Below are 56,882 nucleotides of genomic sequence, written 5' to 3' on the forward strand. Positions count from 1 at the left end.
ACTTCTGGCACGCCCCGTCCGATAAGCACGGTGGCGACATGGTCTTCGTGCAGGGCCACTCGGCACCGGGCGTGTACTCGCGCGCCTTCCTGCTGGGCCGCTTGACCGAAAACCAACTCGACAGCTTCCGCCAGGAAGTGGACGGCCAGGGCATCTCGTCGTATCCGCACCCGTGGCTGATGCCGGATTTCTGGCAGTTCCCGACCGTGTCGATGGGCCTGGGCCCGATCATGGCGATTTACCAGGCGCGCTTCACCAAGTACTTGGCCAGCCGCGGCCTGATCCAGAACTGGGAAAACCGCAAGGTCTGGGCCTTCCTGGGCGACGGCGAAACCGACGAGCCGGAATCGCTGGGTGCGATCGGCATGGCCGGCCGTGAAAAGCTGGACAACCTCGTCTTCGTGATCAACTGCAACCTGCAGCGCCTGGACGGTCCGGTGCGCGGCAACGGCAAGATCATTCAAGAGCTGGAAAGCGAATTCCGCGGCGCCGGCTGGAATGTCATCAAGGTCATCTGGGGCAGCCGCTGGGATCAACTGCTGGCGCGCGACACCAAGGGCCTGCTGATGAGCCGCATGATGGAATGCGTCGACGGCGAGTACCAGACCTTCAAGTCGAAGAGCGGCGCGTACGTGCGCGAGCACTTCTTCAACACGCCAGAACTCAAGGCCATGGTGGCCGACTGGTCCGACGACGACATCTGGGCACTGAACCGTGGCGGCCACGATCCGCACAAGATCTACGCGGCGTTCCAATCGGCAACCAACCACAAGGGCCAGCCGACCGTCATTCTCGCCAAGACCATCAAGGGCTATGGCATGGGCGAAGCCGGCGAAGCGATGAATATCGCCCACCAGCAGAAGAAGATGCCGGTGGATGCCATCCGCAAGCTGCGCGATCGCTTCAACATCCCCGTGGCTGACGACCAGCTCGAGCACGTTCCGTACGTCAAGTTCGAAGAAGGCTCGAAGGAACTCGAATACATGCGCAAGGCCCGCATGGACCTGGGCGGTTACCTGCCGGCCCGTCGCCAGAAGGCCGACGCGCTGCAGATTCCGGCGCTGGCTGCCTTCGACGCGTTGCTCAAGGCCACCGGTGAAGGCCGTGAAGTGTCCACGACGATGGCCTTCGTGCGCATTCTGAACATCCTGCTGAAGGACAAGAACATCGGTAAGCACGTGGTGCCCATCGTGCCGGATGAGTCGCGTACGTTCGGCATGGAAGGTCTGTTCCGCCAAGTCGGTATCTGGAACCAGGAAGGCCAGAAGTACGTGCCGCAGGATCACGACCAACTGATGTTCTACAAGGAATCGCAGACGGGTCAGGTGCTGCAGGAAGGCATCAACGAAGCCGGCGCCATGTGCGACTGGATCGCAGCCGCCACGTCGTATTCGACGCATGGCGTGGCGATGATCCCGTTCTACATCTACTACTCGATGTTCGGCATCCAGCGTATCGGCGACCTCTGCTGGGCCGCCGGCGACATGCGCTCGCGCGGCTTCCTGCTGGGCGGCACCGCTGGCCGTACGACGCTGAACGGTGAAGGCCTGCAGCACGAAGACGGCCACTCGCACGTGTACCACGCTGCCATCCCGAACTGCATCTCGTATGACCCGACGTTCCAGTACGAACTGGCCGTGGTGATGCAAGACGGCCTGCGCCGCATGTATGTCGAGCAGGAAGACGTCTACTACTACCTGACGGTGATGAACGAGAACTACGAACACCCGGAAATGCCGGCGGGTGTCGAAGCCGACATCATCAAGGGCATGTACCAGTTCAAGAAGGGCGTCGAGAACAGCAACGCACCGCGCGTGCAACTGCTGGGTTCGGGCACCATCTTCCGCGAAGTGATTGCCGCTGCTGAGCTGCTCAAGAAGGACTGGGGCGTCGAGTCCGACCTGTGGGGCTGCCCGAGCTTTACCGAGCTGGCCCGTGAAGGCAACGCTGTCACCCGCTGGAACCTGCTCAACCCGACCGAACCGCAACGCGAGTCGCACGTCGAGAAGCTGCTCAAGAACGCACGCGGCCCGGTTATCGCATCGACAGACTACGTTCGTACCTTCGCTGAGCAGATCCGCGCCTTCGTGCCGCGTCGCTACGTGGTGCTGGGCACCGACGGCTTTGGCCGCTCGGATACCCGCGAGAAGCTGCGCCACTTCTTCGAAGTGGATCGCTACTGGGTGACTGTTGCATCGCTCAAGGCGCTCGCCGACGAAGGCGTGCTGCCGCGCGAAAAGGTGGCCGAGGCACTGAAGAAGTACAACCTCGATCCGAACAAGCCCAACCCGATGACCGTATAACGGAGCCGCCGGGCGCGCGGGTTGCGTCCCGGCCGGACACCGCTCCGGCAGACTTTCCGCGACGTGCATTTGCCTGCACGATGCGGTAGCCTGCGGGGCACTGTGTGTCCGCCGCCGGATGCTCTCGCCGCCAGACCCTCTGGAGACAGAAGAATGAGTCAAGTCGTAGAAATCAAGGTGCCGGACATCGGCGACTACAAAGACGTCCCGGTGATCGAAGTGCTGGTCAAGGCGGGCGATACCGTCAACGCCGAGGATTCGCTGGTCACGCTGGAATCGGACAAGGCGACCATGGATGTGCCGTCGCCCAAGAGCGGCGTCGTCAAGGAAGTGAAGATCAAGGTGGGCGACACCGTGTCAGAAGGCGCGCTGGTGCTGCTGCTCGAAGAGCAGGGCGCTGCCGCTGCTCCGGCGCCTGCCGCACAAGCTCCGGCACCGGCTCCGGCCGCCGCTGCGCCGGCACCCGCGCCTGCTGCGCAAGCCCCGGCACCCGCGCCGGTGGCTGCAGGTGGCGGCACGGTTGAAGTGAAGGTCCCGGACATCGGCGACTACACCGACGTGCCGGTCATCGAGATCAGCGTGAAGGTGGGCGACAAGGTGGAAGCCGAGCAGTCGCTGATCACGCTCGAATCGGACAAGGCCACGATGGATGTACCGTCGCCGGCTGCCGGTGTCGTCAAGGAAATTCGTGTGAAGGTGGGCGATGCCGTGTCGCAAGGCACGCTGATCGTTGTGCTGGAAGGCGCTGGCGGCACGGTTGCTGCACCGACCCCTGCGCAAGCTCCGGCCTCTGCGCCGGCTGCCGCTGCACCGAGCCCGGCCCCCGCAGCTGCACCCGCCACGTACACCGCTGATACGGTCGGTACGGTGGGCAAGGCCGCCCACGCCAGCCCTTCGGTGCGCAAGTACGCACGCGAACTGGGCGTCAACGTGAACCTCGTTGGCGGCACGGGCCCGAAGAACCGTATCACGCAAGAAGACGTGCAGCGCTACGTCAAGGGCGTGATGAGCGGCCAGGCTGCAGCGCCGGGCAAGGCTGCTGCTGGCGCACCGGCTGGTGGTGGCGAGCTGAACCTGCTGCCGTGGCCGAAGGTGGATTTCACCAAGTTCGGCCCGGTCGATCCGAAGCCGCTGTCGCGCATCAAGAAGATCTCGGGCGCGAACCTGCACCGCAACTGGGTCATGATCCCGCACGTCACCAACAACGACGAAGCGGACATCACCGACCTCGAAGCCCTGCGCGTGACGCTGAACAAGGAAAACGAAAAGGCCGGCGTGAAGTTCACGATGCTGGCATTCGTGATCAAGGCCGTGGTCGGCGCACTGAAGAAGTTCCCGACCTTCAACGCGAGCCTGGACGGCGACAACCTGGTGTTCAAGCAGTACTTCCACATCGGCTTCGCGGCGGATACGCCCAACGGGCTGGTGGTGCCGGTGATCCGCGATGCGGACAAGAAGGGCCTGGTCGATATCGCCCGCGAAATGGCGGAATTGTCGAAAGCTGCGCGTGACGGCAAGCTCAAGCCAGACCAGATGCAGGGCGGCTGCTTCTCGATTTCGTCGCTGGGCGGCATCGGTGGTACGAACTTCACGCCGATCATCAACGCGCCGGAAGTGGCCATCCTGGGCCTGTCGCGTGGCTATCAGAAGCCGGTGTGGGACGGCAAGCAGTTCGTGCCGCGCCTGACGCTGCCGCTGTCGCTGTCGTACGATCACCGCGTGATCGACGGCGCGGAAGCAGCGCGCTTCAACGCGTATCTGGCCAGCGTGCTGGCGGATTTCCGCCGCGTCAGCCTGTAAGCCTGCACGGGCACGGCACGCGTCTGGCTTCGAGCCCGAGCGTGCCGGCCCAGTCGGCTGACTTTTGGCGAGGACGACATGACAACGTGCGTGGTGGTCAAGAAAGATGGCGAAGTGGCAATCGCAGCCGATTCGCTGGTGACGTTCGGTGATACGCGCCTGGCGCGCGGCTACGAGCAGAACCAGAAGATCTTCCAGGTGGGCGAGTCGCTGATCGCGCTGGCGGGTACGACGGCTCACTTTCCGGTCATGCGCAGCCTGCTGACCGGACTGGCGGATGAGTGCCGGCTCGGCACGCGCGACGACGTTTTCCGGACCTTCCTCAAGGTGCACGAAAAGCTCAAAGACGAGTATTTCGTCAACACCAAGGAAGACGACGATGATCCGTACGAGTCGTCGCAGATCACCTGCCTGATCGCCAATGCAACGGGCATCTACGGCGTCTATTCATACCGCGAAGTGTTTTCGTTCGACCGCTTCTGGGGTATTGGCTCCGGGCGCAATTTCGCGTTGGGCGCCATGTCGGCGGTGTTCGACATGCCGGGCAAGACGGCGGCGGATGTCGCACAGGTTGGCGTGGCAGCCGGTGTTGAGTTCGACAAAAGTTCTGGCGGCCCGATCGAAGTGCACACAGTACGTCTGCAGGATTGAAAGCGTCGGCGGCCAAGGCAGTGCCTGCAGCCGACGACAAGAACAAGGAGTCAGGAATGAGCTTGGTGGAAATCAAGGTGCCGGATATCGGCGATTTCGATGCGGTAGAAGTCATCGAAGTGCTGATCAAGGCGGGCGACGCCGTTGAGAAAGAGCAGTCGCTGATCGTGCTGGAGTCCGACAAGGCCAGCATGGAAGTGCCGTCGGACGTGGCTGGCAAGATCGTCGACGTGAAGGTCAAAGTCGGTGACAAGGTCGCCAAGGGCGCCGTGATTGCCACGGCGGAAGCGGGCGCAACCGCTGCTCCCGCGCCTGCGCAAGCACCGGCTCCGGCCGCAGCACCTGCTGCTGCACCGGCAGCCTCCGCACCTGTACCGCAAGCGGCCAAACACGCCGGTGGTGCTGACATCGAATGCGACATGCTCGTCCTCGGCTCCGGCCCGGGCGGTTACTCGGCCGCTTTCCGCAGTGCCGATCTCGGCATGAACACTGTGCTGGTCGAGCGTTTCTCCACGCTGGGCGGTGTCTGCCTGAACGTGGGCTGCATCCCGTCGAAGGCGCTGTTGCACACCGCTGCCGTGATGGAAGAAGTGAAGGCGATGGCCGCACACGGCATCGTCTATAGCGAGCCGAAGGTGGATATCGACCAGCTGCGCAAGCATAAGGAATCCGTGATCGGCAAGCTGACTGGCGGCCTGGCCGGCATGGCCAAGTCGCGCAAGGTGCAGGTCGTGCGCGGTGTCGGCACGTTCCTCGATCCGAACCACCTCGAAGTGCAACTGACGGGCGGTGACGGCAAGGCCGCGACCGGCGAGAAGAAGGTCATCCGCTTTGCCAAGGCGATCATCGCGGCGGGCAGCGAGGCCGTGAAGCTGCCGTTCATTCCGGAAGATCCGCGCATTGTCGATTCGACCGGCGCGCTGGAACTGCGTGAAGTGCCGGCCAAGATGCTGGTCATCGGCGGTGGCATCATCGGCCTGGAAATGGCCACGGTGTACAGCACGCTCGGCGCACGCATCGACGTGGTGGAAATGCTCGACGGCCTGATGCAGGGCGCCGACCGCGACCTCGTCAAGGTGTGGGACAAGATGAATAAGGGCCGCTTCGACAAGGTCATGCTCAAGACCAAGACGGTCGGGGTCGAAGCCAAGCCGGACGGCATCTACGTCAAGTTCGAAGGCGAGGCTGCACCGGCTGAGCCGCAACGCTACGACATGGTGTTGGTGGCTGTCGGCCGCAGCCCGAACGGCAAGCGCATCGGCGCCGAGAGGGCCGGCGTGGCCGTGACCGACCGCGGCTTTATCGAGGTCGATAAGCAGCAGCGCACCAACGTACCGCATATCTACGCGATCGGCGACATCGTCGGTCAACCGATGCTGGCGCACAAGGCCGTGCACGAGGGCCACGTGGCAGCCGAAGCCGCGCACGGCGAGAAGGCGTACTTCGATGCCAAGCAGATTCCGTCGGTGGCCTATACCGATCCGGAAGTGGCGTGGGCTGGCCTGACCGAAGACCAGTGCAAGGCACAGGGCATCAAGTACGGCAAGGGCGTGTTCCCATGGGCCGCCTCGGGTCGCGCCATCGCCAACGGTCGCGACGAGGGCTTCACCAAGCTCATCTTCGATGAGGAAACGCATCGCATCATCGGTGGCGGTATTGTCGGCACGCATGCGGGCGACCTGATCGGCGAGGTCTGCCTGGCCATCGAGATGGGTGCAGACGCTGTGGATATCGGTAAGACCATCCACCCGCATCCGACGCTGGGTGAGTCGGTGGGTATGGCTGCGGAAATCTACGAAGGCGTTTGCACGGATGTGCCGCCCGCTCGCAAGCGTTGATGTGCAATTAACCGCCAGATTTCAGGCAGACTCTGAAAACTGACTGGCAAAGGAAAGGGCCGCTCGATTGGGCGGCCCTTTTTCATTGGAGTGGCGATTTACTGGCGGGGTTGGGCTGGGCGGCGGTGCCGCCGTAGCAATCGCAATGCGGCGGTTAGCCGGCGCCAAGCCAGCCGTGCCAGCCCACGACGGTGCGCACGCCAGACGGCGATGCGAGCCTGCAGTGCTTGCCAGGTCGGCGTGGCTCGCAAGGCGGCAACCATACGCTGCTTCCAGGCCAGGAAAGCGGCTTCCCAGCGTGCGTACCAAGCGATCGCCTGCAACTGCGGCCGTACCGCAATGTAGATGCGCGCACCCAATGCCGTGCTGACGACCTTTGCCAAGATCAGGACCAGCGTCCCAGCAATGAATTTACCGCGTGCCAGCACGTAGACGGCTGCCAACTTGAATGGCAGCAACGCCAGCATCGGCAGAGCGAACGCGCAAAGGGCCTCGATCGGTTCAAGCGCTGCCAGGCGTTTCTCTACTACTTGCACCCAAGGGTGCTTGGCCAGTCGGGCAGTAACCCGCAGCATGGCGTTCCAGATCCATTCTTCGAAGAGCAGGATGAGCGCGGCCAGGAAGATCAGGCCGCGTTTGGCCAGGGATTCGCGGGACATCGGTGTGGGGCTGGGGCGGTAATCCGCAATATAGGATGGAGCGCCGGGTATCCACAAAAGTTCGCAGTTTGAAGCGCTGGGGCGATTCGAGCGCACACAAAAAACCCGGCCGAAGCCGGGTCAAAGGTACCCACTGATCACCACTGAGGACAGGTTTTCTCTGGCGGTACCGAGGAGACAAACCAACGAACACAGTGGAATTGACCGCCGTGCGTGCGTTTCGGTTCCGCGCAAATGCACGCAAACGATATGTTTGGAGGATTGTTTCGAGCGCCAAAAACAAAACGGGCCTCCCGAAGGAGGCCCGCTTGAGCAGAAAGTTTCAGACCGATTAGGCAGCGGTCGTGGTCTTCTTGCTGGTGGCAGCACGCGCTTGAGCCGAAGCTTGGGCGGTTGCCTTGCTGGCAGCGTTGGCAGCAGCGTGGAAGTTGCTTTCAGCCAGTTCCACAGCTTGCTTGGTGGCCTTTTGGACCGAGTCGTACGCGTTGTTGGCGGCCGACAGAGCCGACTTCACCAGAGCAACAGCCGATTCCGAACCAGCCGGGGCGTTCTTCGACACGTTGTCGACCAGCGCTTGCAGCTTGCGGCTGTTTTCGGCGATTTGCGATTCTGCAGCCTTGCTGAATTCGGTTTGCGTGTCCGAAGCGATTTCGTACAGGTGGCGGCTGTAAGCCAGAACCTTTTCTGCCAGCGGCTGAACAGCAGCAGTTTGCACCGACAGCAGTTCTTGTGCGTCTTTGGCAGTCAGGGCCTTCTTGGCGTGCTCGACGTTTTCGGCCAGGGTAGCCTTGACGACTTGCAGGTTCAGTTCGACCAGTTTCTCGACGCCTTCAAAAGCCTTGTTGGTCAGGCCAAAGAAGGTTTCCAGGTTGGCCTTGTGCGCCGCAGCGATCTGTTCCTGAGTCAGCATGTTGTCTCTCCAATGCAAGGTGGACGGGGGGAATCAAAATCAAAAATTTAGATCGCCCAGATGTACAAAGCATGACGGTCTGCGTCGGGCCTTCCAGGCGACATCACGATGGCTTAAAGATGGTGCATCGCAACAATTCCATTGTTGTTGAACGCCAAACCAGTGTCAAGCGGCTTTTGTGCATCGCACAAAAATCAGAATTGGCTGATTTTTCGTGCACAGGAATTGCGCAGCAAACCGTTTGCCGTAACTTTTTGTGGCAAAAGAATGCGCATTTGTGGTGCGTGACGAAGTTGTTCTCACGCAATAAGCGGCAATTTCGTCTCAAAAAACATACTGACGCAGCCTAGGTTAGGATGCGTCCGTTCGCCAATTCTGTTGCGCTGCAATTATTTGCTATCTCTCATGCGGGCGTTCTATACCGATCACTTTGTGCTGCCGCTGCCCCCTGGTCACCGGTTTCCGATGCGTAAATACAGTGAGCTACGCGAGCGGGTGTTGACCGAGGTACCCGGGTTGGCGATGCATGAAGCCCCGCGCGCCGACGACCAGGCTTTGCTACTGGCGCATGGGCTTGACTATGTCCAGGCGGTGAGTGCCGGCCTGCTGGATCCGGCACGCCAGCGTGAAATCGGCTTCCCGTGGTCGCCGGAGATGGTGGAGCGTAGCCGCCGGTCCGCCGGCGCAACGATGGCCGCATGCGAAGCGGCGATGACCGATGGCATTGCCGTCAATCTGGCGGGCGGTACGCATCACGCTTATGCAGACAAGGGCGCTGGTTTTTGTGTCTTCAACGACGCAGCCATTGCTTCGCGTTGGATGCAGCGTCAGCCGGGCAGGGTGCCCGCCGAGTTTCCTGTTGCGATCATTGACCTGGATGTGCACCAGGGCAATGGCACCGCGTCGATCCTGCGTGACGATGCCTCGGTGTTCACGTTGTCGGTGCACGGTGAGAAGAACTACCCGTTCCGCAAAGAGGCATCTGACTTGGACGTGGGCCTGCACGACGGCTGCGGCGATCACGACTATCTGGAAGCACTGACCGGCGCGCTCGACATCCTGGCGGGGCGATTCAAGCCAAGCCTGATCATCTATCTGGCTGGCGCCGATCCACACGAAGGAGATCGTCTGGGCAGGCTCAAGCTGACGATGGCGGGGCTGGCCGCGCGCGACCAACAGGTGTTCGATTTTGCGTATCAACGACGGATTCCGATTGCCGTTACCATGGCGGGCGGCTACGGCAACAATATCGACGACACCGTGGCCGTCCACGCGCAGACGGTCGCGCTGGCTGCCCGGCATGCACAGCGTTGGGCGGCGCGCGACAAGGCTGCCACCGCATCGATCTCTTTTCCGCTTTCCGCATGACCCAAGCGTATTCCGCTGTGCCGGCGCCGGCTCGCGATTCCCTCTTCGTGGCTGCGATGCCGTGGCTGTTCGTGCTGATCTGGAGCACTGGCTTTATCGTGGCCAAGTACGGCATGCCGTACGCTGAGCCCATCACGTTCCTCTTCCTGCGCTTTGTTGGCGTGCTGGTGTGCCTGCTGCCGCTCGTGTGGTTGGCGCGGGTGCCGTTGCCGCGTCGCGCGGGCACGAATGAAGTCGATTGGGCAACCGTTGGCCACCTTGCCGTAGCGGGTGTGTTGATGCAGTGGGGCTATCTGGCCGGGGTGTGGGCGGCGGTCAAACTGGGTATGCCGGCAGGCATGACGGCACTGATTGTCGGCATGCAGCCGATACTCACGGCGTTGTATGTATCGATGCGTGGCGAGCGCGTGACGGGGCGCCAGTGGCTGGGCCTGCTGTGCGGTATCGCCGGGGTGGGGCTGGTTGTGGCGAATAAGTTGCACCTGGCCGGCGTGGGCGTGACGACGCTGGCGCTATGCGTGGGCGCACTGCTGTCGATCACGATTGGCACGCTGTACCAGAAGCGCCATTGCCCGGTGTTCGATCTGCGCATGGGCGCATGCATTCAATTCGGCGCGTCGGCGCTGCTGTGTCTGCCGTTCATGTTCCTGTTCGAGACGCGCGAGGTGCACTGGACTGCGCAGATGATCGGCTCGCTGGTGTGGTCGGTGCTGGCACTGTCCATCGGCGCGATCTCGCTGCTGTTTGTATTGATCCGTCAGGGCGCGGCGACCAAGGTGACGTCTCTGCTGTACCTGACGCCGCCAACGACTGCGGTCATGGCCTGGGCCCTGTTCGGTGAGCGCTTTCCGCCGCTGGCCGCACTCGGCATGGTGATCGCTGCGTGTGGTGTGGCACTGGTGATCCGCAAGTGAGCGCCGCTGACTTGAAAACGGCTGGCGTATCCTCGTAGTTTTCCAATCTCCAGAGCGCACGCCAGCATGAGCACGCCCCGACAGACGCGCGACGACTACCGCCACTTCCACACCATCACCACGCGCTGGATGGACAACGACGTCTACGGCCACGTCAACAACGTCGTCTACTACAGCTACTTTGATACCGTGGTGAACGCCTACCTGATCGAGCAGGGCGTGCTGGACCCTGAGCACAGCGACACCATCGGCCTCGTCATCGAAACGCAGTGCAACTACTTCGCGCCGCTATCGTTTCCTGATCCAGTGGTCGCGGGCTTGCGCGTTGCGCGCCTGGGCAACACCAGCGTGCGCTATGAGGTAGGGCTGTTCCGTGGCGATGCACGCGAGGCGGCAGCGCAAGGGCACTTCGTGCACGTCTACGTTGATCGAGAAACGCGCCGGCCCGTGCCGCTGCCAGAGGCGTTGCGTGCCGTGCTGGAACCATTGGTCGCCAACGTCGTTGCTTGATTGACCTGCCTTGTTTGTCATGAACGATCGATGCCCCAGCCCCGCCGAGGTCGAGCTCGTCGACCAGGCCATCACGTCGCGCCGCTCAATTCGCGCGTTCCTACCCAAGCCTGTCGCGCGGGAGGATATCGAAGCCATTCTGGATGTCGCACGCCGCGCGCCCTCAGGTAGCAATACGCAGCCGTGGAAGGTCTACGTGCTGATGGGCGAATCAAAGGCGCGTTTGTCGGAATCTGTGCTGGCTGCGTATGACCATCCGGAGGTCGATACGCTGCATCGCGAAGAGTATCCGTATTACCCTCGCACGTGGGTCGATCCGTATCAAAGCCGTCGTCGCAAGGTAGGTTGGGACTTATACAGCCTGCTCGGTATTGGGCGTGCAGAGAAGGCGCGCATGCATGCGCAGCACGCACGCAATTTCCGCTTCTTCGATGCGCCGGTCGGTCTCATCTTTAGCATCGATCGCGTGATGGAGCAGGGCAGTTGGCTCGACTACGGCATGTTCCTCGAAGCCGTGATGGTGGCGGCGCGTGCACGCGGCATCGATACGTGTCCGCAAGCGGCCTTCACGCCATTCCATCGCATCATCAAAGCGCACCTGACGTTGTCTGATGACGAAATGGTCGTGTGCGGTATGTCGATGGGGTATGTCGACCCGTCCGCCATCGAAAACACGCTGATCACCGAGCGTGCACCTGTCTCAGACTTCACTCGATTTCTCGATTGACGCGCCAACGCGCCATCGCCTGCACGCTACAGCGCACATCTTCGTGCAAAGAGCGAATAGAGGAAAAAAAATCGTCAAGCTGTGTCAACAGATTCAGTCGGTGTGTCGTTAGACTTCCATCATGCAGTCGGCGTGTAAGCGCGGGCGCATTGTGAGGAAGTGTTGGACGACGTTGTAAACCGTGATTGTCACCGCCTAGGTGGGAATTCGAGCGGGATGAGGTGCTCTGTTCCGGAGCCTTCGCAATACGTTTTGACGCGTTACTCAGAAAGTGCCCTATGCGCAACTTTCTTCGCAAATTGTGGCCTGCCGTAGCAGGGAATTGCGTCGAAATGATGTCTGAATGATAAGGCTCCACAGGTCAAACTTTAAGGCTGTGAGCTAAGTCCTTCATCTTGCTAAGAATTTTGTTTTTGCCTACACTTGCGCCATCTCACGCGCGGGTGATCGAATCATGTCACGGTCTGTATCCTCATTTTTCCGACGTCTCGGCCTAGCTTCGCTGATGACCGTCGCGCTCGCCGCTGTTTCCGTCGCCTCCGTGGCCCATGCTGCCACTGCCGACAAAAAGCCCGCCGCCAGCAAGAAAGCCAAATCCAAAGGCAAGACTGTCGCCAGCAAGAAAGCCAGCGCCAAGGTCGCGGCTGCCAGCAGCGATGAAACTGCCACCTCCAAGGTCCGCAAGGTCGTGACCGTAAAGGGCAAGCGCCGCGTGATCGTGGTTGAACGCGGTGCACGCCCGGTGCGCGCGGCCTTTGTGCCGGCCAGCCCGACGCTGGGCGAAGCGATGGGTCTGCGTTCCACGCCGGATGCGCTGGCGCTGCGTTCGTCTGTCGCACTGGTGATGGATCAGAACACTGGTGAAGTCCTGTTTCAGAAGAATTCGGCCGCTGTGTTGCCGATCGCCTCGATCACCAAGCTGATGACCGCGCTGGTCGTGACCGAAGCGCATCAGCCGATGGACGAACTGCTTGAGATCACTGAAGAAGACCGCGACTACGAGCGCAACACCGGCTCGCGTCTGCGCTTTGGCACGATGCTCACGCGTGAAGACTTGCTGCTGCTGGCGCTGATGTCGTCTGAGAACCGTGCGGCTTCGGCGCTGGGGCGCAACTATCCGGGCGGCCGTCCGGCATTCGTTGCCGCCATGAACCGCAAGGCGCATGAACTCGGCATGAACGACACGCACTACGTCGATTCGAACGGCCTGTCGAGCAGCAACGTATCGAGCGCACAGGATCTGGCCAAGATCGTCGTTGCCGCTTACAAGGTCCCCACGATCCGCCAGTTCACAACCACCACCGAGCACACTGTCAACGCCAACGGCCGCTCGCTGCACTACGTGAATACCAACCGCCTGGTGCGTGGCGGCGAATGGGACATCGGTCTGCAGAAGACCGGCTTCATCAACGAAGCGGGCCGCTGCCTGGTGATGCAGGCCAACGTGCATGGCCGCAACGTGGTGATGGTGTTCTTGGATTCCGCTGGCAACCTGACGCGCTTTGCGGATGCCACGCGCGTGCGCAACTGGCTGGAACGCAATCCGCATGTCGAGGCCGCTACGCAGGCTGCTGCGCCGCTGCGCAACGTGCCGGTGTCGACGCAACCGACGACGGTGCTGGCTTCGGAGCAGCGCGGCGCCTGAGTTGCAGTCTGATCGCCCAACAAAAAAGCGCGTCCGATGACGCGCTTTTTTGTTGGGTAAAGCCGGCGCTCATTCTGCGCGTACCGGCTCCTCGTCATAGGTGTAGCCCATGCCCTTGGAAATCTGCAGGGCGGTGTCCTTGAGATTGTCGAGCCAGCTGTCCTGCAGCCGGTCTGCCGGTGCGGACAGCGACAGGCCCGCCACCAGCCGGCGCGAATCGTCGTAGATGCCGGCAGCGATACAGCGCACGCCGAGTTCCAGCTCTTCGTTGTCACGTGCGTAGCCGTTGGTGCGCACCCAATTCAACTCACGCTCCAGCTTGGGCAGATCGGTAATCGACGTACGCGTGTGGCCCGACAGGCCGGTGCGCGTGGCATAGGCACGCACGCGGCCGATCTCGTCTGCCGCCAGGAACAGCTTACCGACCGATGTCAGATGCAGCGGCGCGCGACCACCAATGGCGCGCACGACCTGCATGCCCGAGCGCTCAGAGTAGGCGCGCTCGATGTAGACGATTTCATCGCCCTGGCGTACGGAAAGGTTGACGGTCTGGCCGGTCAGGCGATGCAGCGCGCGCATGGGCGTCAGCGCGGCTTCACGCACTGACAGGCGCGCCTTGACCAGATTGCCGAGTTCCAGCAGGCGCATGCCGAGGCGATAGCTGCCCGGGTCGGAGCGATCGACAAAGCGGCACGCCACCATGTCGTTCAGGATGCGGTGGGCGGTGGACGGGTGCAGTCCGGTGCTGGCGGACAGCGCCTTCAGGCTGACCGGATCGGCGTGCTCGGCCAGTGCGTCAAGCAGCATCATCATGCGTTCGATGACCTGGATGGACGTCTTGCCGGGGTCCTTGTCTGCTTCTGCCATGGGTGCCGGGATAGGTGCGAATGCGATGCAAAATTTTATCCCACGATGTGAAAATGCGCACCATCCTGATACGTGATTCCGGATATTTTCGAGGGCATTCTCGGTCGCGCCTGCGTTGTGCTTAAGAGGGCATCGTGAAGCGCACTCATGGGCGGCATGAAGAAGTTCTATGCCTGAAAACCCGCGCTGGCTGGGCGTCGGGCGCATAATGACGGCTTCCAAGAACACACGAGACTCCCCATGCGCGTAGGACTGTTCGTCACTTGCCTGGTTGATCTGATGCGGCCTGACATCGGTTTTTCGGTGCTCAAGCTGCTGGAAAAGGCCGGTTACGACGTGGTGGTGCCGCCGGCCCAGACGTGCTGCGGCCAGCCTGCCTACAACTCGGGTGATCGCCCGCTGGCGCGCGATCTGGCCGAGAAAACGCTCAAGGAATTCGAACAGTTTGATTACGTGGTCATCCCGTCCGGCTCGTGCGGCGGCATGATCCGCAAGGGTTACGCCGATCTCTTTCGCGATGATCCGGAGCTTGCCGGCCGCTACGAGCGCTTGGCGCCCCGCGTGCACGAGCTGACCGATTTCCTTGTCAATGTCGCGCGTATCGAGTCGCTCGATTCCGAATTCAAAGGCCACGTCACGTATCACGATTCATGCTCGGGCCTGCGCGAGCTGGGCGTAAAGACGCAGCCGCGCGAGTTGCTCGGCAAGCTGCCCGGCGTGCAACTGACCGAGATGCCGTCGTGCGAGGCGTGTTGCGGCTTCGGCGGCACGTTCTCGATTAAGTACGGCGATATTTCCACTGCCATCGCCGACGAGAAGTGCGCCAACATCAAGGCCAGTGGCGCTGATGCCGTGGTGCTTGGTGATGTGGGCTGCATGCTCAACATCGAAGGTCGGCTGCGCCGCACGGGCGATACGAGCACGCGTGTGCTGCATATCGCGCAGGTCCTTGCCGGCGACGCCTGAGCGCCAAGAACACGACGGAGACGCAATCGCATGCAAGTCCGCAGCATGGAATTCAAGGCGCGTGCCGGGCAGAAGCTTGCCGACAAGCGCCTGCAGCAGAATCTCACCAAGCTCTCGACCAAGTTCGTCACCGCACGCGCGACGGCCATTCAGGAGATTGATTTCCCGGCCACGCGCGAGGCGTTGAAAGAACGTCGCAACCGCGCGCTGGAGAACCTTGATGTATGGCTCGCCACATTCGAGGCTGAGGCCACGCGCCGCGGCGCCAAGGTGCTCTTTGCTGAAACGACGGCCGATGCCGCTCGCCTGGTGGCGGAAATCGCCCGCAAGCACGAGGTCAAGAAGGTCATCAAAAGCAAGTCGATGGTGACCGAAGAGATGCGCCTGAATCAGGTGCTCGGCGAGATGGGCGTGCAAAGCATCGAAACGGATCTGGGGGAATACATCCTCCAGATCAACGACAGCGAGCCACCGTCGCACATCATCGCGCCGGTGGTGCACAAGGATAAGGAAGAGATCGCTGACCTCTTCGCCAAGACGCACAACAAGCCGCGCCTGACCGACATCCCTGAAATGACCCGCGAGGCGCGCGAGGTGCTGCGCCCCGAGTTTCTTTCTGCCGACATGGGTGTGACGGGCGGCAACTTCATCATTGCCGAGACGGGCTCGGTCGCCGTCGTTACCAACGAAGGCAATGAAGGCATGTGCACGATCATGCCGCGCGTGCACGTCGCCGTGACGGGCATCGAAAAAGTATTGCCGACACTCGAAGATCTGGCGACCGTGATGCGCCTGTTGCCGCGCTCGGCCACAGGGCAGGCCATCTCGAATTACTTCTCGTTGTTGACCGGTCCGCGCGCGCCCGGCGAGAAAGACGGCCCTGAGCACATGTACTTCGTCATCGTCGATGGTGGCCGCAGTGGTTTGATCGGTGGCGAGTTTCAGGAGATGCTGCGTTGTATCCGCTGTGGCGCATGCATGAACCATTGCCCGGTCTATCAGAAGATCGGTGGGCATGCCTATGGTTGGGTGTATCCAGGCCCGATGGGCAGTGTGCTCACGCCGAGCTACGTCGGACTGTCGAACGCGCTGGACCTGCCGCAGGCGGCTACGCTGTGCGGCGAATGTAATCGCGTCTGCCCGGCATCGATTCCCTTATCAGACCTGCTGCGCAAGCTGCGCGAGAAGCAGATGGAGCGCGAACTGCGCCCGCAATCCGAGCGTTTCGGCTTGCGCGTATGGGGCTTCATGGCGCGGCGGCCGGCGCTGTATTCAGCGGGTACATGGGTTGCGGCGCGTGTGCTGCGCTGGATGGGCGGCGACAAGAAGCTGATCCATTCGCTGCCGGTCGGCAAGGGGTGGACCGATACACGAGACATGCCGGCCCCCGCCGGTAAAACATTCCGTGAGTTGTACCGTGAGAAGAGGGCGCGTGCATGACCGCTGCTGAATCCCTGCAAACGCTGCGTGACGCGCTGGATCGCCATGCGCAATCGCCTGACATTCCGCGCTTGCTCAAGCATTGGCGCGATGAAACCACGCTTGCGCCGCTGGCCGTGCTGCCGCCGGCATACGACCAGGTCCGCCGGTCGATGCTGCAGCGGCTGGACATGGCCGTGTCGTTCAGTGAGGAGAGTTGCTCGTTCTCGCCGGCGTCGCTGCTTGCCGAGATGCGCCTGTGGGCCGACAAGGCAGAGGCCAAGCTCGCCAGCATGTAATCGATACGCGACATGGAACGCGCGAGCCGCGCTGCTGTCTGACCGGAAACGCCCAAGCTTACCGACCCTATGAACGAAACTGCCCGCGAAATCATGCTGTATGACGCCCAAAAGAAGACCACCGGCGTCGCCTACCTCTGGTGGTTCCTGTTGGGCTTTCTCGGGGCGCATCGTTTCTACGTGAAACGGCCGGGCAGCGGCATCGCGCAGGCGGTCGCCAACATTGGCGGGACCTGGCTGGCGTTTCGCGACATGAGCAATACGGCGGGCTGGGTGCTGGCCGTCATCGGCGGGCTGTGGGTTTTGGTGGATGTATTCCTGATCCCGGGGATGGTCCGCGCATACAACACGGTGCTGGCCGAACGGCTCACAACCACGCCATGAGAGGAGTTGACCCGATGAACCGAACGACTGGATGGAAACGTGCCGTGCTGTGGGCCGCGGGGTTGGTGTGCGTGGGTGCCGCGCTGGCAGGTTGCACGACCTCGCGCGAGCAATACAGCCAGAGCTCCAATATCAGCGCATACGGCGTGATCGATGCCGGGATTGAGCGAACCTCTCGCTGAGGCTTACTCCGTGGCCGGTGCTACGTCCTCAAATCGCCGCCACTCCCCATTGACCAGCAACTCCAGCGGCTGGAACAAAGCCTTGTAGGCCATCTTGCGGCTCTGTTCGATCCAGTAGCCGAGGTAGACATAGGGCAGGTCCAACGCCTGCGCCTGGGCGATCTGCCAGAGCACATTGTATGTTCCGTAGCTCGCCTTGTGCTCCATCGGATCGTAGAACGTGTAGACGGACGACAAACCGTCCTCCAGCACGTCGATCATGCTTACCATGCGCAGCTTGCCCGCCAATGGCGATTCGGGTGGCTCGCGAAACTCGACTAGACGCGAATTCACCCGGCTTTGCAGCAGGAACTGCTCGTACTGGTCGCGGCTGTCATGATCCATGCCGCCGCCGGCGTGGCGGACGGATTGGTAAAGCAGGTAGAGCTGGTAGTGCTCTTCGACATAGGTGAGCGGAGCGACCAGCGCCTCGAGCGACTGATGCCGCTCCACAGCGCGGCGTTGCGTGCGTGAAGGCGAAAACTGATCGACCACGACGCGACAGGGCGTGCATGCGTGGCAGTCGTCACAGTGGGGGCGATACGTGAAGATGCCGCTGCGCCGGAACCCGGCGCGCACGAGCTTGGAGTAGACGTCCGCGTTGATCAGGTGCGCCGGCGTGGCGACCTGCGAGCGCGCCAAGCGGCCATCCAGGTAGCTGCACGCGTAAGGCGCGGTGGCATAGAACTGCAATGCCGAGAGAGGAAGTTCCTTAAGCTTGCTCATTGCGCACGGTCCATCGACGAAGCGCGGATTTGTCGAAGTGCCACGGCACGATGGCCGGTGCGTTGGCCGCTTCCCGCACATGCGCGAGAAACGCTGCGCGCGGCACCGGGGCTCCTCCCAGCGACGCCAGATGTTCGGTCTCCTGCTGGCAGTCTATCATCGCGACGCCCTGACTGCCGAGGAAGGCGCACAGTGCCGCCAAGGCGATTTTTGAGGCGTCGGTACGGTGGGCGAACATGGATTCACCGTAGAACATATGGCCCAAAGATACGCCGTACAGACCGCCTACGCGCTTGCCGGCATACCAGGTCTCGACGCTGTGGGCATAGCCGCGACGGTGCAGGGCGGTATACGCCTGGATCACGTCCTCGGTGATCCACGTGCCGTGCTGGCCAGGACGCGCGGTGGTGGCGCAGTCGACCATCGTTTCGCGGAATGCGTGGTCGATGCGGATTTCCCAGGCGGGGTTATCGAGCACGCGGCGCAGTGTCTTGCGGAACGTAGCTGATACGCGAAAGTCCTCCGGGCGCAGCACCATGCGCGGATCAGTGCTCCACCACAGCACCGGCTGGCCCTGCGCATACCAGGGAAAGATGCCTTGCCGATACGCAATCAGCAGCCGCTGCGGAGAGAGTTCGGCGCTTGCGGCAAGCAGGCCCGGCGCCTCGGATTCAGGCCCGAGCGCGCGATCGACCGGCGGAAAGGGATCGTGCGGATCCAGCCAGGCGATCATGATGCGGAGAAATGTTGAGGCTGGATTACGACGTCGTGGCCGGTGTGTCGACCGTGGCCGAGCGCATTGGCTTGTAGATGTCCAGCGTGTGGAGGCGGAAGCTGCCGTCGGTCAGCTTGCCTGCCGCGCGGTCGGCAAAGAAGCAGCGAAGCGTATGGATGACGGTCGGGAAGGCGAGGTCATCCCAGGGGATGTCGGCTTCATTGAAGAGCGCGACTTCCAGGCTTTCCTCGCCCGCAGCGAAATTGAGATTGCTCAACTTGGCCAGGTAGAACAGGTGCACCTGATGCACGTGCGGCACATTCAGCACCGAATACAGTTCACCGATCTCGATGCTGGCGCCAGCTTCTTCCAGCGTTTCTCGCTCGGCGGCTTGCGCGGTCGTCTCTCCAATTTCCATGAAGCCCGCGGGCAAGGTCCAGAAACCGTAGCGCGGCTCGATGGCGCGTTTGCACAGCAGGACCTGATCGTTCCACACGGGCACAGTGCCGACCACGTTGCGCGGATTCACGTAGTGAATCGTATTGCAGTGATCGCACACGTCGCGCAGTCGGTTGTCGCCGGCGGGAATGCGCGAGACGACTGGCTGGCCGCAGTTGGAACAGAATTTCATGGGAACCATGTGCACTCAGGCAAGTGGAATATCTCAGTGTATCACCGAGGTGGCGTGGCCCCGCATGGGTCGGGGTATCGACTGAGCTGCGGGCTGTGGCGGCACGCAGAAAAGCAAAAAGCCCGCTAGTGCGGGCTTTGCTGCAGTGTTTCTTATTCGGCCCAGGTCTTGGAGCGAGCCGTTCGACTTTCGTCGTTGGTTGCGGGGGCAGGATTTGAACCTGCGACCTTCGGGTTATGAGCCCGACGAGCTGCCAGACTGCTCCACCCCGCGTCCGTAAAAAACACGTTCGACTTCTGGCTGGTTGCGGGGGCAGGATTTGAACCTGCGACCTTCGGGTTATGAGCCCGACGAGCTGCCAGACTGCTCCACCCCGCGTCCGTCGAATAAAAGAGTATATCGAAACTGCTGTGGCAATGCAACATCTTTCTCGTGCAATCGTCACCGGGGTGGTGCGTGATGTTCGTGCGATGTGCCTACGATGGCAAACCGTGCCTGATTGTTAGACGCATCCAGTATCGTGATGTTCGAATGCGGCGCACACGATGCATTGCAATGCGCGCGCCATTTACAATGCGGCCTTTCGCGTTTTCTCCTGACTCTGACCGTGCTCAACGCCCTGTACCCGCTTGCCCGCCCGCTGCTGTTTTCGATGGACCCCGAAGACGCGCACCACTTCACGTTGAACCAGCTCAAGCGGGCGCATGCGATGGGGTTCTCCAGTTGCATCGGCACGCGTATTGCGCCGCAGCCGCGCACGGTGATGGGCGTGACGTTTCCGAACGCAGTGGGTCTGGCCGCAGGGCTGGACAAGGACGGTGCCTATATCGACGCGCTTGGCGCGCTTGGCTTCGGCTTCATCGAGGTGGGCACGGTCACGCCGCGCGCGCAGCCGGGCAACCCGCGCCCGCGCATGTTCCGCTTGCCGGCCGCGAACGCGTTGATCAACCGCATGGGTTTCAACAACGGCGGTGTCGACGCCTTCATCAATAACGTGAAGGCATCGAAGTGGCGTGAGGCAGGTGGTGTGCTTGGCCTGAACATCGGCAAGAACGCCGATACGCCCATCGAACGCGCCGTCGACGATTACCTGCACTGCCTGGAGCGCGTGTACCCGCATGCCAGCTACGTGACGGTGAACATCTCGTCGCCGAATACGAAGAACTTGCGTCAGCTCCAGGGTGCGAGCGAACTCGATAGCCTGCTCGGTACGCTGCGCGATGCACAGCAGCGCCTGGCCGATCAGCACAAGCGCTATGTGCCGGTGGCGTTGAAGATCGCGCCGGATCTCGACGACGACCAGATTGCCAACGTGGCCGATGCGTTGTTGCGCCACAAGATGGATGGCGTGATCGCTACCAACACGACGATCAGCCGCGAAGCTGTGACCGGCTTGGCGCATGCCGAAGAGGCGGGCGGCCTGTCGGGTCAGCCGGTGCGTGAAGGTTCGACGCGAGTGATTCGCGCGCTGCGCGGTTTACTGGGCGATGCCGTACCGATCATCGGCGTGGGCGGCATTCTGGCGGGTGAGCACGCGCGCGAGAAGATCGACGCTGGCGCACAGCTTGTGCAGCTCTATACCGGGTTGATCTATCGTGGTCCGTCGTTGGTGGCGGAGTGCGCTCGCGCGCTGGCACGTTGAACCGTGTCAACCGGCCCTAGCGCCGGGTCAGGTAGATGACGATGGCGCTGACGGCCACCACGGCCGCCGCCACGTCATACGGGCCTGTGTAGTCCGCCCACACCGCCGGATCGAGACGCTGCGCGAACGCCGACTGCGTCCAGGGCAGGATCACGCGCGGAATGGCGAACAGCACCACAGCGACGACCAGCAGCACGATCAGTGCGGCCAGTGCAGTCTGTGTGCGTCCCCAGATGCGGATGGATGAATAGGACAAGGCCCGACCTTGTTCAGGGATTGCCGCGTCGCCGTCCGGGCGATCTGGCAAAGAAGTTTGCAATTCAGCTTTGTCAGTCATTCTCCTACAAAGTTCTGTCCGCTGCTGTCCTACGTTTGGCTATGTGCAGTACAGCACGCCTGACCCGGCAACAAGGTGCATAGCGCTTGGCTTTGTACCGGTTTCCGTTGCAGATATCAAACGGCTGTTTGTCGATGCGGTTCGACGCGGTCGCCCCAAAACGCCAATGGCAAGGGGGGATTTGTCCTGATGCAGCGCGGCAACGATTGCCCGTTTGAGGGGTTGGCGTGAGAAAGGCGCGGAGTACAATCCGCCCTCATTGTGCATTGCACTATTTTTTGAGCGGCCAGTACTTCGGCCGATTTACAAGCACATGAGTCAAGCTCTTACAGCCGCGGGGTCCCCCCCCAAGACCAACGTAAACCTGCGCGCCATGGTGATCGGCGCGGTCGGTGTGGTGTTCGGCGACATCGGGACCAGCCCGCTGTACTCGCTCAAGGAAGCCTTCAATCCGGAGCACGGCATTCCCTTTTCCAATACCGCGGTGCTCGGCATCATTTCGATGCTCTTCTGGGCGATGGTGATCGTGGTGTCGCTCAAGTACGTGCTGTTCGTGATGCGCGCCGACAACAACGGCGAAGGCGGCATCCTCGCGCTGATGGCGCTGTCGCTGCGCACGGCCAATCCGAACTCAAAACGCGTGTCGCTGCTGATGATGCTCGGCGTCTTCGGGGCGTGCATGTTCTATGGCGATGCGGTGATCACGCCGGCCATCTCGGTGCTTTCAGCCATGGAGGGCCTGGAGATCGCGGCGCCTGCGCTATCGCCGTTCGTGCTGCCGATCACGCTGGTGATCCTGACGGCGCTGTTCCTGATCCAGCGCAGCGGTACATCGGTGGTCGGCAAGCTGTTTGGTCCAGTGATGTTGGTGTGGTTTGCCGCACTGGCAGCGTTGGGCTTGATGAACCTGGTGAAGGCTCCCCAGATTCTGGTGGCCATCAACCCGATGTATGCGATTTCGTTCCTGCATGACCACGCGCTGCAGGCATTCATCGTGCTGGGTTCGGTGTTTCTGGTGCTGACCGGCGCGGAAGCGCTGTACGCCGACATGGGCCACTTTGGCGCGCGCCCGATCCGCTGGGCGTGGTTCTTTATCGTGGCACCGAGCCTGTTGCTGAACTACTTCGGCCAGGGCGCCATGATGCTGACCGACCCGAGCACGATCGAGAACCCGTTCTACCGCTCCGTGCCGGAGGCGCTGCAGCTGCCGATGGTGGTGCTGGCCGCGGCCGCAACGGTCATTGCCTCGCAGGCCGTGATCTCGGGGGCGTTCTCGCTGACGAGCCAAGCGATTCAGCTGGGCTTTGTGCCGCGCATGCGCATCCGTTATACGTCGGAAGCCGAGATCGGCCAGATCTACGTGCCGATGGTCAACTGGATGCTGCTGATCCTGGTGATTGGCGTGGTGCTGGCGTTCAAGAAGTCCGACAACCTGGCCGCGGCCTACGGTATTGCCGTGACGACCACGATGGTCATTACCACGGTACTGGCAGCGGTGGTGATGCGCTCGGTGTGGCGCTGGAATACGGTGCTGGTGACGCTGGTGATCCTGGGCTTCCTGGTCGTCGACCTGGCGTTCTTCGCGGCCAACCTGCTGAAGATTCGTGACGGTGGCTGGTTCCCGCTGATGCTGGGTGCCGGCGTGTTCTTCCTGCTGATGACCTGGTACAAAGGCAAGAAGCTGCTGCGCGCACGCAGCCTGGAAGATGGCATTCCGCTGGAGCCGTTTCTGGCGGGCCTGCTGGCGCATCCGCCGCATCGCGTGGAAGGCACGGCGGTGTTCCTGACCGGCAATACCGACTTTGTGCCGGTGTCGCTGCTGCATAACCTGAAGCACAACCGCGTGCTGCACGAACGCGTGATTTTCATCAGCTTTGTCACGCGCGACATTCCGTACGTGGATGACAAGCACCGCGTGACGGTGCGCGACCTGGGCGGCGGCATCTACATCGTCAAGGCCGAATATGGCTTCAAGGAAACGCCGGACGTGTACCGTGTGCTTGAACTGGGTCAGCCGCAGATCGGCACGCGCTGTGAACTGATGGACACGTCATTCTTCATCGCGCGTGAATCGGTGGTGCCGTCCAAGTTGCCGGGAATGTCGATGTGGCGCGAGCGTCTGTTTGCCTGGATGCACCAGAACGGCGCCAAGCCTTCGGACTTCTTCCATATTCCCGCCAACCGCGTGGTGGAGCTGGGGACCAAGGTCGAGATTTAAGACCGGCGTCACTGAAAAACAAAACGGCCCGTGCGAGAGAGACGCACGGGCCGTTTTGCTTGAGGCGGCGCTTGAGTTAGATCTTCGACGCGTCGTGGTCGCGCTTGTGCACTTCGTGGTTGCGTGCGCGCACGTCGTGGTTGCGGTCTTTGACGTCGGCGTGGAGGTCTTTGCGGTCCTGGTGCAGGTCGTGGCGTTCTGCGTTGACTTGGTGTTGTTCCTGGGCGCGCTTTTGATCCCAGTACTCAGCACCTTTGACGTTGCCGTTGGCCAGGTCGCGGTTTTCGCGGCGTTGATCAGCGTTGCGTGCGGCGCGGTCGACGTTCAGTGCAGCCTTGTCGCTGCCGATGTCGGCACGATCCTGGCGGATATCACGGTTATCGTGACGGATATCACGGTTGTCCTGATGGATCTGCTGATTGTCTTGTTGCACCTGCGTGACCGGAGTGGTCTGGGCGAAGGCAGCGGTACCAGCAACAGCAAGCAGAACAGCGATCAGGGTGTGGCTCGTCTTCATGGTGTTTCTCCTCGTGGGTGCCAGGCGCGGTGTGTGCCTGTGCCTCCTTAACGGGCCGAAAAGACGCGCCGACGACGCGCGAGTGTTAGGAAAGTTCCATACAAGTAAGGACTTGTAACGCACTCCGCATAGTTCGAGATGGGCCAACAAAAAGCCCGCCGGGTCCGAAGACCGGGCGGGCTCTGGCCAGCGAAACGTGCGTTTAGCGCTTGAGCTTGGCGAAGGCGGCCGCCATGGCGCCACCTGCCGGTGCTGCGTCACGGCGTTGCTGGCCGCCTTGGCGGTTGCTGCCGCCGTTCGGGCGATCACCACCGCCGGTGCGGGCAGGCGTCTGGCCTGGCTCGTCCGACAGGCGCATCGTCAAACCGATGCGGTTGCGCTTCACGTCGACCTCCATCACCTTGACCTTGACGATCTGGCCGGGCTTGACCACCTCGTGCGGATCGCGCACGAACTTGGTCGACAGCGCCGACACGTGCACCAGCCCATCCTGATGCACGCCGATGTCGATGAACGCACCGAAGGCCGCCACGTTGGTTACCACGCCTTCGAGCACCATGCCGGGCTGCAGGTCCTTGATGTCTTCCACGCCGTCCTGAAAGGTGGCTGTCTTGAACTCGGGGCGCGGGTCGCGGCCGGGCTTTTCCAGTTCGGACAGGATGTCCACCACGGTCGGCAGGCCAAACTTCTCGTCGGTGAAGTCACGGGCGGTCAGGCCGCGCAGTGCCTCGCGGTTGCCGAGCACGTCGCCGATGCCTTTCTTGATGCTGTCCAGAATGCGCTTGACCACCGGATACGCTTCCGGGTGCACCGACGAGCGATCGAGCGGGTTGTCTCCGTCGTTGACGCGCAGGAAGCCGGCGGCTTGCTCGAACGTCTTGTCGCCCAGGCGCGGCACCTTCTTCAGTGCATCGCGGTTGGAGAACGCGCCGTTGGCATCGCGGTATTCGACGATGTTCTTGGCGAGGATCGAGTTCAGGCCCGACACGCGCGCCAGCAGCGGGGCAGAGGCGGTGTTCACATCTACGCCGACCGCGTTCACGCAATCCTCGACAATCGCATCCAACGCGCGGGCCAGCTCACGCTGGTTCACGTCGTGCTGGTATTGACCAACGCCGATCGACTTCGGATCGATCTTCACCAACTCCGCCAACGGGTCTTGCAGACGGCGCGCAATCGATACCGCGCCGCGCAGCGACACGTCCAGCTCCGGGAATTCCTTGGCGGCCAGTTCCGACGCCGAATACACCGACGCGCCAGCCTCGCTCACCACGATCTTGGTGAGCTTCAGCTCGGGCATGTTGCGCATGAGGTCTTGCACCAGCTTGTCAGTCTCGCGGCTGGCGGTGCCGTTGCCGATGGAAACCAGCGCCACGCCGTGCTGCTTGGCCAGGCGTGCCATCGTCGAAAGGGAGCCATTCCAGTCGCGGCGCGGTTCGTGCGGGTAAATCGTGGCGGTTTCCAGCAGCTTGCCGGTGTGATCCACCACCGCAATCTTGCAGCCCGTACGGATACCAGGATCGACGCCCATCACAGCCTTCGGGCCAGCGGGTGCGGCCAGCAGCAGGTCGTGCAGGTTGCGGCCGAAGATCTTGATGGCCTCAGCTTCAGCCGATTCGCGCAACTGCGTCAGCAATTCCGTCTCGATATGCGGCTGCACCTTGACGCGCCAGCACCAGCGGCAGACGTCCGACAGCCACTTGTCGGCCGCGCGGCCCTTGTTTTCGATGCCGACATGGCGCGCGATCATGGTTTCGCACGGGTGCGGGCTCATCGCATCCTGTTCTTCGCCCAGACCGAGCTTGACGAACAGTACGCCCGCATTGCGGCCGCGGAACAGCGCCAGCGCACGGTGCGACGGCACGTTGCGGATGGGCTCGCTGTAGGCGTAGTAATCGCGGAATTTCTCTTCCTCGGCGGTTTCCTTACCTTCCACCACCGTTGACGAGACCAAGCCGTGGTTCCACAGGTGCTCGCGCACCTTGCCCAGCAGCTCGGCGGTCTCGCCAAACTGTTCGGAGAGGATGTCGCGTGCGCCGTCCAGCGCAGCTTTCACGTCGGGCACGCCGCCGTCTGCGGTCGGGTTGCCGTTGACGAATTTGGCGGCTTCGGCCTGCGGGTCAAGTGTCGGATCCGCCAGCAGCGCCTGTGCCAGCGGCTCCAGGCCACATTCACGGGCGATCTGCGCGCGCGTGCGGCGCTTGGGCTTGTACGGCAGGTAGAGGTCTTCCAGCACCTGCTTGGTCTCGGCGGCTTCGATGGCCGTGCGTAGCGCGTCGGTCAGCTTGCCTTGCTCCTCAATGGAAGCCAGGATGGCCGCGCGGCGGTCTTCCAGCTCGCGCAGATACAGCAGGCGCTCTTCCAGGTTACGCAGTTGCGTGTCGTCCAGGTTGTCCGTCACTTCCTTGCGGTAGCGTGCGATAAAAGGCACGGTGGCGCCTTCGTCCAGCAGTTGCACGGCGGCGGCAACCTGATGTGGCTTGACGGCCAGTTCAACGGCAATGCGGGAGACGATCTTCTGCAACACGGAATCGGTCATTGCTTCCAGAGAGTGCGATGGGAAGCCGCGCATTTTGCCATAAGGCACAATCTGTTCCGGCGCTGACTGCGCGCCCCACGCGACGTTTGCCGCACAGGCGCGGTGATAAAATGCACGTTATGCCTACGCTCCCGTTTTCTGCCCATTGCCACACGGTTGGCCGCGCCGGTGCGCACCGTGTTTCCCGCTTGGTTCTGCTGCTTGCCGCGCTCTGTGCCGCGCCCGCATGGAGCCAATCTCAGCCGGCTGTTGCGCCGACCTCCGCATCGACTCCTGCCGTGCCTGCCACGCCACCGGATTTCGGCGCGGAACACGACCGCATCAACAGTGCCAAATCATGGGCCGAGTACCGCTATGCGCAGGCCGAGCGCGCCTGTTACGACAAATTCTTCGTTACACGCTGCATCGACAAAGCCAAGGATGTGCGCCGAACGGAACTCCACACCATCCGTGAGCGCGAGCTAGCGCTGGACGAAGCCGAGCGCGCCGACCGTGCTGCACGCCGCGATCAGGATCGCGCCATCCGCGAGGCCCAGTACAACGCCGAGCGTCCGCAACGTGAAGCTGCTGAGCAGAAAAACCGCACCGACTTCCAGAACAAGCAGGAACAGCAGCGCCTGAACGAAGCGCAACGCCAGGCCGAAGCGCCGCAGCGTGCCGCCAACGCGCAGGCGAACGCTCAGAAGCAGGCGGAGCACGATGCCAAACTCAAGGCCGCGCAAGAGCAGGGCGCCGCCAATGCCGCCAAGCGCGCAGAGAACGTCAAGCAGTTCCAGGACAAGCAGCAGGACGCCGTGCAGCGCCAGAAGGAACTGGAAGAGCGCCGCGAGCAGACCAAGCGCCGCAACGAACAAAACAACAGCAACGCGAGCCCGCTGGGGTTCTAAACTCGGAAGCGTGGACGGGTGTGTCCCGGGAGGAAGTGATGGACAGCGATCTGAACACGATCTCACGTCGCATCATCGAACTGCAGATCGAGCATCGTGATCTCGATTTCCTGATTGATAAGCTGGCGTCGGAAATTGATCACGACGAGCTGCAGCTGCGGCGGCTCAAGAAGCGCAAGCTGAAACTCAAGGACGCCATCACGCTGCTACAGTTGCAGCTTGAGCCGGACGTGCCGGCCTAAGCATCGCTCCCCCCAACTTCGAGAAGCCGCCAGCACATGCGGCTTCCTTCATTTGCCCCCAGGGACTTTTCTCCGTTGACTTCGCTTTCCCCGCTCGCCGAGCCGCCGAGTGATTCCGGTGCGGCTGGTGACACCTCTGCCGCCGCTGTCCCCGCCGATGCCCATCATGCTGAGCTGGCCACACTCTTCGCCGACGATGGCACGCTGGCCAAAGGCATCGACTCGTATCGGCCGCGCAGCTCGCAACTGACGATGGCGCAAGCGGTGGCCAATGCCATTGAGGCCACCGATTCGCTCATCGTCGAGGCCGGCACGGGCACGGGCAAGACTTACGCATACCTTGTTCCAGCGATGCTGTGGGGCGGCAAGGTGATCCTGTCCACGGGGACGAAGAACCTGCAGGATCAACTCTTCCTGCGTGACATTCCGACGGTGCGCAAGGCGCTGAATGCGCCGGTCTCGGTGGCGCTGCTCAAGGGGCGCGCGAACTACGTCTGCCATTACCACCTGGAACGCACGTCGCAGAACGGGCGCCTGTCGTCGCGTCAGGACGCGGCGTGGCTGCGCCAGATCAATCTCTTCCTGAAGACCACGAAGACGGGCGACAAGGCCGAGATGTCCACCGTGCCCGAGAACGCGCCGGTGTGGAATCTCGTGACGTCCACGCGCGACAACTGCCTCGGTTCCGACTGCGCGTACTACAAGGATTGCTTCGTCATGCGCGCCCGCAAGGAGGCGCAGCAGGCCGATGTGGTGGTGGTCAACCATCACCTGTTCTTTGCAGATGTGATGTTGAAGGACACGGGGATGGCCGAGTTGCTGCCGGCGGCCAACACGATCATCTTCGACGAAGCGCACCAGTTGCCAGAAACCGCCACGCTGTTCTTTGGCGAGACGATTTCGACCAACCAGATTCTGGAGCTGGCACGCGATGCCGTGGCTGAGGGGCTGTCGCATGCGCGTGATGCTGTGGACTGGGTTGCCATTGCTGCGCCGCTGGAGCGCGCCGCACGTGATCTGCGCCTGGTGTTCCGCCAGGACGGCGCGCGCCTGTCGATCAAGCAGATCGACAACGATCAGGCGACCGCCAAACCGTTCTACGAAGTGCTGCCGAAGCTGGAGCAAGCGCTGTCGGATTTCACAGGCGCGTTGGAGGCCCAGGCCGAACGCGCCGAGACCATCGAGCAATGCCATCGTCGTGCCGCCGCGCTGTGCGACCAGCTGGATGCGTGGGCGAACCCCAAGCCGGCGCCCGTGATGAAGAACGAAGAGGGCGAGACTGTGGAAACCGCACCGTTCGATGAACGCGTGCGCTGGGTTGAGGTATTTGCCAATTCCGTGCAGTTGCATCTGACGCCGCTGTCCATTGCGCCGATCTTTTCGCGCCAGCGTGCGGGCCAGCCGCGCGCATGGATATTCACCTCAGCCACGCTGTCGGTGCGTGGCAACTTCACACATTACGCGGCACAACTTGGGCTCAATCGGGATCAGTCGATGACGCTGGACAGCCCGTTCGACTACGCGTCGCAGGGCTTGCTGTATGTGCCGCGTGATCTGCCGCAACCGAGCGATCCGCGCTTTACGGATGCCGTGCTCGACGCTGCCTTGCCGATGATCGAGGCGGCGGGTGGCAAGACCTTCGTCTTGTGCACGACGCTGCGTGCCGTCAACCGCGCAGCCGAACGATTGGCCGATGAGTTTGCCCAGCGTGGTTGGGATTTTCCGTTGCTAGTGCAGGGGCAGGCCAGCCGCACCGAGCTGCTCGATCGTTTCCGCACGCTCGGTAATGCCGTGCTGATCGGCAGCCAGAGTTTCTGGGAGGGCGTGGACGTGCGCGGCGAGGCGTTGTCGCTGGTCGTGATCGATAAGTTGCCGTTTGCGCCGCCCGATGATCCGGTGCTGAGTGCGCGCATGGAAGCACTGGAAAAGAAGGGCTTGAGCCCATTCGCCGTACACCAGTTGCCGCACGCCGTCATCACGCTCAAGCAAGGGGCGGGGCGGTTGATTCGCTCCGAGACCGATCGCGGCGTGCTGATGATCTGCGACCCACGCCTGGTGGAGAAGAACTACGGCCGGCAAATCTGGCAAAGTCTGCCGCCCTTCAAGCGCACGCGTGAAGCTGATACCGCAGCGGGCTTTTTGCGCTCGCTGCAACCCGATACGCTGCCGGTAGACGCCGGTTCAGACTGATGTTGACGTGACGCACAAATAAAAAGCCCGGCCAAACTGGACCGGGCTTTTTATGGCTGTTCACGCCTTGCCTACCACATCTGGTACCACGGCTTGTCTTTCTTGCGTTGACCGAAGGCGAGGAAATCGCTGTTCGGGTAGTTCTGCTTGATGATGCGTTCGGTGTCGTCGCGCATGTCCTTCATGCCCAGCGCTTCGTACGACTTCATCATGATGTACAGGGCTTCTTCCACAGCCGGGGCGCGGTCGTAGTCCTTGATGGCATCCTGGGCACGGTTGACGGCAGCCAGGTAAGCGCCACGGCGATAGTAGTAGCGTGCAGCGCCCACTTCATGCTCAGCCATCGCGTTGACGATGTACTGCATGCGTGCGGTCGCATCCGGCGTGTACTTGCTGTTCGGGAAGCGCGTGATCAGCGTCTTGAACGCGTCATAGGCGGCACGCGCTGCCTTCGGGTCGCGCTCGCTCAGGTCTTGATTCGAGAAGCGGCCAAGCCAGCCCAGGTTGTCGTTGAAGTTGATCAGGCCCTTGAGGTAATAGGCGTAATCGACACTGGGGTGGTTCGGGTGCAACTGGATGAAGCGATCGACAGCAGCCAGCGCGGCGGCAGTTTCGCCATCCTTATAGTTGGCGTAAGCGGTTTCGATCTGCGCTTGCTGAGCGTACGGGCCGAACGGATAGCGGCTTTCAAGCTTTTCGTAGTACTTGACGGCCTTGGCGTAGTCGCCGCCGTCGAGCGAGTCCTTCGCTTCAGAATATAATTTGTTGGCTGACCAGCCGACCGTTTCGTCTTGCTGTTCTGGCAGGATGCCGCAGGCCGAAATGGTCAGGCATGCAAACCCTACCGCCAACACTGCTCCGATTTGTGCGCGGATTCGTACTCCAAAACGCGCCTGCTTTACGCTCGTGACCGACATGGGCACCTTTTCTCAATGAAAAATCGCATCAAGGATTATAGCCCAAGCCCTGTGTCGAACGACGCAGCGCCTGACGTTTCCATCACTTCGCAAGAAACCGAAGACGTGCTTGACGATGAGGCGCTCGACTTGCCCACCGCCGAAAGTGCAGAGGCAACAGAGCCGATCGTCGTCAAGGTGCCTGAGGTTCTGCACGGGGAGCGTCTGGATAAGGCGCTGGCCAAATTGCTGCCCGATTACTCGCGCAGCCGCCTGCAGCAATGGATCGACGCTGGTGCCGTGCGCATGGATGGCGCAGCGGTGCGCCCGCGCGCAGCGGTATCCGGCGGGGCACGCATCGAGGTTGTGCCGCAGCGAGCGGCCGACGAGAACGCCTTCGTGGCCGAGCCGATCGACCTGGACGTCGTCTACGAAGACGACACGCTGCTCGTCATCAACAAGCCTGCTGGCTTGGTTGTGCACCCGGCGGCAGGCAACTGGAGCGGTACCGTGCTCAACGGCTTGCTGCATCGCTATCCCGATGCTGCCGAGTTGCCGCGTGCGGGCATCGTCCACCGACTCGACAAGGAGACCTCCGGCTTGATGGTCGTCGCACGTACGCTGCCTGCGCAGACCGATCTCGTGCGTCAGTTGCAGGCTCGCACGGTCAAGCGGACTTATCTGGCGCTGGTCTGGGGGGAAATGCCGGAAGAGGCCACCATCGATGCGCCGATCGGACGTGACCCGCGCGACCGCACCCGCATGGCTATCATCGAAACGGCCAGCGGCAAGCAGGCACGTACGCATTTCAAGACGCTCGACGTGGTGGATCTGGGGCGCGCTCAGGTGTCGCTGGTGCGCTGCCAGCTCGAGACCGGCCGTACGCACCAGATTCGCGTGCACTTTGAGTCCGAAGGCCACCCGCTTCTGGGCGACCCGGTGTACACGCGCAACTTCCGTCGCGGCAAGCCGCAGACGATCAAGGCGCAGTTGCCGGTGCCGTTTGCGCGGCAAGCGCTGCACGCGGTGCGCCTGGGGCTTGTGCACCCTGCATCCGGTAAGTCAGTCCATTGGACGGCAGAGGTGCCTGACGATTTCGCAGAACTGTTGGAAGCCCTGGACCTGGATCCCGATGTCGATTTCACCTGATTGGATCATCCCCGACTGGCCGGCGCATCCGCGTGTCAAGGCACTGGCAACCACGCGGCTGGGGGGTGTCAGTACCGGACCTTACGGGCTGGCTGGCGGCCTGCCGGGTGGTCTGAATCTCGGTCAACACGTGGGCGATGCGCCGGATGCCGTCGAGCAGAATCGCCGCATCCTGCGCGCCGCCGTGGCTGCAGAGCCGGTGTGGATGGAGCAGGTACACGGCACCGGCGTAGCGGACCTGGATCAACTTACCGACGTGTCGGCGCCAGTGGTGGCTGATGCGGCGGTGGCGTCCTGGCGGGATCGCGTTTGTGTGGTCATGACGGCCGATTGCCTGCCTGTGCTGCTGAGCGACGCGCGTGGTGTGACGGTTGGAGCCGCGCATGCCGGCTGGCGCGGGCTGTGCAGTGGCGTGATCGAACGCACGGTCGACGCGATGATGCAACGGCTGCGTGCCTGTGGCCAGGAAGCCGATCCGACATGGCTGGCATGGCTGGGCCCAGCGATTGGCCCATCATGCTTCGAGGTTGGCGCGGAAGTGCGGCAAGCCTTCATCGACGCGGCTCAGCCGGATGAGCTGCCGGCGACCGAAGCGGCATTCGTGAGGGGCGTGCCGGAAGGAAAGTTCTTCGCCGATCTCTACGCGCTGGCCCGGCTGCGGCTAGCTCGCGTTGGCTGCACGAACGTGTACGGCGGAGGCTTGTGCACGATGACGGACGCCGATCGCTTCTACTCGTATCGCCGCGAGCGCACGACTGGCCGCATGGCCACCTTGATCTGGCGCGCGGAATAGCGCCGGTTGATGTCAGTTGGCGCCGTCGCCGGACGCGGCGGCGTCATTCTCTGCTTCCCGTGCCCGTCTGCGCCGTTTGCGTGCCGGCGAGCCGACAATCCACAAGAAGAGCGACAGCGGCGCCACGCCGTACAGGATAAATGTGCCGATACCGGCAATCCACGATTGCTCAGTCAAGGACATCATCAAAACAACGTAAAGCCAGGCAATGGCGACGATATACATGGCGGAAGAGCGCCCGGCGTTTGCGTAATGGTGCAGTCTCGCACGAAATTGCACAGGCTGGACCATAGCCCGCCATCGTGCTTAGCCATTCAAGGGCGCCACGCCTAGGTGGATTCGGCAAAACCCTTACTGGATCACGGTTTACAGGCAATCATCGGTCAACTCCGATTGACAGCCTTGAAACGGCAAGGCAACAATGGCCCGGAATACTGCGATTTGCGCCGCACAACCACCCGGAACGGCGCGTATTGCATGCATGAGGGCACTATGGCAACGCGTCAATCCGCATCTTCCAAAGCATCTAGCGCCCACACCCAAGCCCCCTGGCAGGGCTTGCCGGATCCGGCACAATGGGCTGAACAGTTCAAGCAATGGCAAGCCTACGCGGGCGCATTCGCTCAGCCTGGCGCTGCCGCTCCTGGCCTCGGCCAGTTCAATGGCGCTCAGATGATGGGCGAGGGCGCCGTGCCCTTCGCTCTGATCCCGCCTGAGCGCCTGGCTGAAATCCAGCAGAAATACCTTGAAGAGTGGCTTCAGATCTGGCGCCATATGAGCACCGGCGATAGCGCCGAGGCCGTCGCGCCGTCTGATCGCCGCTTTGCCAACGAGGTCTGGCGCAAGAGCCCGCTCTACGGTTACGCCGCTGCCTTTTACGTGCTGAACGCTCGTACGCTGATGGAAATGGCTGATGCCGTGCAGGCCGATGCCAAGACCCGCGAGCGCGTGCGTTTTGCCGTGTCGCAATGGACGGCGGCCATGTCGCCGTCCAACTTTCTGGCGACGAACCCCGAGGCGCAGAAGCAACTGCTCGAATCGCGCGGTGAATCCCTGCGCACCGGCATTCTGAACATGCTGCAGGACATGGAGCGCGGCAAGATCTCGCAGACGGACGAGGCAGCGTTCGAGATCGGCCGCAACGTAGCCAACAGCGAAGGCGCGGTCGTTTTCGAGAACGACTACTTCCAGCTGATCCAGTACAAGCCGCTGACGGCCAAGGTGTATGCCAAGCCGCTGCTGCTGGTGCCGCCGTGCATCAACAAGTACTACATCCTCGATCTGCAGCCGGCCAATTCGCTGGTGCGCTATGCGGTGGAGCAGGGCAACACGGTGTTCCTGGTGTCGTGGCGCAACCCCGATGTCAGCATGGCCTCGCGCACCTGGGAGGACTACATCGAAGGCGGCGCGATTGAAGCCATTCGCGTGGCGCGCGAGATCTCGGCGCAGGACCAGATCAACGTACTGGGCTTCTGCGTGGGTGGCACGATTCTCTCCACGGCACTGGCCGTTCTGGCTGCACGCGGGGAGCGCCCGGCCGCGAGTCTGACGCTACTGACGACGCTGCTGGACTTTACCGACACGGGCATCCTTGATGTCTTCGTCGATCAAGCCCAGGTGGAAATGCGCGAGCAGACCATCGGCACAAATGCACCCGCCGGCCCTGGCTTGTTGCGCGGCGTGGAACTGGCGAACACGTTCTCCTTCCTGCGCCCGAACGATCTGGTCTGGAACTACGTGGTCGAGAACTATCTGAAGGGTAAGACGCCTGCGCCGTTCGACCTGCTGTACTGGAACGGCGATTCGACCAACCTGCCGGGCCCGTGGTACTGCTGGTATCTGCGCCATACATACCTGCAGAACGATCTGAAGGAACCAGGCAAGCTGACCGTGGGCGGCACGCCTGTCGATCTTGGCAAGATCGATGTGCCGGTCTACATCTACGGCTCGCGCGAGGACCATATTGTCCCGTGGCAATCGGCGTATGCATCGGTGCCATTGCTCAAGGGCAAGCGGCGCTTCGTGCTGGGTGCCTCGGGTCATATTGCAGGCGTCATCAACCCGCCCGCGGCCAACAAGCGCTCCCACTGGATCAATACCAAACTGCCCGAGACTGCCGATGCGTGGTTCGAGGGCGCCAAAGAGTACCCGGGCAGTTGGTGGCCCGACTGGTCGGTTTGGCTGGCGTCACATGCTGGCGCACAAAAAGCCGCCCCCAAACGCTATGGCAATGCGGACTACCCGGAGATCGAGCCCGCTCCTGGCCGTTACGTCAAACAGAAAGCGTAAGATCGCGCGCATGATCCCCCGTTGCCGTCGCGGCTGCGGCCGCCGACGGTGTCTCTGACTCTCTTTCGACTGTGGAAGGTAAGCAAATGACCGATGTTGTGATCGTATCGGCGGTTCGTACCGCCGTAGGCAAGTTTGGTGGTTCGCTGGCGAAGATTGCAGCACCTGATCTGGGTGCAGCCGTGATTCGCGAGGCGCTCTCGCGTGCGAAGGTTTCGCCGGACCAGGTGAGCGAAGTCATCATGGGGCAGGTGCTGACCGCCGGTTCGGGCCAGAACCCAGCGCGCCAGGCCGTCATCAAGGCTGGGCTGCCCAACATGGTCCCGGGCATGACCATCAACAAGGTGTGCGGCTCGGGTCTGAAGGCCGTGATGCTGGCGGCCAACGCCATCATTGCGGGCGACGCGGATATCGTCGTGGCCGGTGGCCAGGAGAACATGTCTGCCGCGCCGCACGTACTGCCGGGTTCGCGTGACGGTTTCCGCATGGGCGACGCCAAGCTCATCGACTCGATGATTGTGGACGGGCTGTGGGATGTCTACAACCAGTACCACATGGGCATCACTGCCGAGAACGTCGCCAAGGAATACGGCATCACGCGCGAGGCACAGGACGAGTTTGCCGTGGCCTCGCAGAACAAGGCAGAAGCCGCGCAGAAGTCGGGCCGCTTCAACGACGAAATCGTTCCGATCCTGATCCCGCAGCGCAAGGGCGATCCGATTGCCTTTACGCAGGACGAGTTCGTCCGCCACGGCGCGACGCTGGATTCGATGGCTGGCCTGAAGCCTGCCTTCGACAAGGCTGGCACCGTCACAGCGGCCAATGCTTCGGGCCTGAACGATGGCGCCGCTGCTGTGGTCGTGATGTCTGCCGCCAAGGCCAAGGAACTGGGCCTGACGCCGCTGGCCACCATTCGTGCCTACGCCAGCGCTGGCCTGGACCCGAAGGTGATGGGCATGGGTCCGGTGCCGGCATCCAAGCGTTGCCTGTCGCGCGCTGGCTGGTCGGTGAACGATCTGGACCTGATGGAGATCAACGAGGCGTTTGCCGCGCAGGCACTGGCGGTGCATCAGCAGATGGGCTGGGATACGTCCAAGGTGAACGTCAATGGCGGCGCGATTGCCATTGGTCACCCGATCGGCGCATCGGGCTGCCGCATTCTGGTCACGCTGCTGCACGAAATGCAGAAGCGCGATGCGAAGAAGGGCCTGGCCTCGCTGTGTATCGGCGGCGGCATGGGCGTGGCGCTGGCTGTCGAGCGTCCGTAAATCTTTGTAGTGTTATCGGCGTGCGCTGAACGAAAGCAGGGCACGCCGATCCGAAGCATCTCCGCTTGAGAAAACTCAGGCGGCTTAATAACAAGGACTAGGAGTGGACATGACCAAACGCATCGCATACGTCACCGGTGGCATGGGCGGTATCGGAACGGCGATTTGCCAGCGCTTGGCGCGCGACGGCTTCATCGTTGTCGCAGGCTGCGGCCCGAATTCGCCGCGCAAGGCAAAGTGGCTCGAGCAGCAGAAGGCGCTGGGCTTTGATTTCGTCCCGTCCGAAGGCAACGTCGGTGATTGGGAGTCGACCAAGGCCGCGTTCGACAAGGTCAAGGCTGAAGTGGGTGAGGTGGATGTCCTCATCAACAACGCCGGCATTACGCGTGACGTGGTGTTCCGCAAGATGACCCGAGCGGATTGGGATGCTGTGATCGACACCAACCTCACGTCGCTGTTCAACGTGACTAAGCAGGTGATCGACGGCATGGTCGACCGTGGCTGGGGCCGCATCGTCAACATCTCGTCGGTGAATGGTCAGAAGGGGCAGTTTGGCCAGACCAACTACTCGACGGCCAAGGCTGGCTTGCACGGCTTCACGATGGCGCTGGCACAGGAAGTGGCGACCAAGGGCGTGACGGTGAACACCGTGTCGCCGGGCTATATCGCAACCGATATGGTGAAAGCGATTCGTCAGGATGTGCTCGACAAGATCGTCGGCACGATCCCGGTCAAGCGCCTGGGTGAGCCGACGGAAATCGCTTCGATCTGCGCATGGCTGGCGTCCGAAGAGTCGGGCTTCTCAACTGGCGCTGACTTCTCCCTCAACGGCGGCCTGCACATGGGCTGACCTTCAAGCGCCCATGCTGCGGTATTGCTGCAGCATGGGCGCAGCAATTTTCCCCCAGAAACCCGCTTTTGCCTGTTTGGTGCTGCGATGCTCAAGTGCGTTGCAGCAGTGCTCTTGCGCTTATCTTCGTCGCGCATTCGTGTGCATGAGCCGTATCAAAATGCTGCGGGTTTCTACCGGGGGAGGTCGCCTTTTCTTTGCATGGCGATCCGCATAGAATCCAATCACGGAGGCGCTCCGCAGGGAGACAAGGGGCGTCCGATCATAACCGGATGCATCTGCGTGGCTACATTCCTACGCAGATCGGAATAGCCGGGCAATCGCGTATTTTGCTGCACCGCTTGGTGTAGTCATTTCGCACTGCATCGGCTGCACCGCAGCAGCATCGCCAACACGGAAAGGCATGATGGCCACCAGCAAGAAGGGTACCGAACGGCTGATCAAGAAATATCCCAACCGCCGGCTCTACGACACCCAGACCAGCACCTACATCACGCTCGCAGACGTCAAGCAGCTCGTGATGGAGACCGAGGAGTTTCGCGTCGTCGACGCGAAGTCCGGCGAAGATCTGACCCGCAGCATCCTGCTGCAGATCATTCTGGAAGAGGAGACCGGCGGCGTGCCGATGTTCTCCGGCTCGATGCTGGCGCAGATCATCCGCTTCTACGGCAATGCCATGCAGGGGATGATGGGCACGTATCTGGAAAAGAACATCCAGGCATTCGTCGACATCCAGAGCAAGCTGGCCGAGAACTCGAAGGATCTCTACAGCGGCAACAGCTTCAACCCTGACATGTGGTCGCAGTTCATGAACATGCAGGGGCCGATGATGCAAGGCATGATGAGCAACTACATTGAGCAGAGCAAAAACCTGTTCGTGCAGATGCAGGAGCAGATGCAGAGCCAAGCCAAGAACATGTTCGGGACGTTCCCGTTCAACCAGCCGCCCGAAAAGAAGTAGGTCGGGCTGATATGGCAGGCAAGGGCGAATCGCGCGGCGGTTCGCCTTTTTTGTTTGGACGATGGGAATAAGGCGACAGGGTAAAATGCGCGGCCTCACGGGCTGATGCGTGCGCCTTACGCGTCACCTCAAGATATCGATTTCCCGCTTCGATCATTTCCATGTCCAACCTCAGCTTCCGGCATATTGACCGGCTGGCCGCTTTCGCATGAGCCGTCTTTTGCTCGCCCCGATGGAGGGCGTCGCGGATTTCGTCATGCGCGACACGCTGACCAGCGCCGGTGGCTTCGATGGGTGTGTCTCCGAGTTTGTCCGGGTGACGGGCTCCTTGCTGCCCCTGCGCACCTACGAGCGCGAGACGCCCGAAATCGCCAACGGTGGCTACACCGCCAGCGGCACACCCATGGTTGTTCAGTTTCTGGGTAGCGACCCGGAATGGCTTGCTCGGAACGCCGCGTACGCTGCGACCTTGTCACCGCACGGAATCGACCTGAACTTCGGCTGCCCGGCCAAAGTGGTGAATCGACACGGCGGCGGCGCCATGCTGCTCGATACGCCAGAAGTGCTGCACACGATCGTGGCGGCGGTGCGGGCCGCCGTTCCGCAACACATTGCGGTGACGGCCAAGATGCGCTTGGGGGTCTCCGATACGTCGCGCGCGATTGAGTGCGCGACCGCCCTGGCCGAAGGCGGTGCGGTGTCGCTGGTTGTGCATGCCCGCACACGCGATCATGGCTATCGCCCGCCAGCCCATTGGGACTGGATTGCGCGTATCGCGGATGCTGTACATGTGCCCGTCATCGCGAATGGCGAAGTCTGGACCGTGGGTGATTGGGAGCGCTGCCGCGCCGTCAGCGGTTGCGATGACGTGATGATCGGCCGCGGCGCCGTGTCCGATCCGTTCCTGGCCCAACGCATTCGCGGGCGGATGGAGCCGGAGCCCTCCGCCGCGGAATGGCCGATAGTGCTGGGTTTTCTTGCTGACTATCTGAAGAAGCTGCACGCGCGTATCTTGTCGAAGCACGAGCATGGCCGGGTCAAGTTGTGGCTCGGTTACCTGAAACGGACGTGGCCGCAGGCGGCTGCGTTGCACGATGCGATCCGGCGCCTGCAGGACCCAATGGAAATCCAGCGCGTGATTGAGCATGCGCTGCATCAGGGTGGCCGGCAGACGGCTCTGGCAGGGTAAAATGCGCATCCGCGCGGCGCGCATGGACGTACCGAAACCATGTCAAGCGCGCGGCACAAACACTCCCCACATCAGGTTGTCCCCATGTCCGACGTTAGTACCCAGAGCCCGAAAGTTGGCTTCGTTTCGCTTGGTTGTCCAAAGGCTTTGGTCGACTCCGAGCAGATCATCACCCAGCTCCGCGCGGAGGGGTATGAGATCTCCGGTACGTATGGCGGGGCGGACCTGGTGGTCGTCAACACCTGCGGCTTCATCGACGAGGCGGTGCAGGAAAGCCTGGATGCCATTGGCGAAGCGCTGGCCGAGAACGGCAAGGTGATCGTCACGGGCTGCCTGGGCGCCAAGAAAGATGCTGCCGGCCAGGACATCATCACCAGCGTGCACCCGAAGGTGCTGGCCGTGACAGGCCCCCACGCGCTGGGCGAAGTGATGGAAGCGGTGCACACGCACCTGCCCAAGCCGCATGACCCATTCATCGACCTGGTGCCGCCGCAGGGCATCAAGCTCACGCCCAAGCACTACGCGTATCTGAAGATTTCCGAGGGCTGCAACCACCGCTGCAGCTTCTGCATCATCCCGTCGATGCGTGGTGACCTCGTCTCGCGCCCGGTGGCGGAAGTGATGCTGGAGGCAGAAAACCTGCTGAAGGCCGGCGTGAAAGAGCTGCTGGTGATTTCGCAGGACACCAGCGCCTACGGTGTCGACGTCAAATTCCGCACCGGTTTCTGGAACGGCCGTCCGCTCAAGACGCGCATGACCGAGCTGGTCGCCGCGCTGGGTGAACTGGCTTCGCAATACGGTGCCTGGGTGCGCTTGCACTACGTCTACCCGTATCCGAGCGTGGACGAAGTGATGCCGCTGATGGCCGAGGGCAAGGTGCTGCCGTACCTCGACGTGCCGCTGCAGCACGCCCACCCGGATGTGCTCAAGCGCATGAAGCGTCCGGCCAATGCAGAGAAAACGCTCGACCGCATCCGCGCCTGGCGCGAGGTGTGCCCGGAGCTGACCATCCGCAGCACGTTCATCGCCGGTTTCCCGGGTGAGACGGAAGAAGAGTTCCAAACGCTGCTCGACTTCATCGCCGAGGCCGAACTGGACCGTGTGGGCTGCTTCGCCTACTCGCCGGTGGAAGGCGCGACCGCCAACGACCTGCCGGGCGCGCTGCCCGATGAGGTGCGTGAAGAGCGCCGCGCGCGATTCATGGAAGTGGCGGAGCGTGTGTCGGCTCGTCGCCTGCAGCGCAAGGTCGGCAAGTCGCTGCGCGTGCTGGTGGATGAGGTGAATCAGGACGGTGGTATCGGCCGTTCGTCGGCGGATGCGCCCGAAATTGATGGTCTGGTCTACATCGCGCCGCCGTCCAAGCCGTACAAACGCTACAAGGCGGGCGATTTCGTATCGGTCAAAATCACCGGCGCGGATGGCCACGACCTGTGGGGCGAAGTCTGAGTTTCAGGCTGCGCCCATTAGGTAATCGCACCTAAAATTTGCGAACGATCGTTCGTTTATACTGGCCGCCATCCAATTCTTAATTGCATGGAGACAGCAATGGTACGTGAAGTGGTGGTGGTCAGCGGCGTTCGTACCGCAATCGGGACGTTTGGCGGCAGCCTGAAGGACGTGGCGCCGTGTGAACTGGGTGCATTGGTCGTGCGCGAGGCACTCGCCCGTGCCGGCGTGAAGGGCGAGGAGGTCGGTCATGTGGTGTTCGGCCACGTCATCAACACCGAGCCCCGCGACATGTACCTCTCGCGCGTGGCAGCTGTGAACGGTGGCGTGTCGGCTGAAACGCCTGCGTTCAACGTCAACCGTCTGTGCGGCTCCGGCCTGCAGGCCGTGGTGAACGCTGCGCAGACCGTCCTGCTGGGTGACGCCGATATTGCCATCGCCGGTGGTGCCGAAAGCATGAGCCGCGCGCCGTACCTCGCGCCGGCTGCCCGCTGGGGCTCGCGCATGGGCGACGCCAAGATGGTCGACATGATGCTGGGCGCGCTGCACGACCCGTTCCACACCATCCACATGGGCGTGACGGCGGAGAACGTTGCCAAGGAGTTCGGCATCAGCCGTGAGCAGCAGGACCAGACCGCGCTGGAATCGCACCAGCGTGCCTCGCGCGCCATCCACGCCGGCTACTTCAAAGACCAGATCGTTCCGGTGACGATCAAGTCGCGCAAGGGCGACATCCAGTTTGATACGGATGAGCACGTCCGCCACGATGCGACCATCGACGACATGACCAAGCTCAAGCCGGTCTTCGTCAAGGAAAACGGCACAGTCACGGCTGGCAATGCTTCGGGCCTGAACGATGCTGGCGCCGCACTGGTGCTGATGGAGCGGTCGGTCGCGGAGAAGCGCGGCCTGAAGCCGCTGGCGCGCCTGGTGTCATACGGCCACGCTGGCGTGGATCCGAAGATCATGGGGATCGGTCCGGTGCCGGCTACGCGCAAGGCATTGGAGCGCGCTGGCCTGTCGGTCAAGGATCTGGACGTGATCGAAGCCAACGAAGCGTTTGCCGCGCAGGCTTGTGCCGTGACGAAGGAACTCGGCCTGGACCCGGCCAAGGTCAACCCGAACGGCTCGGGCATCTCGCTCGGCCACCCGATCGGCGCAACGGGCGCCCTGATTACGGTGAAGGCGCTGCACGAGCTGCAGCGCATTGGTGGTCGCTACGCGCTGGTGACCATGTGTATTGGTGGAGGACAAGGCATTGCGGCGGTGTTCGAACGCATCTGAACGCTTTCTTCTGATTGAGCGCCCGACTGGGCCGGCCGGCGCGTTGTTCGCGCTGGTGCTGGCCTTGGGCGCTGCGGGGGTGACAACGGCGTCTGCCCAGACGCCGGCTGCCAACAACGGCTATGACGTGTCGACCGGTGGCGCCAACGTGCAGCCGGGCGACCTTGGCCTGAATCGCGCCATTGCGGATGGCGACAAGCGGCGCGCTGCCAAGGCGGGTAATGGGTTCTCCGCCCAGACCGGCCAACCCCACGTGCTGCAGCCCCAGCCCGATTACGCAAAGTATCCCGTCTACACCGGCGTCATCGGTGATGTGCCGATCCACATGCGCCTCGGCCGCAAGCCCGGTGAGATCGACAGCGTCCACGGCGAGTACACGGCGGGCAAAGGCCCGGGCGTGCGCCTTGTCACCGGCGAATATGAAAATGGCGGCTTCCTGATGGAAGAGTCCGACGACGGCACGAACGTCACCGGCACATGGGAAGGCGCTATCGACACGCACGGCGTCGTGCACGGCACCTGGACGGATGTTGCGCACGGCGGCAATACGCTGCCATTCGTGCTGCGGCCGGTCGCTGTGGTGGTGATTCCCCCATACGATGCCGCTGCCAACAGCAATGCTGTGACGCCAGCCACGCCGCTGGTGCCCGCTGCACCTGGGCAGATCGCCCCGGCGCCGGCGCTACCGCCCGTCAATCCCGCGCGATCGGGCGCGCACTGGTAAGCTGCCGGGTCAGGTGCCCGCAGCTCCTTGCGCTGCACGTACGCTACTCGCCAGGAATCTTTCGTGACCGACGATATCAAGCTCCCGCCCAAGTTTCCCGCAACCCTGGCTGTGCATCCGGACCTGAATGTCCCGCCGGGTTTCGCCGCGTTTTCGCACGCCACGCATCGCGCCTCGACCGTGGTGTTCAAGAACCTCGCCGACATGCGCGCGTTCGGCAGCGGCAGTGTGGTGCACTGGCGTTACGGCCTGCATGCCACGCCGACCTCCGACGCACTGTGCCAAGCGCTCGCACAGATCGAGGGCGGTTCGCATGCGCTGCTGCTGCCCTCGGGTCTGGCTGCGATTTCGCTGGTGTACTTCGCGCTCATCAAGTCCGGCGACGACGTACTGATCCCAGACAACGCCTACGGCCCGAACCGTGACCATGGTGAATGGATGGCGCGCCAGTTCGGCATCACCGTGCGCTATTACGACCCCATGATCGGCGCCGGCATTACCGATCTGATCCGCCACAACACCAAGCTGGTGTGGCTGGAAGCACCGGGTTCGGTGACGATGGAGGTGCCTGATTGCACGGCCATCGCCGAGGCGGCCCGCGCAGCTGGTGCCATCACGGCCATCGATAACACCTGGAGCGGCGGTGTGTACTACCAGCCGTTCGCGCACGGCATCGACATCTCCGTGCAGGCGCTGACCAAGTACCAGTCGGGTGGCAGCGACGTGCTGATGGGTGCCACCATCACCAACGACGAGGCGTTACACCACAAGCTGCTGGCGACGCGCATGCGCATGGGCTGGGGGGTCTCGGCGGACGATTGCTATTTTGTACTGCGCGGCTTGCCGAGCCTGCCGACGCGCCTGGCGGCACACGATGCCCATGCGCGTGAAGTGGCCGAATGGCTGGCTGACCGGCCTGAAGTCGTACGCGTACTGCACCCGGCGCTACCCAGCTGCCCGGGCCATGAATTCTGGAAGCGCGACTTTACCGGCGCGAGCGGCTTGTTTTCGATCGTGCTGCACGAGCGCTATTCGCAGGCGCAGATCGACGCCTTCATCGAAAGCTTGCGCTACTTTGCGATCGGTTTTTCGTGGGGTGGGGCAAACAGCCTGGCATTGCCCTACAACATCCCGTCGATGCGTACGGCGACGGCTTGGCCGCCGGCCGATTGGGAGAACGCGGGTGGTTTCGTGCGCCTGTATATCGGCCTGGAAGACCCGCGTGATTTGATCGCCGATCTGAAGCTGGCGATGGAGACGCACCTGCGGGCTTGATCTGGTCGGTCTGCCAGGGCACTGGAGCGGGGCGCACAGGTTGCGCCCCGTTTTGATTTCTCCAACCGGTGCCGGTGGTTGGAGCTTTACTGCTGCGGGAAGAGATTCAGCAACCCGTCCAGGCCGACAACGTTGAACGCCACATCGGCCTGTGCCTGCACGATGGGCTTGGCGCGGAACGCCACCGACAAGCCCGCCACGCCCATCATCTTCAAATCGTTCGAGCCGTCGCCCATGGCGATGGCGTTATGCGGCGTTACGCCCATGTCCTTGCAGAACGCCTTGAGCGTCTGCGCCTTCACGTCGGCATTGACGATCTCGCCGAGCACGCGGCCGGTCAGCTTTCCATCCACGATCTCCAGGGTATTGGCGCGCGTACGGTCGAGCCCCAGACGCTCTTGCAGGCGCGAGGTGAAAAACTCGAAGCCACCCGACACCAGCAGCGTGCGGATGCCCATTGCCTGTACGGCCTTGAGCATCTTTTCTGCGCCCAGTGAGAGCTGCAAGCGTTCGTTGTAGACGCGCTCCAGCACGCTCGCATCCAGTCCCTTGAGCAGCTCCACACGGCGCGTCAGGCTTTCGTTGAAATCCTTGATCTCACCGCGCATCGAGGCCTCGGTGATGGCGGCCACCTGCGGCTTGAGCCCGCAGAAGTCCGCAATCTCGTCGATGCATTCGATGGTGATCAGCGTGGAATCCATATCCATCGCCAGCACGCGGAAGTCCCCAAAGGTCCATTCGTCTGGAATCCACGCGTAGTCCAGCTTCAGGTTGGCGCAGATGGCGTCGAGCTGGACGCGCAGCTCGCTGGGCAGCTCATGCACCCATTCGATGGCGGCGACGTTGGGCGCACGCATTTCAAATGCAGCGGTGCCGAACAGGCTGCGGACGGACTCGATATCGCCGGTGGACAGCGGCGACAGGCTTTGCAGGACGACAGGCATGGGAGGACGGGGAAAGGATGCGCCGGGGAAGCGCGCTATTGTAGCGAAGCCCCCGGTAGGAATGCGCCCCACAAAAAGGTGAGGCGCGCGCAGCACAAAACTCAGGCGGAGGCCGTCTCCGCCGTCAAGCTGTGGGCGACCTTGGCGAGGAAGCGGTCGCAGGCGTCGAGTTGTGCCAGCTCCACGTATTCGTTGGCCTTGTGCGCTTGCTCGATGTTGCCGGGGCCGCACAGCACGGCCGGAATGCCGGCGCGCTGGAACAAGCCGGCCTCGGTGCCGTAGGCAACCTTGCGCTTGTCGTTGTCTTCGGTCAGCACGCGCACGAGCTGCGTGATGGCGGCCTGCTCAGAGGCGTCCAACGATGGCGCAGCGGCAATCTCAGCCAGTTCGATGCGCGCGTCCGGGTGTTCCCGCTGCATGGCGGGCTCGATGGTTTCGCGAACATAGCGTTCCACGCGCGTCCGGATGGCCGGCGCATCCACACCCGGCAGATTGCGGAACTCGAACACGAATTCGCACAGCGCCGGAATCGTGTTGAGCGCGATCCCGCCGTTGATCAGTCCCGTGGACGACGTGGTGAACGGCACATCAAACGCTTCGTCAAATGGGCCCTGGGCGCGGAATTCATCGGCCAGATCGCGCACAAAGCAGATGATGCGCGCGGCGTACTCAATGGCGTTGACGCCCTGCGGCGTGAGCGACGAATGCGCGGCGCGGCCATGCACGCGGCAGCGGTAAGCATTGATGCCCTTGTGCGCGACGATGGGGCGCATGGAGGTGGGCTCGCCGACGATGCAGCCGGCAGGTTTGATTCCACGTGCGATCAGGTCTTCGATCATGCGCGGGGCGCCTACGCAGCCGACTTCTTCGTCGTACGACAGCGCAAGATGTATTGGTTCACGCAACTTGGCTTGCAGCAGCGAAGGCACCAGCGCCAGCGACGACGCGATGAAGCCCTTCATGTCACACGTACCGCGCCCGTACAGCTTGCCATCACGCACTTCCGGCGTGAACGGATCGCTGTCCCACTTCTGGCCGTCCACCGGCACCACGTCGGTGTGGCCCGACAGCACGATGCCGCCTTGCACGCTGCCGTTGGCGGCGGGAATGGTGGCGAACAGGTTGGCCTTGTTGCGCTCATCGTTGTGCGAGAGATGCGATTCAAGACCGGCGCCGCGCAGATAGTCGCGCACGGTTTCAATCAGCGCGAGGTTGGAGCCGCGGCTGGTGGTGTCGAAACTGACCAGTTTGCGGGTCCAATCGAGCGTAGAGAGAGCGGTGCTCATGGTGTGTCCTTCTATGTTTTTTCTTTGATCGGGCGATGCTAGCGCATCAGCTCAATTGCCGCATGGCGTGGCGAATCGTCTGCGCCAACGCGGCCGTCTCGGCGGGGATGTTCTCGATGCGCAGCCGGTCTTGCCCGGCCAGCTTGATCTGCCGATTCTTCTGCACGAGGTCGATGATCTTGATGGCGTCCACCGGCGGGTTGGGTACGAAATGCAGCGTGACCGCCTCCGCGCCCTTATCGATCTTGCGGATGCCCAGCGGCTGCGCGGCGATGCGCAGACGGTGCGTCTCGATGAGCGACTGCGCCTGCGGCGGCAGCTTGCCGAAGCGGTCGATCAGCTCTTCCTGGATGTTGTCGATGGTCTCGCTGCTCTCGCAGTTGGCCAGGCGCTTGTAGAGCGACAGGCGCTCCTGCACATCGCCACAGTAGTCCTGCGGCAGCAGGGCGGGCGTGCCGAGGTTGATCTCGGTGGTGGCCGCCAGCGGCGCCATCAGGTCGGGTTCCTTGCCGGCCTTGAGCGACTTCACCGCCTGGTTGAGCATGTCGGTGTAGAGCTGGAAGCCGATCTCGGAAATCTCGCCCGATTGCTTGTCGCCCAGTACCTCGCCGGCGCCGCGAATTTCCAGATCATGCATTGCCAGATAGAAACCCGAACCCAGCTCTTCCATCTGCTGAATGGCTTCCAGTCGGCGCTGCGCCTGTTTGGTCAGGCCGTCCAGATCGTGTGCCAGCAGATATGCATACGCCTGGTGGTGCGAGCGCCCGACGCGGCCACGCAACTGGTGAAGCTGCGCCAGACCGAATTTGTCGGCGCGGTGGATCAGGATCGTGTTGGCGGTCGGCACGTCGATGCCGGTTTCGATAATCGTCGTGCACAGCAGGATGTTGGCGCGCTGGGCCACGAAATCGCGCATCACGCGTTCCAGCTCGCGCTCGTGCATCTGGCCGTGGGCGACCACCACGCGGGCCTCGGGAATGAGTTCCTCCAGCTTAGCGCGCTTGTTCTCGATGGTCTCGACCTCGTTGTGCAGGAAGTAGACCTGGCCGCCACGCTTCAACTCCCGCAGGATGGCCTCGCGCAGCACGCCGTCTTCTTCGCGGCGCAGGAAGGTCTTGATGGCCAAGCGCTTTTGCGGCGCGGTGGCGATGACCGAGAAATCGCGCAGGCCTTCCAGTGCCATGCCCAGCGTACGCGGGATCGGCGTGGCGGTGAGCGTGAGCACGTCCACCTCGGCGCGCAGCGTTTTGAGCGCCTCTTTCTGGCGCACGCCAAAGCGGTGTTCCTCGTCGATGATGACGAGCCCCAGCCGGTTGAACTTCACGTCCGGCGAGAGCAGCTTGTGCGTGCCGATCACGATGTCGATGGTGCCGGCGTTGATGGCTTCGATAGCGCCGTCGATTTCCTTCTTGTTCTTGAAGCGCGAGATCTCGGCGATGCGCACCGGCCAATCGGCAAAGCGGTCGACCAGCGTCTGGTAGTGCTGCTCGGCCAGCAGCGTGGTCGGCGCGAGGATGGCGACCTGCTTGCCGCCCATCACGGCCACAAACGCGGCACGCAGGGCGACTTCCGTCTTGCCGAAGCCGACGTCGCCGCAAACGAGGCGGTCCATCGGCTTGCCGGATGTCATGTCAGCGATGACGGCGGCAATGGCGGCGGCCTGGTCCGGCGTTTCTTCAAAACCGAAGCTCTCCGCAAACTTGACGTAGTCCTCCGGCGTGAGCGGGAAGGCGAAGCCCTGGCGCAGCGCGCGGCGTGCGTACAGGTTCAGCAGTTCGGCGGCCGTGTCGCGGATCTGCTGTGCAGCCTTGCGCTTGGCCTTCTCCCACTGGCCGGAGCCCAGGGAATGCAGCGGCGCGGTTTCCGGATCAGCACCCGAGTAGCGCGAGATCACATGCAACTGGTGCACCGGCACGTAGAGCTTGTTGCCCTTGTCGTAGTCGAGGTGGAGGAACTCCTCCTCACCGTTGCCCATGTCGATGGAGATGAGCCCTTGATAGCGGCCGATGCCATGTTCGCTGTGGACTACCGGGTCGCCGATCTTCAGCTCAGCCAGGTCACGCACCATCGCATCAACGGCGGTGGCCTGTTCCTGCTTGCGGCGGCCGGCGCGGCGCACCGTTTGCGCGTACAGCTCGGTCTCGGTGATGATGGCGATGCCTGGTTTGTCCACCCCGTCGCCCAGGATGAAGCCCTGGTACAGCGGCGCCACGCCCAGCACGAACTTGGCTTCACCACGCATCAGGTCGGCAAAATCGGCCACGCCCTCGGGGTGCAGGCCGCTGGCGGCGAGCATTTGCGCGAGCGTTTCGCGGCGGCCGGCGGATTCTGCGCAGATCATCACGCGGCAGTTGCCGCGCATCAGGAAGGATTCGAGGTTGACCAGTGGGTCTTCTGCGCGGCGGTTGACCGCAACGTTTGGCAGCGGCAGCGAGAGCGGCGCATCGCCGGGTTCTGCGCGCAGCACAAGGCGCGCATGCGGCTTGGCCGCCACGAAGAACGCTTCTTCATCCAAATACAATGCGGCGGGCTCCAGCAGCGGCCGCTCGCGGTCGTGGCGCATGAAGTTGTAGCGCTGCGTGGTGTCGGCCCAGAAGCGGCGTACGGCACCCTCGATGTCGCCGACGAAGGCCAGGTGCGTGGTGCCCGGCAGGTAGTTGAACAGCGTGGCGGTTTCTTCGAAGAACAGCGGCAGGTAGTACTCGATGCCGGCCGAGGGCACGCCGTTGCCGATGTCCTTATAGATCGGCGAGCGCGTCGGGTCTCCCTCGAACACCTCACGCCAGCGGCCGCGGAAGGCGGTGCGCGAGGCTTCGTCCATCGGGAATTCGCGGCCCGGCAGCAGGCGCACTTCGTTCACGGGGTAGAGGCTGCGCTGCGTGTCGGGGTCGAACGCGCGGATGGTCTCGATCTCGTCGCCAAACAGGTCGAGCCGGTACGGCAGTGGCGAGCCCATCGGGAACAGGTCGATCAGCCCACCCCGCACGGAGTATTCGCCGGGGCGCATGACGGCGCTGACATGCTCATAGCCCGCCAGCGTGAACTGCGCCTTGAGCGCGGCCTCATCCAGCTTTTCGCCTTTCTTGAAGAAGAACGTGTAGGCGGCCAGGAATGATGGCGGCGCCACACGCTGCAAGGCCGTCGACGCTGGCACCAGCAGGATGTCGCAGGCGCCGTTCTGCAAGTCGTGCAGCGTTGCCAGCCGTTCGGAAATCAAGTCCTGGTGCGGCGAGAAATTGTCGTATGGCAGCGTTTCCCAGTCCGGCAGCAGTTTCACGCGCGCCTGCGGGGCAAACCAGCGCAGTTCTTCGGCCAGGCGCTGGGCGTCGACAGCATTGGCGCAGACCACAGCCAGCATCGGCACGGCAGCGCGATGCTGCTCCAGATAGCGCGCGAGCAGCAGGGCATCCGCCGCGCCTTGCAGGCCACTGAAGACAAAGCGCGCGCCCGGTTTGACGGCGGGCAGGGCAGAGAGCGAGAAATCAGACATGGGGTGTCAGGATCGGTAGGCAAAGCACGACACCCCACCGGCGTTTGCAGGCGGGGTGTCGTGACACTGGCCGCTATTATAAAATCCGCGCCAATCGCGTGCTGGCGACGGCTCAAAACCTGAGAAAACGTCGTATCCACGCCTCATCTTCCGCATTCCATGTCCGAACCTTCCCGCTCAGGCCAACGCCGCTTTGCGCTGATTCCCTCAGCCGGCACTGGTTCGCGCGCCGGCGGCGATTTGCCCAAGCAATATCAGGCAATCGCCGGACGGCCGATGTTGTGGCACACCGCACAAGCTTTTCTGGCCAGCCCCGAGATCGATTCCGTGTTGATCGTGACGACACCGGGTGCGCAACCGCTCGTGCAGCGTTTTCCTGATGGCCACTTCGATGCACCCAAGCTGGTCGAAGTGGATTGCGGTGGTGATTCGCGCCACGCGTCGGTCACGCATGGTTTGGCAGCGTTGCGTGGGCTTGGGGCGCACGATGACGATTGGGTGCTCGTGCACGATGCCGCGCGCCCAGGTCTGACGCCTGCGCTGATTGCGCGGTTGGTTGCGGCAGTCGAGAGCGAAGGCTCGCAGGCCGTTGGTGGCATCCTCGCGCTGCCTGTGGCCGATACGCTCAAGCGTGCAGACGCCGATCAGCACATCGGTGCCACAGTGCCGCGTGATGGCCTGTGGCAAGCGCAAACACCGCAGATGTTCCCGCTCGGCCTGCTGGAGCGCGCGTTGCACGACGCATTGGCGCAACAACGCATCGTTACCGATGAAGCCAGTGCCATTGAGGGGGCTGGCCACAAGCCGCTGCTGGTGCCGGGCGCGCTGCGCAACTTCAAGGTGACGTATCCCGACGATTTCGCGCTTGCCGAGGCCATCCTCGCACGGCACGCATAAGACAAACCTCACGAGGCATCGCAAGCATGAATTGGATGGACATCCGCATTGGCCAAGGCTACGACGTACACGCACTGGTGGAAGGCCGCAAGTTGATCCTGGGTGGCGTAGAGATTCCGCACACACGCGGGCTGCTCGGCCACTCCGATGCCGATGCGCTGCTGCATGCGATTACCGATGCGCTGTTCGGTGCCGCCAGCCTGGGTGACATCGGCCGGCATTTCCCCGACACCGATCCGGCCTTTGCTGGCGCCGACAGCCGCGTGCTGCTGCGTGAAGCCGTGCAACGCGTGCGCAAGGCCGGCTATGCCGTGGGCAATGTCGATGCCACCGTCATCGCACAGAAACCGAAGCTCGCCCCGCACGTGCCGGGCATGGTTGCCAACCTGGTGGAAGACCTTGGTATTGCGCCCGAGCGTTGTAACGTCAAGGCCAAGACCAACGAGAAGCTCGGCTTCGAGGGCAAGGAAGAGGGCATCGTCGCACAGGCCGTGGTGCTGATCTATCGCGCAGAAGCTGCCGAGATTGATGATCTGAACGGCAGCAATTACGGGCAAGCGCGCTGATGCTCCGATTGGAGTTGTGACGCATGACCGTCGTAAAGGCCGGTAGGTTGTGCCCGAGCGGCACAGATCAGTAGCGTGTGTAGCAGGCGCTGACGACCAGCCCGGTTTCTGGCGGTGTGCGGTTCTCCAGCACCAGCCGACCGCCGCTGCGCTGCAGGATGCGATTGACGATCGACATGCCGAGCCCGGCGCCCTTGGCCTCGCTGCGGGCAGATTCGAGTCGGTAGAACGGGCGCGTGAGCAGGCCAAGCTGATCGACGGGCACACCGGCGCCGCGATCGGCCACGCACAACACCACCTCGTTGTTCTGCAGCAGAGTACTGACCGTGATGTCGGCGCGACCGGTGCCGGGCGTCTTGCCGTAGCGGCGCGCGTTTTCAATCAAATTGTCGAGAATGCGCTGCGTCTCCATCCGGTTGCAGCGGGCGATGGCTTCCGGCGCGAGCTTGAGCGTGAGATCGATGTCATCGTGCGCTGAATACACCGGTGCCGTATCGCGCACGAGTTCGGTCAGATCCACCTCTTCCTGCATCTCACTGGAAGGGCGCGCGTAGTCGAGGAACTGGCCGATGATGGCGTCCATCTGCTCGATGTCGGCCACCATCAGCTCGCGCGTTTGTTCGTCGACGGGGCTCATTTCGGTTTCCAGGCGCAGGCGCGTGAGCGGTGTGCGCAAGTCGTGCGAAATGCCGGCCAGCATGACGGCGCGGTCGGCCTCGAGCTGTTTGAGGTCGCGCACCATCTGGTTGAAGCTGTGATTCGCTTGCGCCACTTCGGTGCCGCCGGCTTCGGGTAGCGCCTTCGGGTCGTCGCCCGCGCTGATGGCGCGTGCTGTGTCGGCCAGGCGCTTGAGTGGCTGGTTCACGCGCGAGGTGATGAATGCCGCGCCCAGCACCGACAGCACCAGTGCCGCCATCGACCACCACAGCCACTGCAGTCCCGGCACGTGCTCGAAACGATCAGGGCTGATGGCAACCCAGTAGTCGTCCCCTTCGATCTGGAAGCTCACCCAAACGCCAGGAATATCGTTGACCGCCGTGGCAATCACCGTTTCGGCACCCAGCCGGTTGCGGATCTCCTGCTGGACGAGTTGCGTCAGGTACGGGTTGGTGTGCGGCTCGCGGTACTCATCTTCCTTTTCACGCGGGTAGACCTTGATGCCTTCGTTCTGCACGAGGTCCAACAGCAGGAAGCGCCGGCGCGCTGGGTCGGAATAGAGCAGTGCCGCCCGCGTGAGCTTGACCACGCTGACGACCTGCATGGCGATCTGTTGCGCGCGCGGTTCACGCTCGAAAATGCGGAAGCTCTGGAACCAGACGCCCAGCGAGATCGCAATGAGCAGAGCGATCAGCATGAAGGTTCGCCAGAACAGCGAACCAAACACACTGATCAACAGATGCCGCAGCGCGGCCGGACGCGGAATGCGCAAGTCGGTTGCGGATAAGAGGGGTTACTTGGCGCCCTTACTTGGCGCCATCAGGAATGAACACATAGCCCAGGCCCCAGACCGTCTGGATGAAACGCGGGTTGCTGGCGTCAGGCTCGATCAGCTTGCGCAGGCGCGAGATCTGTACGTCCAGGCTGCGGTCGAAGACTTCATATTCACGCCCGCGCGCCATTTCCATTAGCTTCTCACGCGATAGGGGTTGGCGCGGATGGCGCGCAAACACCTTGAGCACGGAGAATTCGCCCGTCGTAAGTGTGATCTCTTCGTCGTTCTTCTTGAGTGTGCGCGTGGCCAGGTTCAACACGAAATCGCCAAAGGCGAAGGTTTCGGGCGTTTCCGACGGGGCGCCGGGAATCTCGGCCGGACCACGGCGACGCAGCACGGCGTGAATGCGTGCGATCAGCTCGCGCGGGTTGAAGGGCTTGGGCAGATAATCATCGGCGCCCATTTCGAGGCCGACGATGCGGTCCACGTCTTCGCCCTTGGCGGTGAGCATGATGATGGGCGTCTGATCGTTTGCGCCGCGCAGGCGACGGCAGATCGACAGGCCATCTTCGCCCGGCATCATGAGGTCGAGCACGAGCAGGTCGAAGCGCTCGCGCAGCCAGAGTTTGTTCATGGCCGTGGCGTTTTCCGCCACCAGCACGGTGAAGCCCTGTTCCCCGAGGTAACGGCGCAGCAGATCGCGCAGGCGGGGATCGTCATCAACGACGAGAATCTTTTGACCAGAATTTTCCATGGCGCTAATGGTAACGACAAAAACATGGCCCCGCGGGAGTTCAGGCAGCGGTGGAAGCCCAATTGAAACAGACGGTTACATTATTTACCGGGCCACACGAACAGTCTGTAGGACGCACGGCTACACTGCCTTGGCGGTTCCTCAGTTGGGATCAAATAGTGCTGACCCCCATAAAGGGGGCTGGCGTGCAATGCGGTTGCCTGATATCGATTGTCGCGCAATGATGCATGGCGCATCGGTTTCCAGCAACATGGACGTGGCTTCTCTCTCTCTTTTGACGGATCGATCAGCAAGTTTCCGGCGGCGCCTGGCGCTGACGGCGTGTGCTGCCGCCCTCTGCCTGGCGTATCTGCCGGCACAGGCGCGTGGGCCGCACAATGCCCCCCCCAGTGGATTCGGAGGGGGGAACGGGTTCGGTCGATTCAACGGCGGTGGCTTCTTCGAGGCCGCCGCGCCGCACAAGGGCGGGAACCAGGGTGGAGGACGCGGTAACGAGGCAGATGAACGCCGTCGCCGTGCCGCTGCCATGGAAAGCCGCCGAGCCGAGAGCGAAGGCCGGTCGTCGCCACCCCCGCAGCGCAAGCTGTCACCCGAGGAACGCAAGCAGTTGCGTCAGAACATCTATGACGTCACGCGGGACATCTATCACCGTGGCGGCTAGGTAGGGGCCGAGGAACGGCGCGTAGTCGCTGCCCCGGCAAGGCATCAGGGTCGACTCGGGGGACCGACATGCAAGTCCGTGGCACGATTTTTCTGGCGCTGGCAGCCGCTGGCGTCCTTTCACTTCCACCCGCGCAGGCGGCGACGCAAGACAAGCCGCATCGCCACAGCACGCGAGCCTTGGCACCCGCTGCCGACGAGCAGCGCCTGGATCGCGAAGACGCGCGCTATTTTCTTACCCGCATCGGCTTTTCGCCCTCCGAGAGTGAGCTCGACACCTATGCCGGACTGACCCACCGCGAGGCCATCGACCGTGTGCTGGCCCAGACAGGCAATGTCGCTACGCAGCCGCCGCCGGCGTGGGTCAATGAACCGATCATCCCCTACAACAAGCTGCCCGACGAAGACGCCCGCAAGGCCGCACGCCAGAAGAACGCTGCGCACGAACTGGAGCTGCGCGCCTGGTGGATGGGCGAGATGATCAAGACGCCGTCGCCGTTGACCGAGCGCATGACGCTGTTCTGGCATAACCACTTCGTATCGAGCTCGCAGAAGGTGCCGTTCGCGCAACTGATGTACCGCCAGAATGTTCTGCTGCGCCAGAACGCTGTGGGCAACTTCGGCACGATGCTGCACGCCATCGGCAAAGACCCGGCGATGCTGATCTACCTGGATGGCGCCGAGAGCCGCAAGGGCAAGCCCAACGAGAACTTCGCCCGCGAGGTGATGGAGTTGTTCACGCTGGGTGAGGGCCATTACACCGAGCAGGACATCAAGGAGGCTGCACGCGCTTACACGGGCTGGAGCATCGACCGCGAGCACGACTTCGCCTACCTCTGGCGACCGCAGATCCACGACACCGGCGTGAAGATCGTGTTTGGCCAGAGCGGCGACTACGACGGTGACCAGATGCTCGACATCCTGCTGTCCCGCCCCGAGACGGCAACCTTCATCGTAACCAAGCTGTGGCGCGAGTTTGTTTCGCCAGAACCGGATACGGCGCAGGTACAGCGTGTGGCCGATGCATTCCGCTCAAGTGGGTACGACATCAAGGTTGCCCTGCGCGAGTTGTTCATGACGCCGACCTTCTGGGCGCCGCAGACGCGCGCAACGTTGGTGAAGTCGCCAGTGGAGATGATTGTCGGCACGCTCAAGCAATTCAACGTGCAGTACTCCGACCCAACCCCGTTCGCGATCAAATCGGCGCAACTCGGGCAGAACCTGCTGGCGCCGCCCAACGTGAAAGGCTGGCCGGGTGGCGATGCGTGGATCAACTCGACCACGCTGCTGGGTCGCAAGCAGTTTCTCGACCAGTTGTTCCGCTCGACCGAGATGAAGGCGCCAGCGCAGCAAGCCCAGCAACAGAAGCCCGGCATGATGATGGCCGCCATGCGTGCAGACCTGAAGGAGGGCGGCACGGTGCAAGGCTTGGGGCAGGCGCTCAAGGGCATGGGCCAAGAGGGCCGCTTCAAGCTGGCGCAGTCGCAGACGATGGTGTCGTTCAATTCGTCCAAGTGGTTGGCGCAGTTTGGGGCGGATGGGGATGACCCGCCGCAGCTCGGGCCGCGCATTTCGATCCAGCGCGCGGTGTTGCCGATCGAGCCCACCGCGCCCATTCCCGTCAAGCTGGCTGGTACCGCGTACCTGCGCACGCTGATGATGGACCCCGCCTACCAATTGAAGTAACGCCACGATTGCAGGAGCACACATCATGGAACGTCGCGATTTTCTGAAGGCTGGTGCCATGCTCGGCCTTGGTGGCGCCGCATCCGGCCTCCCGGGCGTGGTCTTTGCTCAAGGGCAGGACAAGCGCAAGGGCTATGGCAATCTGCTGATCCTCATTGAACTCAAGGGCGGCAACGACGGCTTGAACACCGTTGTGCCGTACACCAGCGCGCAGTACTACGCGCTGCGCCCGCGCATTGCTATCAAGCGTGAGCAGGTGCTGCAACTCGATGACCGCTACGGCCTGCATCCGTCTTTGCAGGCGATGATGCCGCTGTGGCAGGCAGGCGAGCTATCGGTGGTGCAGGGGCTGTCGTATCCGCAGCCGAATCTTTCGCACTTCCGCTCGATCGAGATCTGGGATACGGCGTCGCGCTCCGACCAGTACCTGCGCGAAGGTTGGCTGACCCGCGCATTTGCCGCGCGGCCTGTGCCGGCGTCGTTCGGTGCGGATGGCGTGATTATCGGCAGCGCGGATCTTGGCCCGCTCGATGGCGGCTCCCGTGCGGTGGCGCTGGCCAATCCAGACGCCTTCCTCAACGAAGCCAAGCTGGCGATGCCATCTCACGCCATGGGCAACGCAACGCTTGAGCACGTGCTGAAAGTCGAGGCAGACATCGTCAAAGCCGCTGACGGGCTGCGTCCGAAGGCGGGCAAGTTTGCGCTCCAGACGCACTTTCCGGATGGCGGCTTCGGCAACTCGATCAAGGCGGCGATGCAGGTGGTTGCTGCACCCGGGCATGGCGGGGCCGATGTGGCTGTGGTGTGCCTGTCGCTGGGTAGTTTCGACACACATACCAACCAACAAGGCACGCAGGCGAATCTACTGCGTCAGTTGGGCGATGGCATTGCCTCGCTCAAGAGTGCGCTTACGGAGTT

The 56,882-nt window shown here is 62.6% G+C and carries 51 protein-coding genes and 2 tRNA genes (2 of these 53 running past the window's edge); 35 read left to right on the forward strand and 18 right to left on the reverse strand.

Features of this window, described 5'->3' with window-relative positions:
• The 4 genes from aceE to lpdA form a co-directional block, all read left to right on the forward strand.
• Window positions 1–2,303: the 3' portion of a pyruvate dehydrogenase (acetyl-transferring), homodimeric type gene (gene aceE, locus R2N11_RS13865; protein ID WP_199029899.1), read on the forward strand. Its footprint begins 388 nt before the window's first position; the window shows 2,303 of its 2,691 coding nt (coding positions 389–2,691); its start codon lies off the left edge, out of view; its stop codon occupies window positions 2,301–2,303.
• Window positions 2,304–2,456: 153 nt separating this feature from the next.
• Entirely contained in the window at window positions 2,457–4,103 is a 1,647-nt protein-coding gene (aceF, locus tag R2N11_RS13870; RefSeq protein ID WP_316681435.1) for a dihydrolipoyllysine-residue acetyltransferase, read from the forward strand.
• Between the two features lie 78 nt (window positions 4,104–4,181).
• Window positions 4,182–4,754, forward strand: a complete 573-nt coding sequence (locus R2N11_RS13875; protein WP_199029895.1) for an Ntn hydrolase family protein — start codon at window positions 4,182–4,184, stop codon at window positions 4,752–4,754.
• Window positions 4,755–4,810: 56 nt separating this feature from the next.
• The gene (gene lpdA / locus R2N11_RS13880) at window positions 4,811–6,592 is read left to right on the forward strand and encodes a dihydrolipoyl dehydrogenase (protein ID WP_316681436.1); all 1,782 of its coding nucleotides are present in this window, start codon (window positions 4,811–4,813) and stop codon (window positions 6,590–6,592) included.
• Between the two features lie 98 nt (window positions 6,593–6,690).
• Here lpdA and R2N11_RS13885 read toward each other — a convergent pair whose 3' ends face one another.
• Window positions 6,691–7,251, reverse strand: coding sequence for a hypothetical protein (locus tag R2N11_RS13885; RefSeq protein ID WP_199029891.1), 561 nt, complete (start codon window positions 7,249–7,251; stop codon window positions 6,691–6,693).
• A gap of 331 nt (window positions 7,252–7,582) precedes the next feature.
• Complete coding sequence (locus R2N11_RS13890) at window positions 7,583–8,161, reverse strand: phasin family protein (RefSeq protein ID WP_021194645.1); 579 nt, start codon at window positions 8,159–8,161, stop codon at window positions 7,583–7,585.
• 405 nt (window positions 8,162–8,566) lie between these two features.
• On the opposite strand from R2N11_RS13890, the gene R2N11_RS13895 reads away from it, so the two are divergent.
• The 5 genes from R2N11_RS13895 to pbpG all read left to right on the forward strand — a co-directional run bounded on the left by R2N11_RS13895 (window position 8,567) and on the right by pbpG (window position 13,325).
• Window positions 8,567–9,529 carry a histone deacetylase family protein gene (locus R2N11_RS13895; protein WP_199029889.1) on the forward strand — a complete coding sequence of 321 codons (963 nt, stop codon included), beginning with the start codon at window positions 8,567–8,569 and terminating at the stop codon, window positions 9,527–9,529.
• Complete coding sequence (locus R2N11_RS13900; protein WP_199029887.1) at window positions 9,526–10,443, forward strand: DMT family transporter; 918 nt, start codon at window positions 9,526–9,528, stop codon at window positions 10,441–10,443. The genes R2N11_RS13895 and R2N11_RS13900 overlap by 4 nt, the downstream gene beginning before the upstream one ends.
• A gap of 66 nt (window positions 10,444–10,509) precedes the next feature.
• Window positions 10,510–10,953: an acyl-CoA thioesterase gene (locus R2N11_RS13905; protein ID WP_199029885.1), complete on the forward strand. Its 444-nt coding sequence runs from the start codon at window positions 10,510–10,512 to the stop codon at window positions 10,951–10,953.
• A gap of 19 nt (window positions 10,954–10,972) precedes the next feature.
• Complete coding sequence (locus R2N11_RS13910; protein ID WP_316681438.1) at window positions 10,973–11,680, forward strand: nitroreductase; 708 nt, start codon at window positions 10,973–10,975, stop codon at window positions 11,678–11,680.
• 454 nt (window positions 11,681–12,134) lie between these two features.
• A complete protein-coding gene (gene pbpG, locus R2N11_RS13915) occupies window positions 12,135–13,325 on the forward strand; it encodes a D-alanyl-D-alanine endopeptidase (RefSeq protein WP_199029881.1) in 1,191 nt (396 codons plus the stop codon).
• Window positions 13,326–13,394: 69 nt separating this feature from the next.
• On the opposite strand, the gene R2N11_RS13920 is transcribed toward pbpG, so the two are convergent.
• Entirely contained in the window at window positions 13,395–14,192 is a 798-nt protein-coding gene (locus R2N11_RS13920) for an IclR family transcriptional regulator (RefSeq protein ID WP_039597466.1), read from the reverse strand.
• A gap of 240 nt (window positions 14,193–14,432) precedes the next feature.
• Here R2N11_RS13920 and R2N11_RS13925 point away from each other — a divergent pair, with 240 nt between their 5' ends.
• From R2N11_RS13925 to R2N11_RS13945, 5 genes are all read left to right on the forward strand, one after another.
• Entirely contained in the window at window positions 14,433–15,158 is a 726-nt protein-coding gene (locus tag R2N11_RS13925) for a (Fe-S)-binding protein (RefSeq protein WP_199029879.1), read from the forward strand.
• A 30-nt stretch (window positions 15,159–15,188) separates the two neighbouring features.
• Entirely contained in the window at window positions 15,189–16,598 is a 1,410-nt protein-coding gene (locus R2N11_RS13930) for a LutB/LldF family L-lactate oxidation iron-sulfur protein (protein WP_316681439.1), read from the forward strand.
• Window positions 16,595–16,876, forward strand: coding sequence for a hypothetical protein (locus R2N11_RS13935; RefSeq protein WP_199029875.1), 282 nt, complete (start codon window positions 16,595–16,597; stop codon window positions 16,874–16,876). The genes R2N11_RS13930 and R2N11_RS13935 overlap by 4 nt, the downstream gene beginning before the upstream one ends.
• A gap of 69 nt (window positions 16,877–16,945) precedes the next feature.
• Entirely contained in the window at window positions 16,946–17,260 is a 315-nt protein-coding gene (locus R2N11_RS13940; RefSeq protein WP_199029872.1) for a TM2 domain-containing protein, read from the forward strand.
• A 14-nt stretch (window positions 17,261–17,274) separates the two neighbouring features.
• Window positions 17,275–17,442: a hypothetical protein gene (locus R2N11_RS13945; protein WP_199029870.1), complete on the forward strand. Its 168-nt coding sequence runs from the start codon at window positions 17,275–17,277 to the stop codon at window positions 17,440–17,442.
• 3 nt (window positions 17,443–17,445) lie between these two features.
• On the opposite strand, the gene R2N11_RS13950 is transcribed toward R2N11_RS13945, so the two are convergent.
• The 5 genes from R2N11_RS13950 to R2N11_RS13970 all read right to left on the reverse strand — a co-directional run bounded on the left by R2N11_RS13950 (window position 17,446) and on the right by R2N11_RS13970 (window position 19,931).
• Window positions 17,446–18,207, reverse strand: coding sequence for an arginyltransferase (locus R2N11_RS13950; protein WP_199029868.1), 762 nt, complete (start codon window positions 18,205–18,207; stop codon window positions 17,446–17,448).
• Window positions 18,194–18,940 carry a leucyl/phenylalanyl-tRNA--protein transferase gene (aat, locus tag R2N11_RS13955; protein WP_316681441.1) on the reverse strand — a complete coding sequence of 249 codons (747 nt, stop codon included), beginning with the start codon at window positions 18,938–18,940 and terminating at the stop codon, window positions 18,194–18,196. The genes R2N11_RS13950 and aat overlap by 14 nt, the downstream gene beginning before the upstream one ends.
• A 25-nt stretch (window positions 18,941–18,965) precedes the next feature.
• Window positions 18,966–19,553, reverse strand: coding sequence for an NUDIX hydrolase (locus R2N11_RS13960; protein WP_199029864.1), 588 nt, complete (start codon window positions 19,551–19,553; stop codon window positions 18,966–18,968).
• Between the two features lie 196 nt (window positions 19,554–19,749).
• A tRNA-Met gene (locus R2N11_RS13965) sits at window positions 19,750–19,826 on the reverse strand.
• A 28-nt stretch (window positions 19,827–19,854) separates the two neighbouring features.
• Window positions 19,855–19,931, reverse strand: a tRNA-Met gene (locus R2N11_RS13970).
• A 229-nt stretch (window positions 19,932–20,160) separates the two neighbouring features.
• Between R2N11_RS13970 and R2N11_RS13975 the strand changes: the two genes are divergently transcribed.
• On the forward strand, window positions 20,161–21,195 hold the full coding sequence (locus tag R2N11_RS13975; RefSeq protein WP_316681442.1) for a quinone-dependent dihydroorotate dehydrogenase: 1,035 nt from the start codon (window positions 20,161–20,163) through the stop codon (window positions 21,193–21,195).
• 16 nt (window positions 21,196–21,211) lie between these two features.
• On the opposite strand, the gene R2N11_RS13980 is transcribed toward R2N11_RS13975, so the two are convergent.
• The gene (locus tag R2N11_RS13980) at window positions 21,212–21,451 is read right to left on the reverse strand and encodes a hypothetical protein (protein ID WP_199029922.1); all 240 of its coding nucleotides are present in this window, start codon (window positions 21,449–21,451) and stop codon (window positions 21,212–21,214) included.
• Between the two features lie 394 nt (window positions 21,452–21,845).
• Here R2N11_RS13980 and R2N11_RS13985 point away from each other — a divergent pair, with 394 nt between their 5' ends.
• On the forward strand, window positions 21,846–23,750 hold the full coding sequence (locus tag R2N11_RS13985) for a potassium transporter Kup (protein WP_316681443.1): 1,905 nt from the start codon (window positions 21,846–21,848) through the stop codon (window positions 23,748–23,750).
• Window positions 23,751–23,826: 76 nt separating this feature from the next.
• Here R2N11_RS13985 and R2N11_RS13990 read toward each other — a convergent pair whose 3' ends face one another.
• Both R2N11_RS13990 and R2N11_RS13995 read right to left on the reverse strand, forming a co-directional pair.
• Complete coding sequence (locus R2N11_RS13990) at window positions 23,827–24,267, reverse strand: hypothetical protein (protein WP_316681444.1); 441 nt, start codon at window positions 24,265–24,267, stop codon at window positions 23,827–23,829.
• A gap of 202 nt (window positions 24,268–24,469) precedes the next feature.
• The gene (locus R2N11_RS13995; RefSeq protein WP_316681445.1) at window positions 24,470–26,806 is read right to left on the reverse strand and encodes a Tex family protein; all 2,337 of its coding nucleotides are present in this window, start codon (window positions 26,804–26,806) and stop codon (window positions 24,470–24,472) included.
• A gap of 119 nt (window positions 26,807–26,925) precedes the next feature.
• Here R2N11_RS13995 and R2N11_RS14000 point away from each other — a divergent pair, with 119 nt between their 5' ends.
• From R2N11_RS14000 to yoaA, 3 genes are read left to right on the forward strand one after another with little or no spacing between them, the layout of a single operon-like run.
• Window positions 26,926–27,693, forward strand: a complete 768-nt coding sequence (locus tag R2N11_RS14000) for a hypothetical protein (RefSeq protein ID WP_316681446.1) — start codon at window positions 26,926–26,928, stop codon at window positions 27,691–27,693.
• Window positions 27,694–27,731: 38 nt separating this feature from the next.
• Window positions 27,732–27,935 (forward strand): DUF465 domain-containing protein, encoded by a 204-nt coding sequence (locus tag R2N11_RS14005; RefSeq protein WP_021194625.1) that lies wholly within the window; start codon window positions 27,732–27,734, stop codon window positions 27,933–27,935.
• Window positions 27,936–27,971: 36 nt separating this feature from the next.
• Entirely contained in the window at window positions 27,972–30,125 is a 2,154-nt protein-coding gene (yoaA, locus tag R2N11_RS14010; protein ID WP_316681447.1) for a DNA repair helicase YoaA, read from the forward strand.
• 71 nt (window positions 30,126–30,196) lie between these two features.
• Here yoaA and R2N11_RS14015 read toward each other — a convergent pair whose 3' ends face one another.
• Window positions 30,197–31,042, reverse strand: coding sequence for an outer membrane protein assembly factor BamD (locus R2N11_RS14015; protein ID WP_316681448.1), 846 nt, complete (start codon window positions 31,040–31,042; stop codon window positions 30,197–30,199).
• A gap of 15 nt (window positions 31,043–31,057) precedes the next feature.
• Between R2N11_RS14015 and R2N11_RS14020 the strand changes: the two genes are divergently transcribed.
• Window positions 31,058–32,170 carry an RluA family pseudouridine synthase gene (locus tag R2N11_RS14020; RefSeq protein ID WP_316681449.1) on the forward strand — a complete coding sequence of 371 codons (1,113 nt, stop codon included), beginning with the start codon at window positions 31,058–31,060 and terminating at the stop codon, window positions 32,168–32,170.
• Window positions 32,154–32,963, forward strand: coding sequence for a peptidoglycan editing factor PgeF (gene pgeF, locus R2N11_RS14025; RefSeq protein ID WP_316681450.1), 810 nt, complete (start codon window positions 32,154–32,156; stop codon window positions 32,961–32,963). The genes R2N11_RS14020 and pgeF overlap by 17 nt, the downstream gene beginning before the upstream one ends.
• Before the next feature lie 12 nt (window positions 32,964–32,975).
• Here the strand turns inward: pgeF and R2N11_RS14030 are convergent, their stop codons facing one another.
• A complete protein-coding gene (locus R2N11_RS14030; RefSeq protein ID WP_199031979.1) occupies window positions 32,976–33,188 on the reverse strand; it encodes a hypothetical protein in 213 nt (70 codons plus the stop codon).
• A 267-nt stretch (window positions 33,189–33,455) separates the two neighbouring features.
• On the opposite strand from R2N11_RS14030, the gene phaC reads away from it, so the two are divergent.
• The 9 genes from phaC (at window position 33,456) to R2N11_RS14075 (ending at window position 44,249) form a co-directional block, all read left to right on the forward strand.
• A complete protein-coding gene (gene phaC, locus R2N11_RS14035) occupies window positions 33,456–35,252 on the forward strand; it encodes a class I poly(R)-hydroxyalkanoic acid synthase (RefSeq protein ID WP_316681451.1) in 1,797 nt (598 codons plus the stop codon).
• A gap of 86 nt (window positions 35,253–35,338) precedes the next feature.
• The gene (locus R2N11_RS14040; protein ID WP_199031977.1) at window positions 35,339–36,520 is read left to right on the forward strand and encodes an acetyl-CoA C-acetyltransferase; all 1,182 of its coding nucleotides are present in this window, start codon (window positions 35,339–35,341) and stop codon (window positions 36,518–36,520) included.
• Window positions 36,521–36,629: 109 nt separating this feature from the next.
• A complete protein-coding gene (locus tag R2N11_RS14045; protein ID WP_199031976.1) occupies window positions 36,630–37,370 on the forward strand; it encodes a 3-ketoacyl-ACP reductase in 741 nt (246 codons plus the stop codon).
• A 406-nt stretch (window positions 37,371–37,776) separates the two neighbouring features.
• Complete coding sequence (phaR, locus tag R2N11_RS14050; protein WP_021194616.1) at window positions 37,777–38,331, forward strand: polyhydroxyalkanoate synthesis repressor PhaR; 555 nt, start codon at window positions 37,777–37,779, stop codon at window positions 38,329–38,331.
• A gap of 208 nt (window positions 38,332–38,539) precedes the next feature.
• Window positions 38,540–39,520: a tRNA dihydrouridine synthase gene (locus tag R2N11_RS14055; protein WP_199031975.1), complete on the forward strand. Its 981-nt coding sequence runs from the start codon at window positions 38,540–38,542 to the stop codon at window positions 39,518–39,520.
• Between the two features lie 84 nt (window positions 39,521–39,604).
• Complete coding sequence (gene rimO, locus R2N11_RS14060; RefSeq protein ID WP_048932503.1) at window positions 39,605–40,966, forward strand: 30S ribosomal protein S12 methylthiotransferase RimO; 1,362 nt, start codon at window positions 39,605–39,607, stop codon at window positions 40,964–40,966.
• A 99-nt stretch (window positions 40,967–41,065) separates the two neighbouring features.
• Complete coding sequence (gene bktB / locus R2N11_RS14065; protein WP_316681452.1) at window positions 41,066–42,250, forward strand: beta-ketothiolase BktB; 1,185 nt, start codon at window positions 41,066–41,068, stop codon at window positions 42,248–42,250.
• Window positions 42,225–42,974 (forward strand): hypothetical protein, encoded by a 750-nt coding sequence (locus R2N11_RS14070; RefSeq protein WP_316681453.1) that lies wholly within the window; start codon window positions 42,225–42,227, stop codon window positions 42,972–42,974. Before bktB ends, R2N11_RS14070 begins: the two co-directional genes overlap by 26 nt.
• Before the next feature lie 63 nt (window positions 42,975–43,037).
• A complete protein-coding gene (locus tag R2N11_RS14075; protein WP_316681454.1) occupies window positions 43,038–44,249 on the forward strand; it encodes a cystathionine beta-lyase in 1,212 nt (403 codons plus the stop codon).
• Between the two features lie 86 nt (window positions 44,250–44,335).
• Here R2N11_RS14075 and serB read toward each other — a convergent pair whose 3' ends face one another.
• The 3 genes from serB to mfd all read right to left on the reverse strand — a co-directional run bounded on the left by serB (window position 44,336) and on the right by mfd (window position 49,969).
• Window positions 44,336–45,193: a phosphoserine phosphatase SerB gene (serB, locus tag R2N11_RS14080; protein ID WP_199031971.1), complete on the reverse strand. Its 858-nt coding sequence runs from the start codon at window positions 45,191–45,193 to the stop codon at window positions 44,336–44,338.
• 101 nt (window positions 45,194–45,294) lie between these two features.
• Window positions 45,295–46,479, reverse strand: a complete 1,185-nt coding sequence (argE, locus tag R2N11_RS14085) for an acetylornithine deacetylase (RefSeq protein ID WP_316681455.1) — start codon at window positions 46,477–46,479, stop codon at window positions 45,295–45,297.
• Window positions 46,480–46,525: 46 nt separating this feature from the next.
• Window positions 46,526–49,969, reverse strand: coding sequence for a transcription-repair coupling factor (mfd, locus tag R2N11_RS14090; protein ID WP_316681456.1), 3,444 nt, complete (start codon window positions 49,967–49,969; stop codon window positions 46,526–46,528).
• Between the two features lie 159 nt (window positions 49,970–50,128).
• Here mfd and ispD point away from each other — a divergent pair, with 159 nt between their 5' ends.
• Together ispD and ispF are read left to right on the forward strand one after the other, a co-directional pair.
• Window positions 50,129–50,866, forward strand: coding sequence for a 2-C-methyl-D-erythritol 4-phosphate cytidylyltransferase (gene ispD, locus R2N11_RS14095; RefSeq protein WP_316681457.1), 738 nt, complete (start codon window positions 50,129–50,131; stop codon window positions 50,864–50,866).
• Window positions 50,867–50,892: 26 nt separating this feature from the next.
• The gene (gene ispF, locus R2N11_RS14100) at window positions 50,893–51,432 is read left to right on the forward strand and encodes a 2-C-methyl-D-erythritol 2,4-cyclodiphosphate synthase (RefSeq protein ID WP_316681458.1); all 540 of its coding nucleotides are present in this window, start codon (window positions 50,893–50,895) and stop codon (window positions 51,430–51,432) included.
• Between the two features lie 67 nt (window positions 51,433–51,499).
• Here the strand turns inward: ispF and R2N11_RS14105 are convergent, their stop codons facing one another.
• A complete protein-coding gene (locus R2N11_RS14105; protein ID WP_316681459.1) occupies window positions 51,500–52,861 on the reverse strand; it encodes an ATP-binding protein in 1,362 nt (453 codons plus the stop codon).
• Between the two features lie 34 nt (window positions 52,862–52,895).
• Window positions 52,896–53,618 (reverse strand): osmolarity response regulator transcription factor OmpR, encoded by a 723-nt coding sequence (ompR, locus tag R2N11_RS14110; RefSeq protein WP_004627064.1) that lies wholly within the window; start codon window positions 53,616–53,618, stop codon window positions 52,896–52,898.
• 526 nt (window positions 53,619–54,144) lie between these two features.
• Here ompR and R2N11_RS14115 point away from each other — a divergent pair.
• The 3 genes from R2N11_RS14115 to R2N11_RS14125 all read left to right on the forward strand — a co-directional run.
• Window positions 54,145–54,279, forward strand: a complete 135-nt coding sequence (locus R2N11_RS14115) for a hypothetical protein (RefSeq protein WP_316681460.1) — start codon at window positions 54,145–54,147, stop codon at window positions 54,277–54,279.
• A gap of 68 nt (window positions 54,280–54,347) precedes the next feature.
• Window positions 54,348–55,964, forward strand: coding sequence for a DUF1800 domain-containing protein (locus R2N11_RS14120; protein ID WP_316681461.1), 1,617 nt, complete (start codon window positions 54,348–54,350; stop codon window positions 55,962–55,964).
• A 25-nt stretch (window positions 55,965–55,989) separates the two neighbouring features.
• Window positions 55,990–56,882, forward strand: the 5' portion of a protein-coding gene (locus R2N11_RS14125; protein WP_316681462.1) for a DUF1501 domain-containing protein. 301 nt of this gene lie beyond the right edge of the window; only the first 893 of its 1,194 coding nucleotides appear in the window; its start codon is at window positions 55,990–55,992; its stop codon lies beyond the right edge, outside the window.

This window comes from Ralstonia flaminis (assembly GCF_958415495.1).
In the GTDB taxonomy this organism is placed as follows: Bacteria; Pseudomonadota; Gammaproteobacteria; order Burkholderiales; family Burkholderiaceae; genus Ralstonia; species Ralstonia flaminis.

Excerpts from the sequence above, each read along its gene's own strand:
- R2N11_RS13905 (WP_199029885.1), top strand. The coding sequence starts at position 10,510 with ATGAGCACGCCCCGACAGACGCGCGACGACTACCGCCACTTCCACACC.
- R2N11_RS13885 (WP_199029891.1), bottom strand. The coding sequence starts at position 7,251 with ATGTCCCGCGAATCCCTGGCCAAACGCGGCCTGATCTTCCTGGCCGCG.
- yoaA (WP_316681447.1), top strand. The coding sequence starts at position 27,972 with ATGCGGCTTCCTTCATTTGCCCCCAGGGACTTTTCTCCGTTGACTTCG.
- pbpG (WP_199029881.1), top strand. The coding sequence starts at position 12,135 with ATGTCACGGTCTGTATCCTCATTTTTCCGACGTCTCGGCCTAGCTTCG.
- argE (WP_316681455.1), bottom strand. The coding sequence starts at position 46,479 with ATGAGCACCGCTCTCTCTACGCTCGATTGGACCCGCAAACTGGTCAGT.
- R2N11_RS14115 (WP_316681460.1), top strand. The coding sequence starts at position 54,145 with ATGGAAAGCCGCCGAGCCGAGAGCGAAGGCCGGTCGTCGCCACCCCCG.
- ompR (WP_004627064.1), bottom strand. The coding sequence starts at position 53,618 with ATGGAAAATTCTGGTCAAAAGATTCTCGTCGTTGATGACGATCCCCGC.
- R2N11_RS14045 (WP_199031976.1), top strand. The coding sequence starts at position 36,630 with ATGACCAAACGCATCGCATACGTCACCGGTGGCATGGGCGGTATCGGA.
- R2N11_RS13995 (WP_316681445.1), bottom strand. The coding sequence starts at position 26,806 with ATGACCGATTCCGTGTTGCAGAAGATCGTCTCCCGCATTGCCGTTGAA.
- R2N11_RS14000 (WP_316681446.1), top strand. The coding sequence starts at position 26,926 with ATGCCTACGCTCCCGTTTTCTGCCCATTGCCACACGGTTGGCCGCGCC.
- R2N11_RS14020 (WP_316681449.1), top strand. The coding sequence starts at position 31,058 with ATGAAAAATCGCATCAAGGATTATAGCCCAAGCCCTGTGTCGAACGAC.
- mfd (WP_316681456.1), bottom strand. The coding sequence starts at position 49,969 with ATGTCTGATTTCTCGCTCTCTGCCCTGCCCGCCGTCAAACCGGGCGCG.
- pgeF (WP_316681450.1), top strand. The coding sequence starts at position 32,154 with ATGTCGATTTCACCTGATTGGATCATCCCCGACTGGCCGGCGCATCCG.
- R2N11_RS13960 (WP_199029864.1), bottom strand. The coding sequence starts at position 19,553 with ATGAAATTCTGTTCCAACTGCGGCCAGCCAGTCGTCTCGCGCATTCCC.
- ispD (WP_316681457.1), top strand. The coding sequence starts at position 50,129 with ATGTCCGAACCTTCCCGCTCAGGCCAACGCCGCTTTGCGCTGATTCCC.
- R2N11_RS13910 (WP_316681438.1), top strand. The coding sequence starts at position 10,973 with ATGAACGATCGATGCCCCAGCCCCGCCGAGGTCGAGCTCGTCGACCAG.
- rimO (WP_048932503.1), top strand. The coding sequence starts at position 39,605 with ATGTCCGACGTTAGTACCCAGAGCCCGAAAGTTGGCTTCGTTTCGCTT.
- R2N11_RS13890 (WP_021194645.1), bottom strand. The coding sequence starts at position 8,161 with ATGCTGACTCAGGAACAGATCGCTGCGGCGCACAAGGCCAACCTGGAA.
- R2N11_RS13985 (WP_316681443.1), top strand. The coding sequence starts at position 21,846 with ATGAGTCAAGCTCTTACAGCCGCGGGGTCCCCCCCCAAGACCAACGTA.
- R2N11_RS13935 (WP_199029875.1), top strand. The coding sequence starts at position 16,595 with ATGACCGCTGCTGAATCCCTGCAAACGCTGCGTGACGCGCTGGATCGC.
- R2N11_RS13925 (WP_199029879.1), top strand. The coding sequence starts at position 14,433 with ATGCGCGTAGGACTGTTCGTCACTTGCCTGGTTGATCTGATGCGGCCT.
- aceF (WP_316681435.1), top strand. The coding sequence starts at position 2,457 with ATGAGTCAAGTCGTAGAAATCAAGGTGCCGGACATCGGCGACTACAAA.
- lpdA (WP_316681436.1), top strand. The coding sequence starts at position 4,811 with ATGAGCTTGGTGGAAATCAAGGTGCCGGATATCGGCGATTTCGATGCG.
- phaR (WP_021194616.1), top strand. The coding sequence starts at position 37,777 with ATGGCCACCAGCAAGAAGGGTACCGAACGGCTGATCAAGAAATATCCC.
- R2N11_RS13990 (WP_316681444.1), bottom strand. The coding sequence starts at position 24,267 with ATGAAGACGAGCCACACCCTGATCGCTGTTCTGCTTGCTGTTGCTGGT.
- bktB (WP_316681452.1), top strand. The coding sequence starts at position 41,066 with ATGGTACGTGAAGTGGTGGTGGTCAGCGGCGTTCGTACCGCAATCGGG.
- R2N11_RS13900 (WP_199029887.1), top strand. The coding sequence starts at position 9,526 with ATGACCCAAGCGTATTCCGCTGTGCCGGCGCCGGCTCGCGATTCCCTC.
- R2N11_RS13945 (WP_199029870.1), top strand. The coding sequence starts at position 17,275 with ATGAACCGAACGACTGGATGGAAACGTGCCGTGCTGTGGGCCGCGGGG.
- R2N11_RS13930 (WP_316681439.1), top strand. The coding sequence starts at position 15,189 with ATGCAAGTCCGCAGCATGGAATTCAAGGCGCGTGCCGGGCAGAAGCTT.
- R2N11_RS13940 (WP_199029872.1), top strand. The coding sequence starts at position 16,946 with ATGAACGAAACTGCCCGCGAAATCATGCTGTATGACGCCCAAAAGAAG.
- serB (WP_199031971.1), bottom strand. The coding sequence starts at position 45,193 with ATGCCTGTCGTCCTGCAAAGCCTGTCGCCGCTGTCCACCGGCGATATC.
- R2N11_RS14015 (WP_316681448.1), bottom strand. The coding sequence starts at position 31,042 with ATGTCGGTCACGAGCGTAAAGCAGGCGCGTTTTGGAGTACGAATCCGC.
- ispF (WP_316681458.1), top strand. The coding sequence starts at position 50,893 with ATGAATTGGATGGACATCCGCATTGGCCAAGGCTACGACGTACACGCA.
- aat (WP_316681441.1), bottom strand. The coding sequence starts at position 18,940 with ATGATCGCCTGGCTGGATCCGCACGATCCCTTTCCGCCGGTCGATCGC.
- R2N11_RS14005 (WP_021194625.1), top strand. The coding sequence starts at position 27,732 with ATGGACAGCGATCTGAACACGATCTCACGTCGCATCATCGAACTGCAG.
- R2N11_RS14030 (WP_199031979.1), bottom strand. The coding sequence starts at position 33,188 with ATGTATATCGTCGCCATTGCCTGGCTTTACGTTGTTTTGATGATGTCC.
- R2N11_RS14120 (WP_316681461.1), top strand. The coding sequence starts at position 54,348 with ATGCAAGTCCGTGGCACGATTTTTCTGGCGCTGGCAGCCGCTGGCGTC.
- R2N11_RS14055 (WP_199031975.1), top strand. The coding sequence starts at position 38,540 with ATGAGCCGTCTTTTGCTCGCCCCGATGGAGGGCGTCGCGGATTTCGTC.
- R2N11_RS13950 (WP_199029868.1), bottom strand. The coding sequence starts at position 18,207 with ATGAGCAAGCTTAAGGAACTTCCTCTCTCGGCATTGCAGTTCTATGCC.
- R2N11_RS13895 (WP_199029889.1), top strand. The coding sequence starts at position 8,567 with ATGCGGGCGTTCTATACCGATCACTTTGTGCTGCCGCTGCCCCCTGGT.
- R2N11_RS13875 (WP_199029895.1), top strand. The coding sequence starts at position 4,182 with ATGACAACGTGCGTGGTGGTCAAGAAAGATGGCGAAGTGGCAATCGCA.
- R2N11_RS14040 (WP_199031977.1), top strand. The coding sequence starts at position 35,339 with ATGACCGATGTTGTGATCGTATCGGCGGTTCGTACCGCCGTAGGCAAG.
- R2N11_RS13920 (WP_039597466.1), bottom strand. The coding sequence starts at position 14,192 with ATGGCAGAAGCAGACAAGGACCCCGGCAAGACGTCCATCCAGGTCATC.
- phaC (WP_316681451.1), top strand. The coding sequence starts at position 33,456 with ATGGCAACGCGTCAATCCGCATCTTCCAAAGCATCTAGCGCCCACACC.